The organism is Raineyella antarctica (assembly GCF_900092135.1).
GTDB lineage: Bacteria > Actinomycetota > Actinomycetes > Propionibacteriales > Propionibacteriaceae > Raineyella > Raineyella antarctica.
Window position 1 is genome coordinate 228,969 of record NZ_FMYF01000005.1, and the last position, 55,485, is coordinate 284,453.

The window sequence follows — 55,485 nt, forward strand, 5'->3', positions numbered from 1 at the left end:
GGAGCGCGCGGGAGGCGTCCTTGGTGAAGAAGGTCGCCGACAGGCCGTACTTGGTGTCGTTGGCCAGCTTGATGACCTCGTCCTCGTCCTTGAACGGGATCAGGGCGACACACGGGCCGAAGACCTCTTCGGTCGCGGTGCGGGAGTCGTGGGCCAGGCCGGTCCAGATGGTCGGCTCGACCCAGGAGCCGCCGTCGCGCTCGTCGCCGAAGTGCGGGGCGCCGCCACCGGTGACGACGGTCGCGCCCTCGTCCGCGGCGATCTTGTAGTACGACAGCACCTTGTCGCGGTGCTCGTCGGAGACGACCGGGCCGAAGTTCATCGAGTCGTCGTCCGGGTAGCCGTACTTCAGCTCGTTCTCGGCGTAGTCCTTCAGGCGGTCACGGACCTCGTCGAAGATCGACTCGTGGACGTAGACGCGCTCGGTGCCGAGGCAGACCTGGCCGGAGTTGAGGAAGCAGGAACGGCCCAGCTCCTTGATCGCCAGGTCCAGGTCGGCGTCCTCGAAGACGATGCCGGCGTTCTTGCCGCCCATCTCCATCGAGGTGGCCTTCAGGGTGTCGGCGGTGGCCTTCAGGATGATCGAGCCGGTCAGGGTCTCGCCGGTGAAGGTGATGCCGTCGACGTCGGGGTGCGAGGTGATCATGGCGCCGGTCTTGCCGAAGCCGTGCACGACGTTGTAGACGCCGGCGGGCACGCCGACCTCGTTCATGACCTCACCCAGCAGGGCGGCGGTCGAGGGGGTGACCTCGGAGGGCTTCACGACGACGGTGTTGCCCATGGCCAGGGCGGGGCCGGCCTTCCAGGTCATCAGCAGCAGCGGCAGGTTCCACGGGGAGATGATGCCGATGACGCCGCGGGGACGGCGTACGCCGAAGTTCCAGGCGCCGTTGCCGTCGGGGGTGTCCATCCGGAACGACTCGGTCGCGTGCTCCTTCAGGGTGTGCGCGAAGGCCTTGAAGTTGGCGGCGCCTCGCGGGATGTCGACGTGCGAGGCGACGGAGTACGGCTTGCCGGTGTCGAGGACCTCGAGCTCCAGGAAGTCGTCGAAGCGCTTGGTGATGCCGTTGGCGATCGCGAGCACCATGTCGATGCGCTCGTCGGTCTTGAGCTGGCCCCAGGGGCCGGCGAGGGCGGCGCGGGCGGCCGCCACGGCGGCGTCGACCTCGGCCTGGCCGGCGGCGTGGACGCGAGCGGTCACCTCACCGGTGACGGGGTAGAGGGTCTCGAAGATGTCGCCGGTCTCGACGTACTCGCCGTTGATGAAGTTGGCGACGTTACGGGGCGTGATTTCCTTACGCATTCCCAGGTTTCCTATTCTTTGCCATTCGTCTGCACGAAGGGTACGAGGGTGGTTCAAGCTTGTTCGGTGGTGCGGGCGGCCTTCTCGGCACGCTCGGCGAGGGTCTCGTCCGCGGCGGCGAAGTGCGTCTTCGGCACCTCGCGGAGGATCACGCGAACGCTCTCCTTCTTGGCCACACCGGTCCGGACGACCGACTCGGTGAGCTCATGGATGAGGGCGCGCAGCTTCTCCGGCGTACGTCCCTCGGCCAGCGTGACCTCGATGATCGGCATTACTCATCGCCACCGTAGAAGTAGACGGAACCGAGGTTGGTGAAGTGGAAGCCGATCGAGGTGCCGGGGGTGGCGAAGTAGGCGTCGGTGATGCCGCCGGTGAGGACGATCCAGCCGGCCTCGATCGCCAGGCCCCGCTTGGCCAGGTCGTTGGCGGCCAGGGCGAGGGCCTCGCCCGGGTGGCCCTGGACCGCGGCACCGGTCGAGGAGTCGACGATCTCGCCGTTGACCTCGACCAGGATGCCCTCGGTGCCCAGTTCGATGTCCTCGGGCTTGACCGAGACGCCACCGATGGAGAAGGCGCCCGACGAGGCGTTGTCGGCGATCACGTCGCCGGCGGTGAAGCGGAAGTTGCGGTAGCGGGAGTCGATGACCTCACCGCCTCCCAGCACCTGGCCGACGGCCGCCATGGCCTGCGCGGCGGTGACGCCCGGGCCCTCGAGGCGGTCCTTCATGACGAAGACGATCTCGGGCTCGATCCGCGGGTGGATCAGGCGGGCCTGCGGCACCGGGTCGCCGACGGGCAGGATCATCTGGTCGGTCAGCCACGCGACGAAGGGGGTGTCGACGCCCATCCGCTGCTGCTTGGCCCGGGAGGTGAGGCCCAGCTTCACGCCGATGAGCTTCTCGCCACGCTCGATCCGCTTCTGCAGGTTGGCGTCCTGGATGCCGTACGCGCCGGCGATGTCGTTGGCCAGTTCCGGCCACTCGTCGCTGATCGGCTCCCGCTCGCGGACCTCGGCCTCGCAGGCGAGCAGTTCGGCGGCAACGCTGTCGTAGTCCCAAGCCATGGGTCAGTTCTCCTTCGGAGTGTTGGCGATGAGAGCGGTCACCGAGCCGAGGCCACCGAAGGTGGCGGTGACACGGTCGCCGGGGGCGACCGGGATCATCTTGGTGACCGAGCCGGGCAGGACGACCTTGCCGGCCTCGAGGGTGGTGCCCAGCGGGCCGACGGTGTTCGCCAGCCAGACCAGCGCGTTGATCGGCGAGCCCAGGACGGCGCCACCGGCGCCGGTACCGGCGACCTGGCCGTTCTTGTGCATGGTGCAGCCGACCAGGCGCAGGTCGACGTCGCCGAGGTAGGTCGGGGTCGAGCCGAGGACGACGCCGCCGCCGGAGGCGTTGTCGGCGATGGTGTCACCGATCTTGATGTCCCAGTCCCGGACCCGGGAGTCGACGACCTCGAGGGCCGGCAGGACGTAGTCGATGGCGCGGATCGCGTCGACGACGGTGACGCCGGGGCCGCGCAGGTCCTCCTTGAGGACGAACGCGATCTCGGGCTCGACCCGCGGCAGGAGGTGGTTGGAAAGGTCCATCGGCATGTTCTCGAGGTAGAACTGGTCGACGAACACGTGGCCGAAGTCCGGCTGGTTGACGCCCAGCTGCTTCTGCATCGCCGGAGAGGTCAGGCCGACCTTGTACCCCCCGATCTCGCGGCCCTCGGCCAGCCAGCTGCGCACGGTGAGCATCTGGATCTCGTAGGCATCCTCGATGGTGAGGTCAGGGTAGGTCTCGCGCAGTGGCGCGATCGCCACCCCACTGCGGTTGGCCTCGAGCAACGCCTCGGCGGCACTCGTCCGGCTGATCGAATCCACGTTCGTCTCCCTCCGATGGGTGTGTCTGTTGTGGTGCGGTTGTTCTGGCGCGTGGGTGCTTCTGGTGCTGGGATCAGCGGCCGAGTGACCGGCTGATGCGTTGGGCTGCAGAGCGCAGCAGGCGGGCGAGGGCCGGTACCTGGGGACCCAGGCGCTCGGTCGGTCCCAGCAGCGACAGGGCCGCGTACGCGGACTGGCCCAGGTCGAGCAGCGGGATCGCCACGGTCGAGATGCCCTCGTACGACTCGTTGTCCGCGTGGGCGTAGCCGACCCGACGGACGTCGTCGAGGACGCTCTGCCACTCGGGCAGCGAACGGATGGTGCTGCTTGCGCGGGGAGGGAAGCCCGCTTCCCGCCGGGCCCGGTCGGCATCCGCGTTGTACGCGGCGATGACCTTGCCCGAGCTGGTGACATGGCTGGGCAGGCGCCGCCCGGACTGGGCCAGCAGCTTGCTGCCGGGGCCCACCTCGAGCCGCTCGATGTAGACCACGTCCGCACCGTCCGGTACCGACAGGTTGACGACGTAGCCGGTCTGGCGGCTCAGTTCCGACATGGTCGGCAGGGCGACCTGTCGCAGGTCGGAGCGCGCCTGGGCCAGGTGGCCCAGCTCGTAGAGGTGGATGCCGAGACGGTAGCGCCCCGTGTGCGGGTTCTGCTCCACGATCCTGCGCGAGCAGAGCGTGGTGAGCAGCCGGTGGGCGGTGCTCTTGGCGATGTCGAGCCGGCGGGCGATGTCGGACACGCCGAGTTCCCCGTCGACGGAGAAGCACTCCAGCACGTCGAGGGCACTGCCGACCGAGCGGAGCTCCCCCTGGCGGGTGGGCTGCTGCCGCCCGCGGCCGCGGGCGAAGGTCGTCACCTCCCAGGTGCCGGATGTGGGCGCAGTCGTCATCGGACGCTCAGGCCGCAACCGCGGCGGCGCCGGCCTCGGCGATGGCGCGGTCCTCCTCGGAGGTCCCACCGGAACAACCGACGGCGCCGATCAGCTCGCCGTCGACGACGATCGGGATGCCGCCACCGAAGATCACCAGGCCCGGTCGCAGCGGGATGCCCTTGCCGACCGACTCGTCGTCGCCGGCGAACAGCTCCATCCACTTGTGTGTGGGGAGCCCGTTGAACGAGACCACGGAGACCGCCTTGTCCTGCGCGATCGAGGCCGACATCAGGGCCGCCCCGTCCATCCGGTCGAAGCTGACCAGGTTGCCCGCGGCATCGGCGACGGCGATGTTCACCGGAACCCCTAACTCCTCCGCCTTGGCGAACGAGCCCGCAATGGCCCGGCGGGCGCCTTCGAGCGAGATGACGGCCTGCGTGCGGCTGATGGACATGGGAGCTCCTTTCGAGCGGGACGTACGGGTTCAGACGTGACCCGGTTCCGGGGATGTCGCGGCCGACATCCCCGGAACCGGGTCGGGGTCGACTAGGTGAGCACGGTCGTGAAGCGCTCGTTCAGCTCACGGGCGTGGTAGAAAATGCCCTTCGCGATCATGTCGGGGGTCCAGGTGACCATCGGGCGGTCGGCGAAGGAGAGGTAACCGCCGGCGAAGACCTCGTTGCGGTTGCCGGCCGGATCGAAGAAGTAGACCGTCTTGCCGCGGGTGATGCCGTGGCGGGTCGGGCCGACGTCGATCGGGACGTCGTCCATCGCCATGATGTCGGCGGCGCGGGTGATCTCCCAGCCCTCCTCGAGGCGGAAGGCGAAGTGGTGCAGCTTGGCCTGGGGGCCCTCGAGGACCGCGAGCTGGTGGATCTGGTTGGTGCCGGTGGTCCAGATCGCAATGTTGTGCTGGTCGGCCGGATCCAGGGTGGTGGCCACCTTCTCCGCCGTCCAGAAGCCGAACACGTCGTGCAGGAAGCGCTCCATCTGGCCGACGTCCTCGGCGGTGATCAGCGCGTGGTCGATGGCCGGGGCGCCGATGCCGCGCAGGTCGCGCGGGAAAGCCTCGGGGTTGACGTTGCCGACATCGGACTGGCCGGAGGTGATCTCGCTGTAGATGTCGAAGAAGTGGCCGGAAGGCGAGTGGATCCGCAGGATCTCGCCGACCTCGAACTCCTCGCCCTTGGACACCCGCTCGGTTGTGACGCCGAACTTCTGCGCCCTGTTCTCGATCTGGGCGATGTCGTCCTCGTACTGGACCTTGAAGCCGAACTTCACGACCCCGACGCCGCCCTCCTCGAGCACGACGGAGTGGTGGTCCCACTCGTCCCAGCCCTTGAGGTACAGCTTGTTGTCGACCGCAGCAACCTCGTCGAGCCCGAGGGTCTGGGTGTAGTGCTGGCGGGCCTCTGCCAGGTCCGTGACCCGGACGTGTGCGTAGCCCATTCGAAGGATCGCCATGTGATAACTCCCTTGTTGTCGTGGCGGTGATGAAGTGGATGCTATGTGGAGCGGGGGTGTGATGTGGGCGACGAGACCGACGTCACACGCGCGTTGCCGTCTGCGGCTTCTTCGCCGGAACTTCCTTGTTCGACAGCATGTAGCGCATCAGGGGATTGACCAGTCGCAGTGAGTTCTCGCGGAACTCCACGACCATGTCCGTGGTGGGGACCGCCCGGCACGGCAGGCAGACACCGTGGGAGGCCTCGTCAGGGGTGACGACCTCGTCCGAGACCGGGCGCTCGTACTCGAAGCCGCCCTCGTGGACGTCGATCTTGCAGAAGCCGCAGCCACCGCGCTTGCAGCCGATGCGCATCGCATACCCGGTGCGGTAGAAAGCGGCCATGATCGTCTCGCCGTCGCGGACCTCGACCACTTCGCCGGTCGGATGGACGGTCACGTTGCTCATGGCGCTCCTTCGCGTCGATGCGATGCAGCCTGTCGCTACGGACAGCTTTGCTTGTTCTTCTTCGAGAACTGTCCCGCACGGATGTGAGGGGGGCCACAGCCGTTCCTCGATGCGGAACGCGGTTCTCTCAACAGGAACATTACCCGCACGGCAGGACGCCCCGACCTAGGAAAGCTCCCGGATCGCTTTAGGCAATCTGCCGGGGTCCCACTGCAGTTCGCGGACGGCGGTGTCGAAGGCGTAGCGGTCCGTCATCCCGCCGATCCAGGTCACGGCCGCCCGGACCACCTCGGGCGAATCTGCGGGCGCATCGGGGGCGGACGGCAGTTTCCCCGGGTGGTGGGCGTAGTGCTCGACCAGCGCACGCAGCACGTCCACCACGGCGCGGGCCTGGGCGACCGACTCCGGGCGGGTGTAGATCCGCTCGTAGTTGAACGATCGCAGGCCTGCCAGGGCGGCCGCCTCGTCGGGCCCCATCGCGATCTCGCCCTGCTCGACGGCGGTCCGCACCACTGCACGGACGAAGGTCCGGATCTGGTTGCGCCGGTCGTCCCCGCACACGTCGGTGACCACCGTGGGTAGCTGGCCGGCGGCCACGATGCCGGCGTGGACGGCGTCCTCCAGGTCATGGGCGCAGTAGGCGATCCGGTCGGCCCAGGAGACGATCTCCCCCTCGATCGTGGCCGGCGCCGGTCGGGACCAGGAGTGGTTGCGGATGCCGTCCAGGGTCTGGGAGCAGAGGTTGAGGTCGGCCAGGGCCACATCGGCGCCCCAGGGTCCGTGGTCGTACCCCTCGGGCAGGTAGGGATCGAACGCGTCCTCCGAGGCATGGCCGCCGGGCCCGTGGCCGCAGTCGTGGCCGAGGGCCATCGCCTCGGTGAGCACGACGTTGGCGCCCACCCCGCGGGCGATCGAGGTGGCGACCTGCGACACCTCCAGGGCGTGGGTGAGCCGGGTGCGCTGGTGGTCGGTCGGGTACACCACCACCTGTGTCTTGCCGGCCAGTCGCCGGAACGACGCCGAGTGCACGATCCGGTCGCGGTCCCGTTCGAAGCAGGTGCGCTCCGGATCCGGCTCCTCCTCACGGGCACGGTCGCCGGCCCCTTGCGACAGGGTCGCCCCGGGGCGCAGGGTGGCCCGCTCGAGGGCCTCCCTCGCCTCGCGGCCGATCACGTCGCCGGTGTCGAAGGAGCGGCAGGAATCAGCATGGGCACGGACCACGGCACCGCCGTCGGCGTGGCCGGCCATGGTGCGGGCCCACTGCCGGGCCCGGGGCAGCGGGCTGAGCGCGTCGTGGTCCATGTCCCCATCCTGCCAGCCTCCACTGACAGCCGGGCTGGGAGTCCTCAGCCGCCCGAGACGCCGATCTCGGCGGCCGAGAGGTCCTGGTCGAGCCCGCAGGTGTCGGCCAGCCAGCCCTCGGGCATCGCGACCTTCCCGCGCGGGGAGCCCTGCCGACCGCGGGGGGCGCCGACGGCGGAGTCGGGGAACCGTACGTCCGCGTCCAGCCGCGCCAGCAACCCGTCCAGCTCCTCGAAGCTGGACACCATCGCCAGTCCGCGGCGGATGTCGCCGCCGACCGGGAATCCCTTGAAGTACCAAGCGACGTGCTTGCGCAGGTCGGTCAGGCCGCGGCGCTCCCCCATCAGGCCGGCGAGCAGCTCGCCGTGCCGGCGGAACATCGCCGACACCTCCCCCAGGGACGGCAGGGTGCGGGTCGTACGACCGGCGAAGGCATCGGCCAGGTCGCGGAACAGCCACGGGCGGCCCAGGCAGCCGCGGCCCACCTCGACGCCGGCGACCCCGGTCTGCTCGACCATCTCCAGTGCGTCGGAGGCCTCCCAGATGTCCCCGTTGCCGAGCACGGGGATGGAGACGTGCTGGACCAGTGTCGCCATCGCGTCCCGGTCGGCGTCGGAGGAGTAGGCCTGGGCGACCGTGCGCCCGTGCAGGCAGATCGCTGCGACGCCCGCGTCCTCGGCGATCCGGCCGGCCTCCAAGTAGTACTGGTGGTCGTCGTCGATGCCGATCCGGGTCTTGATGGTGACCGGCACCCCGTAGCGGTCGGCGGCCCGTACGGTCGAGCGCAGGATCTCGGCCAGCAGGTCACGCTTCCAGGGCAGCACCCCGCCGCCGCCCTTGCGGGTCACCTTGGGGACCGGGCAGCCGAAGTTCAGGTCGACGTGGTCGACCCCGAACTCGTTGCAGAGGATCTCGGTCGCCTGTCCCATGGTGGCCGGGTCCACCCCGTACAGCTGCACCGAGCGGGTCTCCTCGGCCGGGGAGAAGGCCAGCATCTCCAGCGACTTCGCGTCGCGCTCGACCAGCCCGCGGGAGGTGATCATCTCGCAGACGTACAGTCCCGCCCCCTGCTCGGCGCACAACTCGCGGAACGCGGCGTTCGTCACCCCGGCCATCGGCGCGAGCACGACCGGAACGTCCACGACCAGGGCATCGGACCGGGACGGGGCGGACAGGCTGAGCGGTGGGGTGAGGGGCACCGATCGAGTGTACGCAGCGGGCCCGGTGGAGCGAAAAGACCGACATCTAGGATGGCACCATGACCCCACAGGCGATCGTTTTCGACATGGACGGCGTGCTCACCGACACCGAGGTGATCTGGGACGAGGTGCGCCGGGGACTGGCCGCAGACGAGGGCCGGGCGTGGCCCGAGGAGGCCACCACGGCGATGATGGGGATGAGCACCCCGGAGTGGTCGCGCTACCTGGTGGAGACCGTGGGGCTCAGTGGCTCCCCCGAACTGGTCGCGAATCGTACGATCGACGCGATGGCGGAGCGGTACCTGGTGCACCTGCCCACCCTGCCCGGGGCGGTGGAGGCCGTGCGCCGGCTGGCCGGCCGCTGGACGCTGGGACTGGCCTCGTCCTCCCCGCGCCGGCTGATCGACTCCAGCCTTGCCGCCCTGGGCCTGACCGACTCGTTCGCCGTGACCGTCTCCACCGAGGAGGTCGAGCGCGGCAAGCCCGCCCCCGACGGCTACCTGCGCGCCTGCGAGCTGCTCGGCGTCGATCCGGCGGCCAGCGTGGCGATCGAGGACTCCAGCAACGGGCTGCGGGCCGCAGCGGCGGCGAGGATGAAGGTGATCGCAGTGCCGCGGCCGGAGTTCCCGCCGGCGGAGGATGCGCTGGCCCTGGCCGACGTCGTGGTGGAGCACCTGGACGAGGTCACCGTCGAACTCGTGGCGGGGCTGGTCTGATGGCGACCCCGGACTTCATCGTCCGCCAGCGCGCCAAGCTCGGACACGAACTGCTGTGGCTGTCCGGCACCACAGCGGTGGTGCTGCGCCAGGGCGAGGACGGGCTGGAGACGCTGCTGATCCGCCGCTCCGACAACGGGCTGTGGTGCCCGGTCGCGGGGATCATCGACCCGGGTGAGCATCCGTTCCAGGCGGCGCTGCGCGAGGTGCGCGAGGAGGCGGGTGTGGTCGCCGAGGTCGAGCGGCTGGCGTGGGTCACGATCACCGACGTGATCGAGTACGAGAACGGTGACCGGACCCAGTACATCGACCACATCTTCCGCTGCCAGTGGCTCGGCGGCGAGCCGCGGCCAGACCACGAGGAGACCACCGAGGCACGGTTCTTCCCGGTGGACGCGCTGCCCCCGATGGCCGAGAAGTACGCCGACCGGGTCCGGGTGGTCCTGGAGGACCGACCCGAGACCCGGCTCGGACCGTACGCGGGCTGAGCCGTAGCGGACCGGTCAGCCGTCCTGGGGCCACCCGGCGGCGAGCTCCCGGATCCGCGCGACGCGGGCCAGGATGGCGTCCACGTCGCCCGGGTCGGACACCAGCCCGACCAGCATCGCGGTCAGCGGGGCACCCGGGCGGCTCGGACCGTGGGCGACCTCGGCGATCATGTCGAGCATCGGCGTACGCACCTGCTCGAGCACCTCGGGCGCGAGCCCGAGCTCGGCGACGACGGCGTCCAGCCACTCGCCCATCCGGCGCATCTTCTCGGCCTCCACGGCCGGGTTGGAGGACTTGGCCACGTCAGCAGCCGATCAGCTTGCCGGCGAGGTAGGACTCGACCTGGTCCAGGGAGATCCGCTCCTGCGACATGGTGTCGCGCTCGCGGATGGTCACGGCCTGGTCCTCCAGCGTGTCGAAGTCGACCGTCACGCAGTACGGCGTGCCGATCTCGTCCTGCCGCCGGTAGCGCTTGCCGATCGCCTGGGCGTCGTCGAAGTCCACGTTCCAGTACTTGCGCAGCGCCGCGGCGAGGTCCTTGGCCTTGGGGGTCAGGCTCTCGTTGCGGGACAGCGGCAGCACGGCCACCTTCACCGGCGCCAGGCGCGGGTCCAGCTTGAGGACCGTACGCTTGTCGACGCCGCCCTTGGCGTTGGGGGCCTCGTCCTCGACGTACGAGTCGACCAGGAAGGCCATCAGCGAGCGGGTCAGGCCGGCCGCGGGCTCGATCACGTACGGCGTGTAGTGCTCTCCCTTGGCCTGGTCGAAGTACTCCAGGACGGTGCCCGAGTGCTCCGAGTGGGTGCCGAGGTCGAAGTCGGTGCGGTTCGCGACGCCCTCCAGCTCACCCCAGTCCGAGCCCTGGAAGCCGAAGCGGTACTCGATGTCGACGGTGCGCTTGGAGTAGTGCGACAGCTTCTCCTTCGGGTGCTCGTAGAAGCGCAGGTTCTCCGGGTCGATGCCGAGCTGGACGTACCACTGGTGGCGGTTCTCCAGCCAGTAGTCGTGCCAGGTCTCGTCCGTGCCCGGCTCGACGAAGAACTCCATCTCCATCTGCTCGAACTCGCGGGTGCGGAAGATGAAGTTGCCCGGCGTGATCTCGTTGCGGAAGGACTTGCCGACCTGGCCGATGCCGAACGGCGGCTTCTTGCGCGCGGCGGTCATCACGTTCTTGAAGTTCACGAAGATGCCCTGGGCGGTCTCGGGACGCAGGTAGTGCAGCCCGGACTCGTCCTCGACCGGGCCGAGGAAGGTCTTCAGCATCATGTTGAAGTCACGGGGCTCGGTCCACTGGCCCTTGACGCCGCAGTTGGGGCAGTTGATGTCGGCCAGCGGCACGGTGTCGGGGTCGGCGAGGCCGTGCTTCTCGGCGTACGCCTCCTGCAGGTGGTCGGCGCGCAGGCGCTTGTGGCAGGACATGCACTCGGTCAGCGGGTCGGTGAACACGCCGACGTGGCCCGAGGCCACCCAGACCTCGCGGGGCAGGATGATCGAGGAGTCCAGGCCAACGATGTCCTCGCGGCCGGTGACCATCCACTTCCACCACTGCCGCTTGATGTTCTCCTTCAGCTCGACGCCGTAGGGCCCGTAGTCCCAGGCGGAGCGCGTACCACCGTAGATCTCACCGCTGGGGAAAACGAAGCCGCGCCGCTTGGCGAGGGAAATGACATTGTCGAGCTTGCTCGGGGCCACTGATCTCACTCCGTCTGTCGGTCGGGGGCATCCGGCTGATGCCACCAGCGGACACCCTATCCGACAGCACTTCCGGCGGTCATTGCCGGGCGGGGAGCGGTACGAGCCCTTCGGGCCCCCTTCCGACCACCGCGACCACGTGTCGAGCTCAGAACCCACCGCGGGGGACGTTCTCCCCCAGCTCGTCCTCCGGCAGGTAGGCGCTCGGCTCGTCGATCGCGTACGGCATCACCGGCATCAGGGCGTACGTCGCGGCGGCGCCGCCGATCGCCCGGCGATAGCTGCCCACGTCGCGCCAGCGGGTGACCAGGGCCCACAGCTGCGGATCGTCGAGGTTGCGGACCAGGTCGACCGACTCCACGCCGGGACGGCTCCGGAAGTGCTCGAGCGCCACGTCGACGGCGGGGCGGAACTCCTGGCGGCGGTCGACGGGGACCCGGAAACGATGGATCGCGAGCACGGGGGCGAGCATACACTCTTAATGATTTTGACTTTCATTAGCGCCTGGATGAAAATGATTTCCATGAACCACGAACGACTGTTGGCAGGGGCTGCCGCACTGACCTGCCTCACGCTGCTCTCAGCCTGCGGCACGTCCTCGAACCCTGCGCAGCACCAGGCCGGCACCCCGGTCCGGGTGGTCGCCGCCGTGTATCCCTACCAGTGGCTCACCGAGCAGATCGGCGGGGACAAGGTCCAGGTGGAGGGGCTGCTGAAGCCCGGAGCCGACGCCCACGACCTCGAACTGACCCCCAAGCAGGTCGCCGACGTCACGCAGCTGGCCGACCTGGTCGTCTACGAGTCCCACCTGCAGGCGCCGGTGGACAACGCGGTCGCGGGTGGCACCAAGGGCCGGGCCCTCGACACCACGACCCTGGTCCAGGACCTGGTGACCACGACGGATGCCAGTGGCCACGACGGCGAGACCCCGGCCACCACCCAGGCCGAGCACCAGAACGAGGATCCCCACCTCTGGCTGGACCCGACGAACATGGCGACCGTGGCGGTGGCGATCCGCGACCAGCTCAGCGCCATCGACCCCTCCGCCGCCGCCACCTTCACGGCCAACACCGACAAGGTGGTCGCTGACCTGAAGGGCCTGGACACCGAGTACTCCTCAGGCCTGGCGCACTGTGACCGCAAGGTCTTCATCACCTCCCACGAGGCCTTCGGCTACCTGGCCCACCGGTACGGACTCGAGCAGATCGCGGTCCGTGGCCTCGACGCGTCGGTCGAGCCGACGGCCGCCAGGATCGTCGAGGTCCAGAACATCGCCAAGCAGGAGGGGGTCACGACGATCTTCTACGAGACCGCCCTCTCCCCCGCCGTCTCGCAGTCGATCGCCAAGGACGGGAACCTGCGCACCGACGTCCTCGACCCGCTCGAAGCGGCCCCCCAGGACACCGCGCGCGGCGCCGACTACCCCGGCGTCATGCGCGCGAACCTGCAGGCCCTCCGCACCGCGAACGGCTGCCGATGAACGCGCCGGTCGTCTCCCTGCGCGACGTGTCGGTGGGGCTGGGTGGCCTGCCGATCGTCCGCGGCATCACCGCGGACATCCGCCCCGGTGAGTTCGTCGCCCTGCTGGGGGCGAACGGATCCGGCAAGACGACGCTGCTGCGCGCCGTGCTCGGGCTCGTCCCCCACCACCGCGGCAGCATCGAACTGTTCGGCGAACCGCTCGACTCCTTCCGTGACTGGCGTCGGGTCGGCTACGTCCCCCAGCACATCGACCCGGCGATGCTGAACTCCACCGTCCGCGAGGTGGTCGGGACCGGACGGTTGCCGCTGCGGCGGCCGTTCGTGCCACCGGGCCGCCGGGACCGGGAGGCGATCGCCCGGGCACTGGCGGAGGTGGACCTGGCCGACCGGGCCAGGACCCGGATCTCCCACCTGTCGGGCGGCCAGCGCCGCCGCACGATGATCGCCCGGGCTCTGGCGACCGACCCGGAACTGCTGGTGATGGACGAGCCGCTCGCCGGCGTGGACCTGGCGACCCAGGAGACCCTGGCCGGCCTGATGCGTACCCTCACGCAGGCCCGCGGGCTGACCGTCCTGGTCGTCCTGCACGAGCCGGGCCCGTTCGCCGACCTCGTCAGCCGCACCCTGCTGCTGCAGGACGGGCGCCTGGTCTACGACGGAGCGGGCTTCGAGCTGGCCCTGCCGCACGAGCACCACCTGCCACCCGAACACGTCTCGTCGCAGACGGACTGGGTGCCGTCGTACCCGACGAGCCAGGACCAGCCCGAGGAGGACTGATGGAGATCCTGACCTACCCCTTCATGCAGCGTGCCCTGGTCGCGGCGCTGCTCACCGGGCTGATCGCCCCGACGATCGGCATCTACATCGTCCAGAAGCGGCTCAGCCTGCTCGGCGACGGACTCGGCCACGTGGCCATCGCGGGCGTCGGCCTGGCCCTGCTCACCGGGACCGCTCCGCTACCGGTGGCGATCGTGGTGGCCATCGGCGGTGCGATCCTGATCGAGTACCTGCGCCAGCACCAGCGCGCCTCCGGCGACGTCGGGCTGGCCATCCTCTTCTACGGCGGCCTGGCTGGCGGTGTCTTCATGTCCGGTCTGGCCGGAGCCGGAGGCCTCAACCAGTACCTCTTCGGTTCGATCACCACGATCAGCAACGGGGACCTGGTGATGATCGTGGTGCTGTCCGTCGTGGCCCTGGTCGTCTCGCTGGGACTGGCCGACCGCCTGTTCGCCGTCTCGACCGACGAGGAGTACGCCCGCACCCTCGGGCTTCCGGTCGGCTTCTACAACTACCTGATCGTGGTCCTGGCCGCCGTCGCGATCTCCCTGTCGATGCGTACGGTCGGGCTCCTGCTGGTCAGCGCGCTCATGGTGGTGCCGGTGGCGGCCAGCCGCAACCTGGCCAACGGCTTCTGGCACAGCCTGTTGCTGGCGATGGCGATCGGGATCCTGGCCGCCGGTGGCGGCATCGTCGGCTCCTACTACTGGAACGCGCCGCCCGGGGCACTGATCGTGCTGCTGGCGATCGGGGTCTTCGTGGCCTCGCTGCCGATCGGCACGGTGCTCACCCGGCGGCGCCGGCGCAGCCGGCTGCTGCCCGTGGCCGAGGAGATCGTCCCGCCGCCGCACCAGCAGGTCGAGCAGCACCCGCACGTGCACGGCGGCCCCGACTGCCACCACCCCACCGCGCAGCACGCCGACCACGTCGACTACCTGCACGACGGCCACCGGCACGCCATGCACGGCGACCACTATGACGAGCACTGAGCGAGGAGGTTCCCACGATGGCCGTCGGACAACGTACGACACGACAGCGTGAGGCGGTCGACCGCGTGATGGCGCAGTCCGAGGAGTTCCGGACCGCCCAGCAGGTCCACGAACTGCTCCGCGCGCGCGGCGACCAGGTCGGGCTCACCACTGTCTACCGGACCCTGCAGGCGATGGCGGACGCCGGGGAGGTCGACGTGCTGCGCACCGGTGACGGCGAGGCCGCCTACCGGCGCTGCACCTCCGAGCAGCACCACCACCACCTGGTCTGCACCGGCTGCGGGCGCACGGTCGAGATCGAGGACCCCGACGTCCACGCCTGGACCCAGCGCATCGGGGCCCAGCACGGCTTCCACGACGTCCGCCACGACCTGGAGATCTACGGCGTGTGCGAGGAGTGCTGGGCCCGCGGCTGATCGGTCGACCAGCACCACCCGCAGCCGATCAGTCGTCGACCACGACCACCCACAGGGTGCGCGGACCGTGCACACCCTCGACCCGGCTCAACTCGATGTCGGAGGTCGCCGAGGGACCGCTGATCCAGGTCAGCGGGCTCCCGGCACGCACCGCCGGGGCGAGCGCGGCGACGGCCTCGGGCACGTCCGAGACGACGTCGCCGGCCCGCACCAGGCAGACGTGCCGGTCCGGGACCAGCGAGAGCGCCCGTCGTCCCTGGCCGGGCCCGTGGTCGAGCACGATCGTGCCGGTCTCGGCGATGCCGACCACACTGGTCGTCACCACCGCGTCGATGGCGTCCAGGTCCGCGGCGGTCAGGGAGCCGTCGTCCACGACGACCGACAGCTCCCCGGCCTCCCGGATCGCCCGGTGCAGCCGCTCGTCGGTGCCCGTGGGCAGGACGACGCGACGGGCGCCGGTCGACCCCAGGGCCCGCACCACCTCGGATGGGAGGTCCCCCGAGGCGCAGCGCACCACCGTCGCCCGGTAGTCCTCGACCCGTTCCACGAACCGCCCGACCACGTCGGGCATCCCGGTCGCCCGGCCGTAGGTCCAGTCGACCGGCCCGTCCGGCTCGGGCACGTCGGCGATCGCCGCCCGGACCCTGCCCAGCACCACGTCACGCGCGCTCATCACGGTTCTCCTTCCACCACTGGCGGAACGTCTGTTCGGGGACCATCGGGACGTCGCGGTTCTGCGTCCAGCGCGACAGTGGTGGCGGCAGCGGCCCGATCGTACGGATCGGCAGCAGCTTGCCGGCCAGCGAACTCGCCCTGCCAGCGGCCTCCAGGCGGTGGTGGTCGGCCATCACCCAACTGGCCGCCCTCATCATCGCCGGCTCGAACTGGTTCGCCTGGTGGCGCTTCTTCTCCTCCACGACCCGGTGGCGCTCGTGCACCAGCAGGTCGGCGATCGGGATCTTCACCGGGCACACGTCGGTGCAGGCCCCACACAGGGTGGAGGCGAACGGCAGGCTCTTGTCGATCGCGGACCCGACACCGCGCAGCTGCGGGTTGAGGATCGCGCCGATCGGGCCCGGGTAGACCGAGCCGTACGCGTGCCCGCCGACCCGCTCGTACACCGGGCAGATGTTGAGGCAGGCCGAGCAGCGGATGCAGCGCAGCGCCTCCCGGCCCTTCGGATCGGCCAGCGCGTTGGTGCGCCCGTTGTCCAGCAGCACGACATGGACGTCCTGTGGGCCGTCGCCTTCGTGCGGGCCGGTCCACAGCGAGGTGTACGGGTTCATCCGCTCCCCGGTCGAGGAGCGCGGCAGCAACTGGAGGAAGACCTCCAGGTCCTCGACCGTGGGCAGCACCTTCTCGATGCCCACCACCGAGATCAGCGTCTCCGGGAGCGTGAGGTTCATCCGGCCGTTGCCCTCGGACTCGACCACGACCAGGGTGCCGGTCTCGGCGACGGCGAAGTTCGCCCCGGAGATCGCCACCTTCGTCCGCAGGAACTTGTTGCGCAGGTGCGTACGAGCGGCGCCGGCCAGGTCGACCGGTTCCTCCGAGAGCCCCTCGGGCGCCGGGGTGCCGTACGTACCCATCTCCTCGCGGAAGATCTCGCGGATCTCGCCGCGGTTGCGGTGGATCGCCGGGACCAGGATGTGGCTGGGGAAGTCGTGGCCCAGCTGGACGATCAACTCGGCCAGGTCGGTCTCCCAGGCGGCGATGCCAGCCTCCTCCAGGGCCTCGTTCATGCCGATCTCCTGGGTGACCATGGACTTCACCTTGGTCACCTCGTGCTCCCCGGTCGCGCGGACCAGGTCGACGATGATCCGGTTGGCCTCGGCTGCGTCCGCCGCCCAGTGCACGGTCGCGCCGGCCCGGGTCAGCGAGGCCTCGAGGGTCTCCAGGTGCTGGTCGAGGTGGCGCAGCGTACGGTTCTTGATCGCCTCGCCGGCCGAACGCAGCTGCTCCCAGTGCGGGACCTCGGCCACGACGTTGGCCCGCTTGGTCCGGATGGTGCCGGTGGCGTGGCGCAGGTTGGCGCGCTGGACCTCGTTCTCCAGACCCTTGCGAGCGGCCTCCGGGAACGGCAGGGCCGGGCGGGTCGACCACTCCGGCGGGGAAGGCGTCAGTCGGCCGTCGCGGTCGCGCGGTGGCTGGGTGCTCATGCGGAGACCCCCTGCTCGGTGTGCGCCAGGATCTCGGCCAGGTGGATCGGCCTGATCCCGCCGCGGTTGCGGTGGATCACCCCGGAGATGTTGAGCGCGCAGAGGTTGTCGCCGGTGACCAGGTACTCGGCCCCGGTGTCCATCACGTGCCGGGCCTTGTCGTTGACCATGGCCCGGGAGACGTCCGGGTTCTTCAGCGAGAAGGTCCCGCCGAAGCCGCAGCACTGGTCGGCGAACTCCAGCTCGAGCAGCTGGATCCCCCGCACCGCGCGCAGCAGCTGGTAGGGCGCGTCGCCCACGCGGGCCACCCGGACGGAGTGGCAGGTCGGGTGGTAGGTGACCCGGTGGGGGAAGTAGGCACCGACATCGGTCACGCCCAGCACGTTGACCAGGAACTCCGAGATGTCGTACGTACGGGCCGCGACGGCCCGGGACTCCGCGGCCAGGCCGAGGTCGCCCGCCTCCTCGGCGAGCATCGCGTGCTGGTGGCGTACGGCCCCGATGCAGGAGCCGGAGGGTCCCACGACGTAGTCGTAGTCACCGAACGCCTTGGCGTAGGTCCGGACGCTGGGCAGCGCCTCGGGGTAGTAGCCGGTGTTGGTGAACACCTGGCCGCAGCAGGTCTGTTCGGGCGGGAACTCCACCCGGCAGCCCAGTCGCTCCAGGATGCTCACCACGGCCCGTGGTGTGCCTGGGAACATCACGTCGTTGGCGCAGGTGGCGAAGAGCGCCACCGTCTTCCCGGCACCGGGAAGGCCAGCGGATGGTTCGGACGTCATTGTCTTTCTCCTCCGTATAGGAAATCTTGTGCGGGCGCCCTCAGGCCGGCAACAGCCACCCGAGGACGGGGGTGGCCATCAGGCCGACCATCAGGCCGAGGAAGACGAGCAGGCCGAGGCTCCACCCGATGATCCTGCGCAGGATGATGGACTCGTGGCCGGCCAGTCCGACCGAAGTGGCCGCGATGGCGAGGTTCTGCGGGCTGATCATCTTGCCCAGGACGCCACCGGAGGCGTTCGCCGAAACGGTCAGGTACGGGTCCAGCCCGATCTGCTTGCCGACCGTCGCCTGCAGGCCGCTGAACAGCGCGTTCGCGGTGGTGTCGGAGCCGGTGACGTACGTGCCGATCCAGCCGAGCAGCGGGGACAGGAACACGAACACCGCACCGGCACCGGCGATCCAGGTGCCGATGGTGACGGTCTGTCCCGAGAAGTCCATCACGTACGCCAGCGCGACGACGGAGGCGATGGTCAGGGCGGTGAAGCGCAGCTTGCGCAGATTGCGGCCCAGGGAGCCGAAGGCGGCCCGCAGCGGGACCCGGTAGAGGACGGCGGTGACGACGGCGATCAGGGCGAGCAGGGTGCCCGGCGAGGACAGCAGCGCGAGCTTGTAGGTGGTCCGCCCGATCGGGTGGCCGGCCGCGTTCAGGATGTGGCCGGACAGGCCGGGCCAGCCGAACACGATGTCGGTCGAGGCCAGGGCATGCTGGACCGGTCCGATCAGGTTGACCAGGGAGAACAGGGCGACGACCAGCACGTAGGGCAGCAACGCCATCCAGATCCGGCCGGCGGTGAGCCCGTGCGGGTCGGCAGGTGCATGCGCGTCGCTGTCAAGGGTCGAGGCGGGCTCCCCCTTCATCGGCAGTCCGATCCGGGCCCGGGCCTCCGCCGATCCCTGCGGCTTCCAGAAGCGCAGCAGGATGACGCCGGCGGCGATGCCGAGCAGCGAGGCAATGACGTCGGTGAGCTCGACCGACACCCAGGTGGAGGTGATCCACTTGGCGGCCGAGAAGACGGCGCCGATGGTCAGGGCGGCGGGCCAGGCCTGCTTCAGTCCGCGGCGGCCGTCGATCAGCAACAGGATCAGGAACGGGATGATGAACGCGAGGACTGCGGTCTGGCGTCCGACGAACGCGCCGATCCGCTCGTAGTCCAGGCCGGACACGTTGCCGGCCATGATGATCGGGGTGGCGATGGCGCCGAACGCGACCGGTGCCGTGTTGGCCAGGAGCACGGTCAGGGCCGAGCGGAGCGGGGCGTAGCCGACCGAGACGAGCATCACCGACGTGATCGCGACCGGCGCGCCGAAGCCGGCGAGGGCCTCCAGCAGACCACCGAAACAGAAGGCGATCAGGATGCCGAGCACGCGGGGATCGTCGGTGATCAGGGAGAACGTCGATCGCAGGTCCTCGAACCGGCCGCTGACCACGGTGACGTCGTACATCCAGATCGCCGAGAGCAGGATCCAGGTGATCGGGAAGATGCCGAAGGCGGCCCCCTGCAGCGCCGACAACCCGGCCAGGGGGGCCGGCATGTCGAAGGCCAGCACCGCAACCAGCAGGGCCGCGGCCAAGGAGGCCAGGCCGGCCCAGTGGGCCCGCCACTTCAGCACGCCGAGCGTGACCAGCATGGTCAGCAGCGGGATCAGTGCCACGAGGGCGGAAGCCGTCACGCTGCCGAGGGGGGCCAGCGTGGGCTGGAAGATCGCCATGGGTTCTCCGTCGTCCAGATGATTGGTCAGACCATTGATGTTCAGGGTAGGCATTGGTCTGACCATTGGTCAAGGCGGTCGGCTACAGTGGTCTGACCAACAAGGGGGACCAGCATGGCGGATGGCACGAAGGCATACCAGGTAGTGCTCGAGCACATCGAGGAAGCCATCCTCGGTGGCACCCTCCTCGTCGGACAGCTCCTGCCGCCGGAGCGGGACCTCGCCGCCCAACTGGGGGTGAGTCGTGCCGCCGTGCGCGAGGCCATCCACGCGCTCGTGGCCCAGGGGGTGCTGACGTCGTCGGTGGGTCCGCGGGGCGGTACCCGGGTGGCGGCCATGCAGGCCGAGGCGCTGAAGCGGGTGCTGCGGCTCCAGGTCGCGCTCGCCGATTTCCCGGTCTCGGACGTCAGTGAGGTCAGGATCGCGCTCGAACGGACCACCATCGCCGCGGCCTGCCGTGACATCGCACCGGAGGTGCTCGCGCAGATCCGCGAGGTCCTCGACCTGATGTCGGCGGCCGAGGACCCCGACGAGTTCAACGCGCTGGACACCCGCTTCCACGTGCTGATCGCCACCGCCGGCCACAACGAACTGGCGACCGACATGACGATCGCCATCCGGGAGTCGCTGCGGCGCCCGATCCTCGGCGCCGAGAAGGTGATGGACGGCTGGCCCGCCTTCCGGGGTAGCGCGATGGACCAGCACGAGCGGATCTATGCGGCGCTGGCGGCCGGTGATGCGCAGGAGGCAGCCGCGGCGATGGAGGCGCACATCCGCGCCAGCTACTCGATCCTGCCGCTGGAGACCTCGTAGCCGAGGGTCGGGCCTGGATAGCGGAGGTCAGGCCTGGCGCTCGACCAGGGCGATGGATCGCAGCCCGCGCTCCATGTGCCAGTTCACGAATGCCGTGGTCAGGCCGCTGGCCTCGCGCTGGACGCGGGACTCCACCGCACTCGTCGCGGGCCAGTCCCCCACGAGCAGCGCAGTGAGCAGCTCCAGGGTCTCCGGCTGGGGGTGCGCGCTGGCCGGTGGCCGGCAGAACCGGCACACGACCCCACCGGCCGCCGGGGAGAAGGCCGTGTGTGGCCCAGCCGCACCACAGGACGCGCACTCGGTGAAGGTCGGGGCGTATCCCGCCACCGACATCGACCGCAGCAGATAGGAGTCCAGGACCATCGAGACCGGACGCGGCCCGTCGGAGGTCCCCCGCTCGAGGGTCGCCAGCGCACCGACCAGCAGCCGGTATTGCTGCAGGGCCGGCTGCTTCTCCTCGAAGACGAGCTTGTCCGCGGTCTCCAGCATCGCCTCCCCCACGGTCCAGGCCGGGTAGTCGGCAGCGAGCGAGGCACCGTAGTGGTGGATGCTCTCGACCTGGTTGACGTAGTCGAGGCTGCGCCCGGTGGCGAGCTGCAGGTCGACATGGCTGAACGGCTCCAGTCGAGCCCCGAATTTCGAGCTGGTCCGCCGGACGCCGCGCGCCACCGCGCGGACCTTGCCGTGGGCGCGGGTCAGCATGGTGATGATCCGGTCCGCCTCACCGAGCTTGTGGGTGCGGAGCACCACTGCTTGGTCTCGGTAGGTCGGCACCTGTCCATTGTGCCGCGTCCAGCAATGGTCTCGACACAGTCCCTGTACTGATTCCCAACCGTCGCTCTCGATCGACGCATGCTCGTCACGCAGTTGCGTGGATCGACGGAAGTCGTTGGGAATCAGTACAGAGCCTCCACGCCACCCCTGCTCACAAGGGCATCCCTGACCTGCTGGACGACGACTTCGGGCCGGTTCATCACGGCATCCCAGGTCACCCGCAGCACGATCCACCCGTCGGCGGACAACAGGTTCCACCGCACGCGGTCGCTCTCGAAGGCCGAACCGTCGCTGTGGTGCGCACGACCATCGGCCTCAACAGCCACCTTGGCTCCCGGGAACGCGATGTCGACGAACAGCTGACGGCCATGCAGGAGGACCGGATGGTTCGCCGACCACCCCGTGATGCCATGGGCCAGCAGCAGGCGATGCGGCTCCAACTCGAGCACCGACCAGGGGCATCGTTGCAGGTCACCGAGCAGGCGGGTACGTTCCCCGTGGTCAGGGAAGTGGCGCATCCCAGCGCCTACCTCCCGCAACTCGGCCAGCACCGCGGGCCTCGCGCCGGCAGCGCGCAGCAGGTCGCAGGCCGCAGCTCCTCGATCCACCGGGAGCAGGTCGGCGGCCGTATAAACGGGGTCGGTCCACCGAAGCGGGCCACCGAAGAGAACCCGACCACCGGGAATCCGTCGCCTCAGGAAGACGTACGGGGCACCTCCGCGGAGGTGTTCCGGCGAAGCGACCGGCACAGGGCCGGCCAGGGGTGTTCCCCGGAATGCCTCGGTCACATCGCGAGCGGCCTCGCGGACGAGCACAGCCGCCGGATGAACTTGGCAGACGACCTCCAGCCATGTCAGCATCCGATCGGCCACCGACCGATGCAGGTACCCACCTGGCAGGGCCCGGACGAGACCGAACTTCTGCACCTCCCAGGCCAGTGCCGACCTCGCGACGCCGGGGTGCTCACGGAAGACCAGGACTCCGTCCCGGCCCAGGTACTTGGGGGATTCCCCCACGACTGCAGGGTGGTCCCGGGCCGGCCGGAGATGAGCTGCCGAGGCTCCGGCTGTGGGAACGGCCAGCCAGGGCATCGACGGTTGTGGACAGCCTCGCCGCATGCCCGCACTAGGCTGGCCACCATGTCGACCCGCACCCCGGTCCCGCCGCCCCAGCACCCGTCGGGTGCGCGCCCCCCGCAGCTCCCCGCCGGCCAGGTCCCCCGCCACGTCGCGATCGTGATGGACGGCAACGGTCGCTGGGCCAAGCAGCGCGGGCTGAAGCGCGTCGAGGGGCACGCGCGTGGCGAGGCGGTGCTGATGGACGTCATCGAGGGCGCGATCGAGGTCGGCGTGAAGTACCTGTCCGCCTACGCGTTCTCGACCGAGAACTGGCGGCGCTCCCCCGACGAGGTCCGCTGGCTGATGGGCTTCAACCGCAACGTCATCCACCGCCGACGCGACGAGCTGGACGCGATGGGCGTACGGGTGCGCTGGGCCGGTCGCCGCCCGAAGCTGTGGCGATCGGTGATCCGCGAACTGGAGAGCGCCGAGGAACAGTCGAAGGACAACACCGTCCTGACCCTCCAGTTCTGCGTCAACTACGGCGGCCGCGCCGAGATCGTCGACGCCGCCCGGCAGATCGCCCGGCTCGCCCGGGAGGGGAAGCTGCGACCGGAGGACATCACCGAGTCCTCGTTCCACCGCTACCTGGACGAACCGGACATCCCCGACGTCGACCTGTTCGTACGGTCCTCCGGCGAGCAGCGCACGTCGAACTTCCTGGTCTGGCAGTCGGCGTACGCGGAGATGGTCTTCCTCGACACGCTGTGGCCCGACTTCGACCGCCGCGACCTGTGGGCCGCGATCGAGTCGTACGCCGGCCGCGACCGCCGGATGGGCGGGGCCGTGCCGAACGAGGTCGGCCGCCCCAGCGGCGAGCCCGCACCGAAGGCCGCCCTGCACCCGAACACCCTCCACGTCGAGAAGGTGGCGTACGAGCTGCCCGATCCCGTCGCCCCCGAGGTGCTCACCGATGTCGTCCCGGACGAGGAGGACGCCGTCCCCGACGACGGCGCCCTGTCCTAGCGGACCCCGCCTCAGAACCCGAGCAGCCCCCGGACGTACGCGGCCTGCCCGGCATGCTGGGCGGCATCGTCGATGATGCTGACCAGGCGGACACCGAGGGTGACCGGCGGGTCCCAGCGGGTGTCGACCACCTCGTCGAGCCGGTCGTCGGCGACCGAAGCGATGTAGGCCTTGGTGGCCGCCACGGCCGCGTCCAGGTAGCCGGTCAGCAGCGACGTGTCGTCGACGACCACCTTGGCGACGTCGTCCGGCGTGTGCCCGTACCCCATCGACTTGGGGGGCAGGCCGAGCCCGAACTTCTCCACCCACCCCTGCGCGGTCCACACCTGCGGCGTGCCGCCCAGTGGTGCGATCTGGGTGTCCTGCTGGCGAGCGATGTGCCACACCAACCAGGTGATGGAGTTCGTCCCCGGCCGGGGGCGCTCATTGGCCTGGTCGGCCGTGAGGCCGCCCAGCACCTTGTGGCAGGCCTCCTGGCTGCGGTTCACGGCATCGATGAGTAGCTCGTTCCACGTCATGGTCCGACCTTACGCGGCGTAGTGTGTGGCACAGATCACAGATGTTTTATCTGGTTATCCCGAACCAATGGTTTAGTGTTCCCGCATTGCCAACGAAGGAGTTCACATGCTGTCGGAGAAGGCCCGCCCGATCATCGAGGCCACCGCACCTGTTGTTGCGGAGCGCATCCCCTACATCACACCGGAGTTCTACAAGGGTATGTTCGGTGCCCGTCCCGATCTGATGGACGGCATGTTCAGCCGGTCCAACCAGATCACCGGCGAGCAGCCCAAGGCGCTGGCCGGCTCGATCGTCGCCTTCGCCACCTGGCTGCTCCAGCACCCGGACTCCTACCCGGAGTCGGTGCTCTCGCGCATCGCGCACAAGCACGCCTCACTCGGCCTGCAGGAGGACGAGTACCCGACGGTGTACCAGCACCTGTTCGCCGCGATCGGCGCCGACCTCGGTGACGCCGCGACCCCCGAGGTCGTCGAGGCCTGGACCGAGGTCTACTGGCTGATGGCCCACGCCCTGATCGCGATGGAGAAGACCCTCTACGCGGGCGCTGCCAGCGACCTTCCGTTCGCACCGTGGCGGGTCACGGCCAAGGAGATGACCGGTGGCGACGTCGCCGTCATCACCTTCGAGCCCGCGGACGGCACGCCGATCACCGATGCCAAGCCCGGCCAGTACATCTCGATCGAGGTCAAGGTCAAGGACGGCATCCGCCAGCCCCGCCAGTTCACCCTGATCCCCTCCAAGGCCGGCACCCGCCGGATCGCCGTCAAGCTCGATCCGGCCGGCGAGGTCACCCCGCTGATCCACGAGCAGCTCAAGGTCGGCGACGTCTACGACCTGTCCAACCCCTACGGCGACATGGTGCTGCGCGAGACCCGCGTACCGCTGGTCCTGGCCTCGGCGGGTATCGGTGTGACGCCGATGCTGGCGCTGCTGGAGGCGCTGGTGGAGCGGGAGTCGGAGCGCGAGGTCATCGTGCTGCATGCCGACCGCAACTCGTCCAGCTGGCCGCTGGCCGACGAGATGAAGGCTCTCGTCGCCAAGCTGCCGAACGCCCGGATCGAGACCTGGTTCGAGGAGGGCGACGACGGCGACCACAAGGGTTACATGGACCTGTCCCAGGTCAACATCCCGGCCGACGCCAACGTGGTGATGTGTGGCCCGCTGCCCTTCCTGAAGGCGGTCCGCTCCCAGGTCGTGTCCTCCGGCCACCCGGCCGAGAAGGTCTTCTACGAGATCTTCGGCCCCGACCTGTGGCTGCTGCAGGGCACCGACGAGAACTGAGCACTGCTCGCCGGCAACAGCACTGCTCGCCGGCAACAGCACCACCCGCACCACCCCGTACGCAACGAGCCCCCGCCTCTCCTTCTGGGAGTGAGCGGGGGCTCGTTCGTGCCAGGGTGTCGGGGGTGGTGACCCCTGGCGCCGCGGGATCGGTGGGATCAGCGGATCGCGCGGTTGACTGCGTGGGTCACGGCCTGCAGGGAGGCGGTGATGATGTTCTCGTGGATGCCGACGCCCCACATGATCTGGGCGTCGTCGCCGTCGCCGATCTCGCACTCCACGTACGCCGCCGCCTTGGCGTCACCGCCGGAGGCCAGCGCGTGCTCGGAGTAGTCGAGGATCCGGACGCTGCGGGTGCCGAAGCTGGACAGGGCATCCACGTACGCCGAGACCGGGCCGTTGCCCTCGCCGTGGATCTCCAGCTCCTGCCCGTTCATCGAGACGGTCGCGTCGACGGTGTCGACCCCGTTGTTCTGCGTCCGTACGCCCATCACCTGCAGCGGTCCGGCGGTCTCCACGTACTCGTTGGTGAAGATCTCCCACAGCTGCTGGGAGCTGATCTCGGCACCGGTGGAGTCGGTGGCCTGCTGGACGACCCGGGAGAACTCGATCTGCAGGCGGCGCGGCAGGTCCAGCTTGTGGTCGGCCTTCATCAGGTACGCCATCCCGCCCTTGCCGGACTGGGAGTTCACCCGGATCACGGCCTCGTACGTACGTCCGACGTCGTGCGGGTCGATCGGCAGGTAGGGGGCTTCCCAGCCGTTGTCCGAGACGTTGGTGCCGGCTGCCTTGGCCTTCTTCTCCAGGTCCTCCAGACCCTTCTTGATGGCGTCCTGGTGGGAGCCGGAGAAGGCGGTGTAGACCAGGTCGCCCGCGTACGGGTGGCGCGGGTGGACCGGCAGGCCGGTGCAGTACTCGACGGTGCGACGGATCTCGTCCATGTCGGAGAAGTCGATCATCGGGTCGATGCCCTGGCTGAACAGGTTCATCGCCATCGTGACCAGGTCGACGTTGCCGGTGCGCTCGCCGTGGCCGAACAGGCAGCCCTCGACGCGGTCGGCTCCGGCCATCAGGGCCAGTTCGGTCGCGGCGACCGCGGTGCCGCGGTCGTTGTGGGCGTGCAGCGAGACGGTCACGAAGTCGCGGTTGTTGACGTTGCGACAGAAGTACTCGATCTGGTCGGCGTACACGTTCGGCGTCGACATCTCGACCGTGGCCGGCAGGTTCAGGATGATCTCCCGGTCGGAGTCGGGCTGCCAGCGGTCCATCACCGCGTTGCACACCTCGATCGCGTAGTCGGTCGGGGTCTGGGTGAAGATCTCCGGGCTGTACTCGTACCCGAAGCGGACGTCGCCCAGGTACTGCTCGGCGTACTTCATCACCAGGTCGGTGCCGCGGCAGGCCAGGTCCTTCGCCTCGTCCTCATCCATCTTGAACACGACACGGCGGAACATCGGGGCCAGCGCGTTGTACATGTGGATGTTGGCGCGCGCACTGCCCTGCAGGGCCTGGGCAGTCCGCTCGATCAGGTCCTCGCGGGCCTGGGTCAGCACCGTGATGGTGACGTCCTCGGGGATCGAGTCGTTCTCGATCAGCTGGCGGACGAAGTCGAAGTCGGTCTGGGAGGCCGACGGGAAACCGATCTCGATCTCCTTGTAGCCCATCCGCACCAGCATGTCGAACAGCTTCTGCTTGCGGGAGGGGGTCATCGGGTCGATCAGGGCCTGGTTGCCGTCACGCAGGTCGGTGGACAGCCACCGGGGCGCGTGGGTCAGCTTCTTGTCGGGCCAGGTGCGGTCCGGCAGGGAGACGGGCTCGAACGCGCGGTAGCGCTGGATCGGCATCCCGCTGGGCTGCTGGACCGGGCGCTGCTGCGGCAGGGTCCCCGAGGGGGTGGTGCCGGCGGCGCGCGTGGTGGTGGCTGCGGAAGTGGTGGTCTGGGTCATGATTTCCTCGCTGGGGTGAGATGCGGACGGCACGCTTCGACTCCGCAGCGAGGAGGCCGACCTCAGAAGGCCTCGCTGCGGCACGGAAGGAGAATCATCACCTGAGCCACGTTGACGACTCTAGCCGATGACGCCAAGGTGTCAACCCTCGATCCCACCGGCCGGGCTGGCGCGCTCCACCAGGAGGGCCACCTGGACCCGCGTCGGAGCATCGATCTTGGCCATCACGTGGCTGAGGTGCGTCTTCACGGTCGCCTCGCTGCAGGCCAGCCGGCGGGCGATCTGGGAGTTCGAGAGCCCCTCGTGGACCAGCGCGGCGACCTGGCGCTCCTTCTCGCTGAGGGAGGCCATCAGCCGGTGCGCCTCGTCGACGAGGTCACGCCGCGTCGAGTGCGCGAAGTGGCGCAGCACATGGTTGGTGCTGCGCGGGGACAGCACCGCGTCACCTTGGTGGACGGTGCGCACCGCTGCCCGCAGCTGCTCGGGACGGACGTCCTTGAGAAGGAACCCGCTCGCGCCGGCGGCCAGCGCCTCGTACACGTAGCGGTCGAGGTCGATGGAGGTCAGGGCCACCACCTTCGGCGGGTTGACCTCGCGCAGCAGCCGTTCGGTAGCCCGGATCCCATCCAGCCGGGGCATGTGCAGGTCCATCAGCACGACGTCGGGGTGGTGGGCGTGCAGGGCGCTGACCACCTCGTCGCCGTCCGAGGCCTCCGCCACGACGACCAGACCCGGATCGCTCTCCAGCAGGGCGCGCACGCCGGTGCGCACCATCGCGTCGTCGTCGACGAGCATCACTCTGATCGGGCGAACTGGATCGGCACTGGTCTGGAACACACCGGAAGTCTAGGACCGACCTGTGACAGTTCAGGACGTGCTGCGGGCCTGCCAGGGCAGGGTGGCCTGCACCACGAAGCTGCCCTGTCCGTCCCGGCCGGCGCTGAACGTCCCGCCGAGGACGTCGGCCCGCTCCTGCATGCCGACCAGCCCGCTGCCCGAGCCAGGCAGTCCGGAGTCCACGTCCGTGTCCCGGTTCATCACGACGATGGACACCCCCGAGTCCGGGTCGGCCCGGACGTCCACCAGGATCGGCTGGCCGGGGGCGTGCTTGAAGGCGTTGGTGAGCGCCTCCTGGGTGATCCGGTAGGCGGCGCGGTTGAGCAGGTCACTGGCCGAATCCGCGTCCCGGACCATGACGGTGGCCTGGACCTGTGCGCCCGAGGACCGGGCCGACGTGACCAGTTCGGGCAGCGCCGCCAGACCGACGGGAGGCACGTGGCTGGGTTCGGGTGCCGCCGCATGGCGTCCCGGGCCGGCCGGCTCGCGCAGGGCACCGACCAGATCGCGCAGGTCCTCCAGGGAACGGTGGGCGTTGTCGCGCAGCACCTCGGCGGCGTGCGACACCTGCGGCGAACTGTCCTTGGCCGCCTCCTCCAGGGCCCCGGAGTGCAGCGAGATCAGCGACAGCCGGTGCGACAGCGCGTCGTGCACCTCGCGGGCGAGCCGTTCCCGCTCCTCCAGCCGGTACGCCGTGGTCTCCAGGTCCTCACTGCGGGTCTCGGCCTCCGCCCGGGCCATCCCGGTCTCGCGCAGGTCTCGGCGCAGGCGTACGAGCCAGGCCGTCCCGAGGAAGACGACGGCGGCGATGGTAGCGATGCCCAGGCTGACGCCGAGCCGGAAGGCACCGTCCGGCGCGCCGGCCAGGGCCGGGTCGCTACCACTGAACATGATCTGCCAGGCCGTGTGACCGGACGGTCGGGACCCGTCCCGCACGGCGGCGAGCAGGGTCAGCAGCACGGCCGTGCCGGTGGCGACCAGCCCCTGCCGCCGGTCCCGGCGCAGGACCACCGAGCCGGCGCCGAGCAGGAGCAGCGTGCTGTCCAGCCGCAGCAGAACCGTCAGGACGGCACCTGCGACGACTACCACCCAGGGCATCCGGCCCCGCAGGAACAGCGTGGCCACCCCGAGCAGCCAGGCCAGGATCACCAGCACGCCGAGGTCCGTCAGGTTGCCGTCCAGACTCGTACGGGACTGGTACCCGGGGACCGCCGAGAGGGAGCCGACCAGCGTCACCATGCACGCGAACACCCCGAGGAGTCCGCCCAGCACGATCCACACCACCCGGCGGATCGCGGGCAGGTGCTGGGCGAGGTCGGCGGGGCTGGGCACGGTGTCGATCGTACGGGCGACCACCGACAACCACATCAGCCGTTCGGCTGGCCCACGACACCGATCGTCGGACCGAACGGATGAGAGCCACCCGGCTGGTCGGGCGATGCCGGCCAGGGGTCCCCAGCGGTTCGCTGGAGCCATCAACCGCACGACCCAGGAGACGGACATGTCCCAGCCCCCCTACCCGCAGCAGCCGGGTACGCAGTACCAGCAGCCGGATCCCCGGTTCCAGCAGTTCGCCGGGCAGCCCTACCCGCCCCAGCAGCCGGTGAAGCCGAAGAAGAAGTGGTTCAAGCGCCCCCTCGTCTGGATCCTGGCGATCATCGCCGTCATCGCCATCGCAGTGAATGCCGGTGGGGGTGACGACCAGGCGGCCAGCACGGCCGGAACCTCCGCCAGTAGCACCGCTCCCTCCGCCGGGTCGCCCTCGTCCCAGGCCGCAGCCCCGGCGGAGAAGGCGGCCGCACCGGCCGCCGGCCTCAACACGGCCGTCGCGGCCGGTGACCTGCAGTACACGGTCACGAAGGTGAGCAAGGGCGTGGCCAAGGTAGGCGACCAGTACGTCAGCCAGGAGGCACAGGGCCAGTTCGTCCTGGTCAACGTGACCGTGAAGAACACCGGGAAGTCGGCAGTCACCTTCATGTCGACCTACACCAAGCTGTACGACAAGGACGGCGTGGAGTACAGCAGCGACAGCACCGCCGAGATCTACGCCAACACCCAGAGCCAGACCTTCCTCGAGCAGGTCAACCCCGGCAACTCGGTGAAGGGCGTCCTCGTCTTCGACATCCCCAAGGACGTCACCCCGGTCAGGCTCGGCGTCACCGGCGGCATGCTCGGGGCCGAGAAGGACATCGCCCTCTCCTGATGCAGGCCCCGCATTCCTCCGCCGCTGGGGGGCGGCGGAAGGGCGAACGGCCCGCGGTTCACACCGCGGGCCGTCTCGCTGTCCGCGCCGGGCGCGGGAGGTGCGGTCAGTCGGTCCCGGAGTCGATCGCGGCGCGGTCGAGAGCCTCGCCGTCCTCGTCCGGTCCCTCACCGGCGGCGATCGCCGAGGAGGCACCGCTCTCGAGGGCACCGACCAGCTCGGCGGTGGCACCGCCGACGATGCCCTGCTGGGCGTACATCTCGAGGCGGGCGCGGGAGTCGGCGATGTCCAGGTTGCGCATCGTCAGCTGGCCGATCCGGTCGGCCGGGCCGAAGGCTGCGTCCTGCACGCGCTCCATCGACAGCCGCTCGGGGTGGTAGCTCAGCGCCGGGCCCTGGGTGTCGAGGATGGTGTAGTCGTCGCCGCGGCGCAGCCGCAGCGTGACCGAACCGCTGACGGCAGAGCCGACCCAGCGCTGCAGGGACTCGCGCAGCATCAGCGACTGCGGGTCCAGCCAGCGGCCCTCGTACATCAGGCGGCCGAGGCGGCGTCCCTCGTTGTGGTAGTTCGCGATCGTGTCCTCGTTGTGGATCGCGTTGAGGAGACGCTCGTAGACGATGTGCAGCAACGCCATTCCCGGGGCCTCGTAGATGCCGCGCGACTTGGCCTCGATGATCCGGTTCTCGATCTGGTCGGAGGCGCCCAGGCCGTGGCGGCCGCCGATCGTGTTGGCCTCCAGCACCAGCTCGACGGCGTTGGCGAAGGTCTTGCCGTTGATCTCGACCGGGCGGCCCTGCTCGAACCGGACCGTGACCTCCTCGGTCCGCACCTCGACGGACTCGTCCCAGGCCTTGACGCCCATGATCGGCTCGACGATGTCGAGGCCGGCGTCGAGCATCTCGAGCTGCTTGGCCTCGTGGGTGGCGCCCCAGATGTTGGCGTCGGTGGAGTACGCCTTCTCCTTGGAGTCGCGGTAGGGCAGCTTGCGCTCCCCCAGCCACTGCGACATCTCGTCGCGGCCGCCGAGCTCGTTGACGAAGTCCACGTCCAGCCACGGCTTGTAGATCTGCAGCTGCGGGTTGGCCATCAGGCCGTAGCGGTAGAACCGCTCGATGTCGTTGCCCTTGTAGGTCGACCCGTCGCCCCAGATGTTGACGCCATCGTCCTTCATCGCCCGGACCAGCAGGGTGCCGGTGACCGCCCGGCCCAGCGGGGTGGTGTTGAAGTAGGCCTTGCCGCCGCTGCGGATGTGGAAGGCGCCGCACTGCAGCGCGGACAGGCCCTCCTCCACCAGTGCCTCGCGGCAGTCGACCAGCCGGGAGAGCTCGGCGCCGTACTCGTGCGCGCGACCGGGGACCGAATCGATGTCCGGCTCGTCGTACTGGCCGATGTCGGCCGTGTACGTGCAGGGGATCGCGCCCTTCTCACGCATCCAGGCGACGGCGACGGAGGTGTCGAGACCTCCGGAGAAGGCGAGGCCGACGCGCTCGCCGACGGGGAGGGAAGTCAGAACCTTGGACATGCGGGCCAGCCTATCGCCAACCACGCCCTCAGCAGCCGTAGGTCTCGCCAGTGGCCGCGGGGTCCGGCAGCGGCCGCATCCCGACGGTCCCCGGCCCGGTCGCGTCCAGTGGGCTCCAGATGCCGACCAGGACCACCCGGCCCTCGGCGTCGCGGACGACGCCGGTGGGCCCCTCGAACCAGGCGCCGTCACCCAGCAGCGAGTCGACCGGCGCCCCGGAGCGTACGACGACGGCTGGTTCCGCGGTCGGGACCGGGCTGGTGGTGGTGACCAGTGCCGGCGTCGGGGCCAGCCCGTTCAGCGGCACCAGCATCCCCTGCTTGGCTCCGTCCAGCGGGAGGGTCCAGTGCGCGGCCGAGGTCGGTCGGGTGGCCGCCGCGGTCAGCAGCGGCAGGATCGCACCACCCCCGTCGACCGGCGTACGGGTGTCGCCCACCCGGATGGCGGAGCTGTCGGTGGTCGTGACGATCGCCGGGTCGATGCTGCAGTACAGGTCGTTGGCCATGCTGTTGGGGGCCAGCGCCCGCTCGGCGGAGTCCAGCACCACCGGACCCTGCCGCTGCAGGGAGCGTTCCCCGCCACCCAGGGCCAGCGCGTCGTACGTGCCCAGCCCGTACGCCCACGACTGGGCCGGCCACTGCGCGACGGCAGCCGGGACCGAGCCGAGGTCGGAGCCGGCGAACAGGCGCACCGGGGTCGACCCGACGAGGGCGACCCGGTAGGCCACCTTGGCCCGTCCCGGGGACTGTGGATCGCGACCGGCCGGGTAGGTCAGCTGGACCACCAGTCGGTCCTCGGCGACCCCGATCGTGGCCTCCGAGCCGGCGGCGACCAGGCCTAGGTCGACGACCTGCCGGCCCTCCTCACCGACCAGGTGCCAGCCCCTCGTGGCGTCCAGTCCGGAGGTGCAGCGCAACTCGACCAGGGCCAGTTGCCGGCCGGCCAGCTCCACCGGCCGAGAAGAGACGACCTCCGCCCGCCGGCTGGTGCCGCCCATGGAGACCGGGGTGACCTGGCGGCCGCCGGTCATCGGCGTCAACCGGTAGGGGGCCTCGATCCCGCAGGCGCCCAGGTAGGTCAGCTCGTCCAGTACCAGCGGATCAGCCACGCCGCCGCCCGGCGTCGCGGTGGGCGTCGGGGTCGGTGCGGGGCTCTGGGTGGGGGCGGGCGCGGGGGTGCCGGACGCCGTTGGGGTGCCGGTCCCGTCGGTGGGTCCGGGTGCCGGTCCGCCGCTCGGTGTCGTACAGGCGGACAGCAGGGCGACCAGGCCGATCACCAGTCCGGTCCGCACGCCGGCGCCCCACCGATGCGCCCCCGCCGCCGGCATCAGAAGCCCAGGCGGTTGAGGTACTTCGGGTCGCGCTGCCAGTCCTTCATCACCTTGACCTTGAGGTCCAGGTGGACCGGGACCCCGAGCAGGTGGGAGATCTGGTGGCGGGCGGCGGTGCCGACGTCGCGCAGCCGCTCGCCCTTGTGCCCGATCACGATGCCCTTCTGCGAGTCGCGCTCGACGACCATCGAGGCGTAGATGTCCAGCAGCGGACGGTCCTCGGGGCGATCGGCGCGCATCGACATCTCCTCGACGATGACCGCGATGGAGTGCGGCAGCTCGTCGCGGACGCCCTCGAGCACGGCCTCGCGGATCAGCTCGGCGACGAGTTGTTCCTCCGGCTCGTCGGTGAACTCGTCGTCGGGGTAGTACATCGGCCCCTGGGGCAGCATCCCGAGCAGTACGTCGCCCAGCGCCTCGACCGCATCACCGGTGAGGGCCGAGACCGGGAAGATGTGGGCCCAGGTGATGCCCAGTTCGGCCTCGAGCGACTGGATCTTCAGCAGGTGTTCACGCAGCCGCTCGCCACTGACCAGGTCGGTCTTGGTGGCGATCGCGACCAGGGTCGGGCGGCGGCGCAGGTGGGCGAGCTGCTCGACCAGGTAGCTGTCGCCGGGGCCGATCCGCTGGTTCGCGGGCAGGCAGACGGCGATCACGTCGACCTCGGACCAGGTGTCGCGGACCAGGTCGTTCAGCCGCTCCCCGAGCAGGGTCCGCGGCTTGTGCAGGCCGGGGGTGTCGATCAGGATCAGCTGGCCGTCCGGGCGGCTGATGATGCCACGGACGACGTGGCGGGTGGTCTGCGGCTTGTCCGAGGCGATGGCGATCTTCTGGCCGACCAGCGCATTGGTCAGCGTCGACTTGCCGGCGTTGGGCCGGCCGACGAAGCAGACGAAGCCCGACCGGTAGTCCTTGCCCTCTGCCGTGCCGCCGGCGCCCGTGGTTCCGGGATCGTTCATCACTTGCCTCCTCCGTTCTCGGTGGCCCGCAGGACCGCCGAGGTGGCCCGGTCGTCGCCGGCTTCTTCGTCGTCGCCGACCTGGGTGACCAGGATGGTCTCGATCTGGCTGCGCCGGCCCTGGCCGCGCTCGGCGACCAGTTCCAGGCCCTCCCAGCGCACCACGGACCCGGCGATCGGCACCACGTTGAGCAGCTTGGCCATCAGGCCCCCGACGGTGTCGACGTCGTCATCGTCCAGCCGGCGCCCGAACAGCTCGCCCAGCTCGTCCACCGCCAGCCGCGCCGAGACCCGGTAGCGGCCCTCGGACAGCTCGGTGATCGGGGCCACCTCGCCGGCGTCGTACTCGTCGATGATCTCACCGACGATCTCCTCGAGGATGTCCTCGATCGTGGCCAGGCCGGCGGTCCCGCCGAACTCGTCGACCACCATCACCATGTGGGAGTGCGTGGTCTGCATCTCGCGCAACAGGTCGTCGACCGGCTTGGAGTCCGGGCACCAGGTGGGCGGCCGCATCAGCGAGGACACCCTCTCGGTGGTCTGGGACTGCGGGTTGTCGTACATCCGCTTCATCAGGTCCTTGAGGAACACGACGCCCAGCACGTTGTCCAGGCCGCCCTCGCCGACCACCGGGATCCGGCTGAAGCCCGAGCGCAGGGCCAGCGAGGTGGCCTGGCGCAGCGTCTTGGTGTCCTCGATGGAGACGATGTCGGTCCGCGGGACCATCACCTCCTTGACCATGGTGTCGCCGAGCTCGAAGACGGAGTGGATCATCGCCCGCTCCCCCGCCTCGATCAGGTCGGACTGCTCGGCCTTGTCGACCAGTTCGCGCAGTTCTGCCTCGGAGGAGAACGGGCCGTCGTCGAAGCCGCGGCCCGGCGTGAGCGCGTTGCCGATCCAGATCAGGATCTGCGGGATCGGGCCGAGGAACGTGGTGAGCACGCTGACCAGCCCCGACGTACGCGTCGCGACGCCGTCGGCACGCTGGCGGCCCAGGGTCCGCGGGGCGACGCCCCAGGCGATGAAGGAGACCACGACCATGGCGCCGATCGAGACCAGCAGCTGGACCCAATTGCGCAGGTCGACGTCGAGGACGACGCGGGTCACCAGCACGATCGAGGTGACCTGCAGGATGGTGCTGACGAACAGCACCGCATTCAGCGTGGGGGCCGGGTCCTGGGTGATCAGTTCGAGGCGCTTGGCGCCGGGCACGCCCTCCTCGACGAGGTTCTCCGCCCGGGCGTGCGAGAAGGACTGGAAGGCGGCATCGATCGCGGAGAAGATGCCGGCGGCGATGGCCAGGACGGCCGCCACCACCAGCTGGATGATGTCGGGTTGGCTCATGCCTTCGCGTCACCGGCCCGATGGTCCTCGTACGCGGCCAGCAGCTTGTGGTGCAGCCCGAACATCTCCTCGTGCTCCTCGGGCGTGGCGTGGTCGTAGCCGAGCAGGTGCAGGATGCCGTGCACGAGCAGGTACTCGGCCTCCTGGTCGGGCGTCCGGTCGTTCTCGGCCGCCTGCCGGGCCGTAACCGTCGGGCAGAGCATGATGTCGCCCAGGATGCCCTCGGGGGCGGGCTCGTCCGGCTCGGGGATGCGCAGCTCGTCCATCGGGAAGGACATCACGTCGGTCGGGCCGGGCAGGTCCATGTACCGCTGGTGGTAGGCGGCCATCGTCTCCTCGTCGACCATGACGACGGACAGCTCCGCCTGGGGGTGGATCCGCAGCTCCTCCAGCACCCAGGTCGCCAGGGCCGCGAGGCCCTTCTCGTCGACCGGTTCGCCGGACTCGTTGTTCAGTTCCACGCTCATCGGCGCTTGCCTCTCGTCTCCGGGGGATGGTTCGACTCGAACTCGTCGTACGCCGCGACGATCCGCCCGACCAGCCGGTGGCGGACCACGTCGGAGCTGGTCAGCTCGCAGAAGGCGATGTCGTCCACCTCGTGCAGGATGTCGGTGACCATCCGCAGCCCCGACCGCTGGCCGCCGGGCAGGTCGATCTGCGTGACGTCGCCGGTGACGACCATCTTCGAGCCGAAGCCGAGCCGGGTGAGGAACATCTTCATCTGCTCGGCGGTGGTGTTCTGCGCCTCGTCGAGGATGATGAACGCGTCGTTGAGCGTACGGCCACGCATGTACGCCAGCGGGGCCACCTCGATCGTCCCGGCGGTCAGCAGCCGCGGGATCGAGTCGGGGTCGACCATGTCGTGCAGCGCGTCGTAGAGCGGGCGAACGTACGGGTCGATCTTGTCGCTGAGGGTGCCCGGGAGGTAGCCGAGGTGCTCGCCGGCCTCTACCGCGGGGCGGGTGAGGATGATCCGGTTGACCTCCTTGCGCTGCAGCGCCTGGACCGCCTTGGCGACGGCCAGGTAGGTCTTGCCCGTGCCCGCGGGGCCGATCCCGAACACCACGGTGTGCCGGTCGATCGCGTCCACGTAGTGCTTCTGGTTGAGCGTCTTGGGGCGGATCGTACGACCGCGGTTGGACAGGATGGTGTGCGTCAACACCTCCGCCGGACGCACCTCCGCCTCCCCCGCCAGCATCCCGACCAGGCGCTCGACGGCGTCGGAGGTGAGGCCCTGGCCGGTCCGGACGATGGTCACCATCTCGGTCAGCGCCTCGGTCCCGGCGCGGAGCGCGGCGGTGTCACCGGACAGGTGGATCTCGTTGCCCCGTACGTGGATGTCGGCGTCGAGCACGCGCTCGAGGATCCGCAGGAACTCGTCCCGGGGACCCAGGACCGACACCATGTCGATCGAGGCGGGGACGATCAGCGTACGGTCCCCGCCGCCCTTGCCGTCATCGATCACGTCGAGGGTGCGCACGTTGGACAGGATGCCTCCGAAAGTCGCCGGTGCTCGGTCCCGCGGCGGGACGACCGGATACCTCCATGCTACTGGCCCGCGGCGCTCAGTCGTCGAGTTGCTCGGCCTCGAGCAGCTCGTCCTCGTCCACGACCCGTACGGCGGCCTCCTCCGCACTGGCCGCACCGCCGGAGATCCCGACGTCGTAGCCGACCAGTCCGGCCTCGTGGTCCTCGCTGTCGTAGCCGTCGTTCGCGTCGACCAGGCGACCGGCCCGGCGGTAGGGCTCCTCGTCGGCACCCCGACCGTCCCAGTCCGGCTCCTCGAACTGCTCGCGCTCCGGATCCTCCTGCTTGAGCCGGTCACGGAAACTCTCGGGACCCTCCAACGCCTCGTTCATGACACCCGACCAATGGTCGGGCGCAATGATCCCCTCGTCCAGCGGATCGTCCACGCCGCGCTCCACGAGACTCTGCTCGGGGTCGAGCTGGTCGGCGATCTCCGATGGGTCCAGGGTGCTGTCGTCGTCGATGTTGGCCATACCCCAGTGTGCTCCCTCCGGCGGCAGGCCGGGTGGCGGATGACCACGACAATCGACCCAGACGACGTTGCACCGGCAACGTCCACGTCAACCCGCAATGGTCTGACCAACACTTTCAATGGTCAGACCATTGGGGTACGCTCACGTCATCTCAGTCAACGATGACCAGGAGTCCCCATGACGACGGTGACGGCGCACACCCACCCCACTCTGCCCGGCGTGCCCGGGATGTACTCCGAGAGTGAGTTCGACCGGCGCGCCCTGGCACACGATGCCTCCCACTACCTTGTCGTGCCGCAGATCGTGGCCACGCCCGGGTCCGCCGCAGACATCGGCACCCTGTTCCGCGCGGCCCGGAGCAGCGGCCTCCCCCTCACCTTCCGCTCCGGTGGCACCAGCCTCTCCGGCCAGGCCCAGGGTGGCGGCATCCTTGCCGACACCCGGGCCAATTTCCGCGGCATCGAGGTCCTGGACGACGGTGCGCGAGTCCGCGTCCAGCCAGGCGCGACCGTCCGGGCCGTGAACACCGCGCTGCGCCCGTACGGTCGCAAGATCGGGCCGGACCCGGCATCCGAGGTGGCGTGCACCATCGGCGGCGTCGTGGCGAACAATTCCTCCGGGATGGCCTGCGGCACCGAGTTCAACACCTACCGGACGCTCGAGTCGATGGTCCTCGTGCTGCCCTCGGGCACCGTCATCGACACCGGCGCCCGGGACGCCGACGAGAAGCTCCGCCAGCTCGAGCCGGCGCTCCATGCCGGCCTCCACCGGCTGCGCGACCGCGTCCGGTCCCGTCAGGACTCGGTGGACACCATCCGCCAGCAGTTCTCGATGAAGAACACCATGGGCTACGGCCTCAACTCGTTCCTCGACCACGACCGGCCGGTCGACATCCTTGCTCACCTGATGATCGGTTCGGAGGGCACCCTCGGATTCGTTGCGTCCGCCACGCTGCGCGGCATCGAGGTGCTTCCCGCGGTCACCACCGGCCTGATGGTGTTCAGCACGATCGACGAGGCCATGACCGCCCTGCCTGACCTCGTGGCGGCGGGATTTGCCACCGTCGAGCTGATGGACGCGGTCAGCCTGCGCGTCGCCCAGCGACTCTCCGGCAGCCCCCGCGCGATCACCTCGCTGGCCGTGAAGGACCACTCCGCGCTCCTCGTGGAGTTCCACGGCCACACGCCGGAGGAGGTGTCCGACATGGTCGCGGCGGCCCGGCCGCTGACCGACCGGCTGCCGCTGGCCGTGCCGTTCGGGATGGCCCAGGACGCCAGGCGCGCCGCCGAGCTATGGACCGTCCGCAAGGGCCTCTACGCGGCCATTGCCGGCCACCGACCCAGCGGCACGACCGCACTGCTCGAGGACGTCGTCGTACCGGTCGGCGCGCTGGGCCAGACCTGCTCCGAGCTCGCCGAGCTGTTCGTCAAGCACGGCTACGAGGAATCGGTGATCTTCGGCCACGCCAAGGACGGCAACATCCACTTCATGCTCAACGAGCAGTTCGAGGGTGGCCGCAGTACCGCCCGCTACGAGGAGTTCACCGACGACATGGTCGACGTCGTCCTCGGCCACCAGGGTTCCCTGAAGGCCGAGCACGGCACCGGCCGGATCATGGCGCCCTTCGTCGCCCGCCAGTACGGTCAGGAGCTGTACGAGGTGATGGTCGGGGTCAAGCAGCTGTGTGACCCCGACGGCGTGCTGAACCCGGGCGTCGTACTGTCCCAGTTCCCCCGCTCGTACGTCCAGGACCTCAAGGCTTCCCCCACCGTCGAGGAAGAGGTCGACCGGTGCGTCGAGTGCGGCTACTGCGAGCCGATCTGCCCGAGCCGCGACCTCACCCTGACGCCGCGCAAGCGCATTGCCCTGCGCCGAGAGATCGTCGCCGCCCAGCAGGCCGGCAACACCAGCCTGGCCGACGAGCTGACGCAGGCCTACCGCTACCAGGGCATCGAGACCTGCGCCGTCGACGGCCTGTGCTCGGTGACCTGCCCACTGGACATCAACACCGGCGACCTCGTCCGGCGGCTGCGGGCCGAGGGGCACGGCAACGCGGCGCAGGCGGCCTGGGATGCCCTCGCCCGCAACTGGGGAGGGCTCACGGCCGTCGGCGGGATCGCGATGAACATCGCGGCGGCCGTCCCGCCGCTGGCCACCGCGGCAACAGACGTGGGTCGTGCCGTCGTCGGCACCGACAACCTCCAGCGGTGGACCAAGGACCTTCCTCGCGGCGGGCAGCGGCGCAAGCCTCGGCATTCCGACGAGGCGGCGGCTGTCTGGTTCCCGGCCTGTATCCACACCCTCTTCGGCGCCGCAGAGGGCGGTCCGGGCGTCGGCCCGGCGATCGACGCGCTGTTGGCGCGGACGGGCACCACGGTCGACATCCCCGAGGGCATCAACGGGCTGTGCTGCGGCACCCCGTGGTCGTCGAAGGGCTTCACCCGTGGCCACGCGACCATGCGGGACAAGGCACTGCCGATCCTCTGGGAGGCGACGGATCGCGGCCGGCTCCCGGTCGTCGTCGATGGGGCGTCGTGCACCGAGGGGGTGCTGAAGTTCCAGCACAAGGATCCCGACCAGCGCTATGACGACCTGAGGATCATCGACGCCGTCGAGTTCGTCGCGGACCAGTTGCTGGACGACCTCGTGGTCACCCGGCCGTACGACACGGTGGTGCTGCACAACACCTGTTCGATGACCCAGCTGGGCCTGAACGCGGCGGCACGCGCCATCGCCGAGAAGATCGCCACCTCCGTCATCGTCCCGGTCGCCACCGGCTGCTGCGCGTTCGCCGGTGACCGCGGCATGCTGCACCCGGAGCTGACCGCCTCGGCGACCAGGGCCGAAGCGACGGAGGTGGGCGCCCGCACCGGAAACAGTTCCGGCCGGACGGCGTACGCCTCGGCCAACCGCACCTGCGAGGTGGGCATGTCCCGGGCGACCGGGCAGACCTACCACCACATCCTGGAGCTGCTGGACCTGGCGACCCGCCCGGCCTGAGCGCCCCGGCCGACAGCGATCGGGACCGGACGACGCTCAGCGGCGCCGTTCGGTCCGGATCAGTGTCGCAAGGGTCCCGAGCACCATGAGGATGGCGAACGTTGCGTACGCGACGCTGTAGCCCGCCGAGATCCCGGTCCGACCGGTCCCCAGCGCCGCGGCGTCGCCGGACAGGAACGTACGCGCCACCTCCCCCGGCACGAACGCGACGACCAGCGCCATCGCCAGGGCCAGGCCGATCCCGGCCCCGAACGACTGCACCATCACCCGGACCGAGTTCACCACGCCGGTGCGCTCGCGCGGGGTGCTGGTGATGATCAGGCTGGAGTTGAGCGTCTGGAAGACGCCGTTGCCCAGGCCCACCACGCCCAGGGCGAGGACGGTGAGCCAGTCCGCGCTGAGCGCGACGTTCCACAGCATCAGGCCCATGCCGGTGGTGGCGACGCCGGCACTGACCGCCATCGATAGGTGGGTGCCCCACCGGCGGCCGATCCGGTCGCCGACGAGGGACCCGATGGTGAGGCCGAGCGGGAAGCCGACGATCTTGACCGCACTCAGTGCCGCGGTGTCCCCGGCCACGCCCTGGAACCACAGGCCGGCCACCGTGACCGCCCCCAGCCTCGGCAGCATGACCAGGAAGCCCTGCACCAGCGCCAGCGGGAAGGCGCGGTTGCGGAAGAGGTCGGCGGCCAGCACCGGATGCCGGAGGCGACGCTCGACCAGCACCAGCACGGGGACCAGCGCCACGCAGATGGCCAGTACGAGCAGGACCGTGGGGTTCCCGAAGCCGGCCTGCGCGGCCAGGCTCAGGGCGAGCTGGGACCCGCCCAGGATGATCGCCAGCAGCACCGCACCCGGGACGTCGAGCCTGAGCGTACGGGGACGTCCGGCCGGCATGATCCGTAGCGCCCACAGGCCCCAGACCAGCGCGGTCAGAGCGATCGGGACCAGGATCCAGAACAGCCACCGCCAGCCGATCGTCGAGACGATGAAGCCGCCGACCATCGGCCCGAGCACCTGCCCCAGCGAGAATCCCGACAGGTAGACGCCCATCGCCGCGGCCAGCCGGTGCGAGGGGAAGACCGAGGCCAGGATCGCGACCGCGTTGCTGAGCAGCAACGCCGCAGCAGCGCCCTGCAGGGCCCGCCCGGCGGCGACCCCGAGCATGCTCGGACTGAAGCCCATCAGCAGGCTGACCAGGGCGAAGAAGCCGAGGCCGCCGAGGAAGGTGATCCGCCGGTCCAGGGCGTCCGCGACCTGGCCCGCCGGGATCAGCAGGGCGGTGTTCACCAACTGGTAGGCGACCACGACCAGGGAGCTCTCCCCCGCCGACGAACCGAAGTGAGAGGTGAGTGCCGGCACGGCGATGTTGAGCATGTTGGAGCTGAGCGACATCAGGATCGTGGCCAGGAAGACGACCCCCAGTACGCTCCGCGCCCCCGGCAGGGAGTCACCCTTCGCTGCGTTCATGCCCGCCTTCCGCCATCATCCGGTTCCCTCCCCTGCTTTACCAGTGATCCTGCCTCCACCAGTAGCACGGGCTCCCCCACTAGTACTACGCGGTCTGCCTACCCCTGCATTCAGCCATCCTGGCTGAGACGCGCTTGGCTGCGGCCTGGAGCGCCTCGATCCACAGTCGGACGGTCTGGCCGCTGGCATCGCGCGGGAGCTGCGACATCCGCAGGATGTGGCACAGGTTCCCGTGTGCGTCCTTGACCGGTACGACGATGGCCCCGACGTCGTAGCGCTGGCCGGCCTCGATCCCCCGGACGCGGTAGCACACGACCGCCCGCGAGATGCGGTCACGGACGGCCCGCTCCTGCGCGGGGGTGAGGTCGCCGGAGGAGTAGATCCGGGTGGCCTCGGCCATGTCGAGGTAGGGGTTGATGTCCTCCTCCGGCAGGAAGGAGAGGCTGTAGCCATTGCGTCGTACGAACGCCAGCCGGTCGCGGAAGCCCTGCAAGGCGCCCTCGTCGGCCCCGATCGCCCGCTCCAGCCAGTGCTCCTCCGCCTCGGGCCCGGACGAGGCGACGAACAGGTCGCCCAGCGGCGGGATGAGCGGGATACGTACGCCGATGGCCTCGTTGATGTCGATTCCTGGACCGACAGCGGAGGCCACCGTGGCCAGCTCGTCCTGGTTGACCTCGGCCAGCACCGCGGCCTCGCAGCCGAACCGCTGGGCCAGGCCCTCGATCTCGTCCCGGGCCAGCTCGGCCTGGCGGATCGGGCCCGACAGGTCGGCGTCGATCCGGGCGAGCAGCGACGGCACAGCGAACCGGCCGTATCCACCCTGGAAGAACAGCAGCGGGCTGCTGGGGTTGAGGATGCCCAGGTCGTCGACCGCGCACAGGGCGATGTAGTGGTCGCCGGCCTCGATGACGTCGGTGAGGCGGACGTCCAGCCAGGCGAGGGAGCCCTCCAGGATCGGGGCGCCGGAGGGGGACGGCGTCCAGGCGAGGCCCTCCAGCTTGTTCTCCCAGCGCTTGGCGACCTGGCGACCGACCCGCTCCTGGTCCCCGGTGAGCACGTTGATGCACAGGGTGGGGCACTCGCGCAGCCGGACGAAGGTCCGGGAGGTGAGCATCGGCAGGAAGGCGACCAGTGGCGGATCCAGCGACACCGAGGTGAAGGTGCCCACAACCATCGCGAGCTCCTCGCCGTCCGGGTGGATGCCGGTGACGATCGTGACACCCGTCGGATAGTGCCCCAGGACCTCCCGGAAGACTGCCGGGTCGATCACGGGCGTGGTGACTGTCATGGGGGCTCCTCGGTGTCGCATCCGTCGTGGATGCCCTGAGCATGGCCCCGGCCCCCCGTACCTCCTCAACAGAAGTGTGCCGGGTACCTGAACGCCGCCTGACCGGGTGTGCGATGTGACTTGCGCCACCCCTGTAGCAGGCACTACAGTTTCTGTAACATCCACTACAGGATGCGCAACCGCGCCAACGACGGACGGAGCCCCATCCCATGACCGCCAGCACCCTCGACCGCCCCCGGATCGCCCCCACCACCAGCGCCGCGCCCCTCCGGGGCAGCAGCGCCGGCCAGGACAACAACCTGGCGTCGGTGAGCAAGGCCCTGATGCTGTTGGAGTCGCTGAACGCCACCGACGAGCCGGCCGGCGTCAGCGCCCTGGCCCGCAGCACCGGGATGCCCAAGTCCACCGCGTTCCGGCTGCTCGCCTACCTCGAGGAGAGCGGTTTCGTCGAGCGCGCGGGGAAGGCCTACCGGCTGGGTCGCCGGCTGTTCGAGCTGGGCAACAACGTCGACTACTGCCGCCCCGACGGGGTGCGCAACATGGCGCTGCCCTACATGACCGACCTGCACTCCCGGACCGGCATGACCGTCCACCTTGGCGTCCTGGAGGGCCGGGACGTGGTCTACCTGGAGAAGATCCACGGCCTGCGCACGACCCCTGTCGACACCGCGGTGGGGGGACGGGCCGCGGCGAGCTGCAGCGCGCTCGGCAAGGCCCTGCTGGCCTACTGCGACGGCCCCACCCTGCGCCAGGTCGTGGAGGCCGGCCTGGCCTCCCGGACCCAGTACTCGGTGCGCCATCCGGGCCTGCTGCTGCAGCAGCTGCAGGAGACCCGCCGCACCGCGATCGCCCACGACCGGGAGGAGAGCCAGCTCGGCATCAGCTGCGTGGCCTCCCCGATCCTGGTCGGCGGCCGGGCCGTGGCCGCCCTCTCGGTGAGCGGCCCCACCCGGCCCGTCCCGGCCGAGACCCATGCCGCCCTGGTCCGCCAGAGCGCCGCCGAGATCTCCCGCCGGCTCAGCGAAGCCGCCTGAGCCTCGCTACCGGTCCGGCACCGCCGATCCTGGAGTACCGTCCCGTCACCCACCAGGTGGCGGGACGGTTCACATGTGCGGTCCTGACCGCGGACGGCGAGCGGCACAACGAGGCGACGACGCGGCCGGAGCGAGTACCGGAACGAATACCAAAGCGGGTACCGGAACGAACGAGGAGGGGACGCGACACCTGTCGCGTCCCCTCCTCGTCGCGGGCTGCTCAACCGTAGTTCTTGGGATCGTCCTTGGCCAGGGTGAGGTGGGGGCTGTGGCCCCAGTACTCGGTCTTGGTGTACCAGGTGGGCGTCCAGGTCTCGTCGTCGACCAGCAGGCCGCCGGTACCGAACTCCACGCCGAACCCGGATGGGGAGTCCATGTAGAACGAGATCATCTTGTCGTTGGTGTGGCGCCCCAGGCCGTTGATCATCCGGGCCGCGCCGTTGAGGACCTTGTCGTGCGCGCGACCGACGTGGTCGATGTCCTCGACCTCGAACATCAGGTGGCCGATGGCGGTGGGCAGGCCGGGCACGCCGCCGCCGAAGGCGAAGGAGTGGTGGCGCGGGTTGCAGTGGGTGAAGGTCAGCTTCAGTCCCTTGAAGCTGATCCAGTCGCTCAGCCGGAAGCCGAGCACGTCGAAGTAGAGCTTCTCGTACGCCGCGACGTCCTTGACCAGCTGGAACACGTGGCCCGCCCCGCCGGTCCCGGTCACGAAACGGTGGCCCAGCGGTGAGGCGAAGTTCTCCAGGGAGTCGTACAGCGCGTAGTGCAGTTCACACTGGACGGTGCCGTCGGGATCGGTGAAGCGGTACATGTCCACCACGCACCGGTCCTCGACCTCCTCCGACGCGGGGCGCTGCACGTCATAGCCCGCCTCGCGCACGGCGTTCGCCAGCTCCTCCAGCTCCTGCGGGCCCTTCACCTCCCAGCCGATGTGGGTGATGCGGTCCTCCTCGGCCTTGTTGATCTCGAGGCGGTAGAGCTTGTGGTCCATCCGGAACCGGATCCGCTCGTCCGTACGCTCCCCCACCTGCAGGCCGATGACGTTGGTGCCGTAGTCGTACCACGCGTCGAGGTCGGTGGCGTTCACGATGGCGTAGGCCAGGCTCTTCACTTCGGCCATGGGTGCTTCCTTTCGTCGTCCGCCACTTGGGCGGTTCGCCGGTGCCCGTGGTGGTGCAGCCGGTGGCGACGCCCTCGCGTCGCCGGGTTCGTGACCCAACCTTCCGGTACCGCCGGGCTCGGGGGACACCAACTCGTTCCGGGGGCCGGAACCGCCGTCACATCGGTCGAATCCAGCGGCGACAAGGCCGGACGGAGTGGTCGCCGGGCGTTCCGGTATCCGGACCCGAACGATGGCCGGGCGGGCGGCGAGCCCCCAGTCTGGGACCAGTGAGGACCCCGGACGAACGGGGCGCAGCGACGCGACACCCAGGAGGACACATGGACGTCACCTACGAAGAGACCTTCAAGAAGGTCGTACTGCCCGACGGGACCACCGTCGCCTACAACGAGGCGGGCGAGGGCGACCAGGCCCTGATCCTGATCCACGGCAGCGGCCCGGGCGCCACCGGCTGGAGCAACTTCAACCCGAACATCGGCACCCTGGCCGACGACTTCCACGTGTACGCCGTGGACATGCCCGGTTGGGGCGAGTCCAGCCCGCGTCCGGCGGCGGAGTACCGGCACCCCGAGGTGCTCGTCCAGTTCATGGACGCCGTCGGCATCGACCGTGCGGCCCTGGTCGGCAACTCGATGGGCGGCATGATCGCCCTCGCGGTGGCCGCCCGCCACCCGGAGCGCGTCTCCCACCTGATCACCATGGGTCCGGGCTCCGGCGGCGTCACCATCAACGACGCCGGCGGCGGCCTGTCCGAGGGCCTGAAGATCCTCTACAAGGGCTACGCCGACCCGTCGCCGGAGAACTTCGAGGCGACCGTCGAGATCATGACGTACGACACCCCCAAGGAGGTCGCCGCCCCGCTCGCGGTGCAGCGCTCCCAGAACGCCCGGAAGCACCAGGAGCACCTGGACAACTGGCTGCAGGGCTCCGTGGACGGACCGCCGCTGCGCTACGCCGCCTCGGAGCGGGAGATCATGTCGATCACCGCCCCGGCGCTGCTGATCCACGGCCGCGACGACCGCGTGGTGCCGTTCGAGCACACGCTGCGCCTGGTCCGGATGATCGGCAACTCGCGGGCCTACCTGATCAACCGTTGCGGCCACTGGGCCCAACTGGAGCACGCCACCGAGTTCAACCGCCTGGTGCGCGACTTCGTCCTGAGCACCACCGCGGCCGAGGAGGAGCCCGAGCTCGCCGGGGTCGGTGGCTGAGCCGAAAGCCGCCTGAACGCGTGGAAAGGCCGAGGGGCCGTCCGTTTCCGGACGGCCCCTCGGCCTTTCCACGACCTGGTCAGGAAGCGGAGCGATCGGCGACGGTGAGGTCGGCATCCGTACGTGCGGCATCCGTTCGTACGGCATCCGTACGTGCGGCATCCGCACGGCCGGATAGCTCCGCCATGACGGACTCGAGCGCCTCCGCTATCACGTCGGAGGCGTCGGTCATGTCCCACAGGGGCGACACGGTCTCGACCATGAAGAGTCCGTCACTCAGCGTCATCATCGCCCAGGAGAGCATCCCCGGGAGCGAACCGGTCGCCACGTCCACCGCACTGCCCTGGGGGGTCTCCACCCCCAGCCACTCGGCGAGCGCGGCGGCGTTCCTCAGGGAGACGTCGTAGCGGATCCGGCGGAAGCGCCGGCGGGCCTCGGACTCGCCTCGCTGGAGCAGGAGCATGAAGCCGATCCGGAAGACTGCGGGCTCCTCCAGCATGCTCCGGAAGCCGGCCCTGAGCGTGCCCGCGACCGCCGCGCGATAGTCGGTGCTGACCTGGTCCGGCAACGGCTGCGACAGGAGCGCCCATCGCTCGAAGGCGGTGTCCACCGCCTCGGCGAGCAGGGCCTCGAGGTCCTTGAAGTGCCAGTAGAGCGAACTGGCCGGCAGGCCTGCTCGCTCACAGATCCGTGCCACGGTGGTCCCCGGGTAGCCGTGGTCGCACAGCACGTCGATCGCCGCGGCCAGCAGGGCCTCCCGACCGGGTTCCACCGTCCGGGTGAAGGTCCGCTCCCCGGGTGGCGTCACCACCTCGTCGTGGGGCACTGCCCCGCCGGCGGCGTAGTAATCGGCCACTCCGGCCAGCAGCAGGGCCAGCACCCGGGTGTTCTCCGGTACCAGGTGGACGTCCCGTCCGGTCAGGTAGCGGCCGTCCAGCACCGCCAAGGTCAGCCGTGCCATCGCCTCGGCGGCCCGAGGATCGCATGGCCCACCCGCCTGCCGCTCCAGGACCAGGGCCCACCAGGCGCCGAGCCGGCGCTTCGCCTCCTGCCGGATCTCGAGGAAGACCGACCGGGCCGCGGGTGCCGAGGAATCCCGTTGGAGCGAGAGCGCCAGGCCGATCCTGATGTAGTCGGCCTCGGATCCGTCGCCCTCCAGGTACCCCAGCGCATCGACGAGCTGGTCGACCAGGGGCCGGTCGTCCGGTTCCTCGGGCCACGGCAGGCGATCACCGAATCGTTCGTCGTAGGAGTACCTGATCGCGGCGGCCACGATCTCGTCCTTGCTGGAGAAGTGCCAGTAGACCGAGCTGGCCGGCAGGAGCGAGCGCCGGGCGAGCTCGGCGATGGTGGCTCCCTCGAACCCGCGCTCGTCGACCAGGGTGAGCATGGTCTGCAGGATGCGCGTCCGGCCCTCACGCCCCCGTGCCTGCGTCCTGCGGGGACGGGCGTCCCGGTTCTCCGGCGCTCGAGCCACGACTCCCCCATCCGCTCCCGTATCCGACCCTGCCAGTATGCCCGAGCCGCCGCGAGGACGGTGCTCCGCAAGAGGGCGGTGGCCTCCCCTGTGGGAAGCCACCGCCCGGTCCTCCGCCCTACGCCGGGTCCGGAGCCGACCTCGACGGAGGCAGCACCGACCTCAGGCGAAGACCTTGCCCAGGTCGTAGTCCAGACCCAGGTTGACCTGGGCCCAGAACTGGTAGATCGGGTGCTGGGTGTTGCAGATGTGCGCCAGGGTGGTCTTGGCGTCCCGCAGGCCCCGGCTGACCGGGCTGGACATCTGCAGCGAGCGGCCGCCGGCGTAGTTGAACACCCGTTCCACGGCGTCCACCGAGCGGCGGATGGCACGCACGCCGTTGGCTCGGATCTCCGCCCGGGTCTGCAGGCTCAGGCTGCCGTCGCGGACCGCCTCGTCGTACATCCGGTGGCCGTCGGCGATGAGCACGGCCCGCCCTGCGCGCACCTCGGCCGCGCACTCCGCGATCATCGCCATCTGGAACGGGTCCTCCAGCGTCCTGGTCCCGCGTGCGTCGACACGCTTCAGGGCGTTGTCCATCACCGCCGCCATGGCTCCCTCGGCGATGCCCTGGCTCGCACAGTTGATCGCGTACGAGAAGATCGTCGGGAACGGGATCCGGTACAACGGGGCGTCGTTGCCGACCTTCTCGAAGTTCTGGCCGTGGTCGAAGTCGTACGGGTCGTAGACCCGGTGGGCCGGCACGAAGGCATCGTCGACGACGAGGTCCTTGGAGCCGGTGCCGCGCAGGCCGATCACGTTCCAGGAGTCCTGGTCGAACCAGTAGTCGTCGCGCGGAAGCACGATGTGGCGCATCTGCATCGACCCGTCTGGCCCCTGCAGGAGGGCGCCGGTGATGGCCCATTCGCAGGCCTCGCCGCCCGAGGAGAAGGTGATCCGGCCCTTGATCCGGTAGCCGCCGTCCACCGGCTCGAGCACGCCGAGGGGGGCGTAGGGGGAGGAGATCCAGGTGTCCGGGTCCAGTCCCCAGATCTCGTCCTGCAGCTCCCGGGTGAAGCCGGACGCCTCCCACGGGTGCACGCCCACCACGCCGGCGACCCAGCCGGCCGCGGAGTTGTAGCCGGCGATCTTCATCACGGCCTCGGCGAACTCGACCGGGTGGGACTCGTAGCCGCCGTACTGCTTGGACTGCAGCATCTTGACCACGCCGGTCTCCCGCAGGGCGGCGACCGTACGGTCGGGCAGACGGCCCAGCTGGTCCGCCTCGGGCGCGGAACTGATCAGGGTGTCCTTGAGGGCCTCGATCCGATCCAGCACCTGGCTGCCGGTCACGTCTTCGCTGCGCTCGAGTACTTCGCTCATGTCTGGTCCTTCTCCATCGGAGGAAACGTGGCGGTGATCCCGATCGCCGGGACTCCCCCGACCACCGCGGTCGGTAGGTCGATCCTGCGGCCACGCCTCCCCCGGACGAAACGAAAAGGTTCCGGCAACTGGAACGAGCCGGGACAGCTCCCCCGGCCGCGGCCGTATCCCGGCATGTGGAACGAAGTGGTCGGCAGCCGTGCCAGAGGTCCCCCAGACTCTGGTTCTGCGGCACAACAAAGAGCTGTGACGGTGGTGCCGCCCCCATCTCAAAGGAGAGAAAGCATGTCGCAGATGAGCCCCACGAGACGCGGATGGCTCGTCGTCGGTGCCTCGACGATCGCCCTCATCGTGTCCGTGAACGCCCTGATCCTCACCCCGTACGGCGTGATGATGGACCCGATCGCCAAGGACTTCGGCTGGACCCGGGCAGCGGTCAGCAACGGCCTCAGTATCTACGCGCTGGCCGCAGCGATCGTGATGCCCTTCGCGGGGCGCCTGCTCGATGGTCTCGGGATCCGCAAGGTCGGCATCCCGAGCGTCCTGCTCACCGCCCTGTCGATGATCGGCCTGGCCTACTGCCCGCCCAACCAGGGACTGTGGTACGGCCTGATGGCCTTCCTCGGCGTGGTGTCGGTCGGCCAGGGCGGCCTGACCTACCTCAAGGTCGCCTCCGAGTGGATCGACCGGAACCGCGGCCTGGCCGTGGGACTGGTGGGCACCGGGATCGCCGTGGGCCAGGCCGTCGCGCCGGCCTTCACCGAACTGCTGATGACCACCTTCGGTGGCTGGCGACCGGTCTTCATCGGCCTGGCGGTCCTGCTGGTCGTGCTCGCCCTGCCGCCGCTGCTGTTCGTCGTACGCGAACCTGATGCCGCTGAGCGCTTCGAACTCGGTCTCGTCGCCACCCCGTCCTCGAGGGAGCTTCCGGGCCTGGAGACCGGCGAGGCCATCCGCACCCGCCAGTTCTGGATCCTGCTGCTCACCACCCTCGTCCTTGGCTGCGCCGCCCCCGGCGCCCTCGTCCACATGGTGCCGCTGATGACCGACCAGGGGATCAGCCCGGCGCAGGCGGTGGCCGCCCTCTCCGCAGCCGGCCTGTCCGCCATGGTCGGGCGCCTGATCGGAGGCTTCCTGGTCGACCGCTTCTACGCCCCCCTGGTGGCGGCGGTCGTGTTCGTCCTGCCTGCCCTCGGCTTCTGGTTCCTCAGCGGCCACACCCACGTCCCGGGCCTCCCGCTGGTCGGCGCGATCCTGGTCGGCATGGCGATGGGCGGGGAATCGGACCTGGTCAGCTACATGACCTCCCGCTACCTCGGGATGAAGCGCTTCGGCCTGATCTTCGGGATCTACTACGCCCTGCTCGCACTGGGCTACGCGATCGGACCGTTCGTCTTCGCCCAGTCGTACAGCGCGACCGGGAACTACGACATGGCCTTCTGGATCTTCGGGATCGGCCTGGTCGTCTGCGCCCTGGGCGGTCTCACCATGGGCCGCTACCGGTACCCGGCGGGCATCGCCATCCCGGTCGCCGACGACCCTCGCGACGCCTTCGAGCAGATCCCGGAGGCGGTCCTGGTCGACAACCCGGTGCTGGGGGCACACCACCACGGCCGGCACGGCGTGGAGGAGCCGGCCAACCCGGACAGCCCCGCGCTGGAGGACACCCGCGATCCGGTCTGATCGCCGGACCGCAGCACGGACGAGCCTGCCCGCGCGTACGCCCCGGTCCACTTCGGTGGGTGCCGGGGCGTACGTCCGTGTCGCGGTGGTCCGCGGGCGCCTCAGCGCTGGGCGTAGAAGCGGCCCAGCGTCTCCTCGCGCAGTTCGGCGAACCGGTCGTCGTCGATCGACGTACGGATCTCGTCGACCAGCCGCACGGTGAAGCGCTCGTTGTGGATCGTGGCCAGGGTCGAGGCGAGCATCTCCTTGGCCTTGAACAGGTGGTGCAGGTAGGCGCGGGAGAAGTTCTGGCAGGTGTAGCAGTCGCAGTCGGCCTCGATCGGCCCGAAGTCGCGCTTGTTCTCGGCCCGGGTGATGTTGAACCGGCCGTCGCGGGTGTAGAGCGCGGCATTGCGGGCCACCCGGGAGGGCTGGACGCAGTCGAAGGTGTCGGCGCCGTTCTCGATCGCGGTGAAGAAGTCGTCCGGCTCGGAGATACCGAGCAGGTGCCGGGGCTTGTCGTCGGGCAGTTCCTCGCTGACCCAGCCGACGATCGTGCCAAGGTTCGCCTTCTCCAGCGCCCCGCCGATCCCGAACCCGTCGAAGCCGCGGCCCTCGACCTGCATCTCGGCCAGGCCGCGGGCCGCGGTTCGGCGCAGGTCCTCGTACTGGGCGCCCTGGACCACCCCGAAGAGCGCCTGGTAGGGCTTGCCGACCCGTTCGGTGGTGAGCCGGCCGTGCTCCGCCAGGCAGCGCTCGGCCCAGCGGCGGGTCCGCTCGACCGACTCGACCTGGTAGTCGCGGGTGTTCATCAGGGTGGTCAGCTCGTCGAAGGCGAACATGATGTCGGCCCCGAGCTGGTGCTGGATCCGCATCGACACCTCGGGGGTGAAGCGCAGTTCGTCGCCGTTCAGGTGCGAGTAGAAGGTGACGCCGTCCTCGTCGACGAAGGCCCGGCGGGTCTTGCCCTCGGCGATCACGTCGTCGCTCTGCAGGCCGGCGGTGTCCATCGCCAGCACCTTCTTGAACCCTGCCCCCAGGCTCATCACCTGGAAGCCGCCCGAGTCGGTGAAGGTCGGGCCGGGCCAGTTCATGAACCGGCCCAGTCCGCCCGCCTCGTCGACGATGTCGGAGCCGGGCTGGAGGTAGAGGTGGTAGGCGTTGGCGAGCACCGCCTGGGCGCCGAGGTCCTCCACGTGCGAGGGCGTGACGGCCTTGACGGTGGCCTTGGTGCCGACCGCGACGAAGGCGGGCGTACGGATCTGGCCGTGCGGGGTACGGATCGTCCCGGTGCGACCCAGGCCGTTCTCCAGCACCGTCCGGGCGGCGAATCCGAACGACGGGTCCGCAGCAGCGGGCCCGTCGGCGCCGTCGGTGGAGACGGTCGCGTCCTCGACGAGGGACATCTCAGCGGCCGGCCAGGGCCTGGGCCTGCGCCAGTCCGACGATGCCGGCCGAGGAGGCCCGGAGCACGCCGTCGCTGACCAGCACCGCCGTCGCACCGGCGGCGACCAGGGTGTCCAGTTCGTCGGGGGCGATCCCGCCCTCGGGTCCGACGACCAGCAGCACACTGCCATGGTCGGGCACCCCGGCGTCGGCCAACCACACTTCGGCGCTCTCGTGCAGCACGTACGCCGCGTCCGCCTCGGCGACCAGCAGGGCCAGCTCGGCGGTCCCGACCACGTCGTGCACGTCCGGTACCCGCAGCCGGCGGGACTGCTTGGCCGCCTCGCGGACCGTACGCCGCCACTTCTCGGCACCCTTGGCGGCCTTGTCGCCGCTCCAGCGCACGATCGCGCGGGCCGACTGCCAGGGCACGACCTCGGCGACGCCGGCCTGGGTGACCATGTCGATCGCCTGCTCGTCGTGGCCGCCCTTGGCCAGCGCCTGGGCCAGGATCCAGCGCACGGGGGGCTCAGGCGCGTCCAGTACCTCGTCGACCCGGACCGCCAGGCCCTTCTTGCTCACCTCGACGACCTCGCCGCGGACGCCGCGGCCCGCGCCGTCGGACAGCACGACGACCTCACCGGCCCGGATCCGGCGCACGACGGCGGCGTGGTGCCCCTCCTCCCCCGCCAGCGGCACGACGTCGCCGACGGCGGGAGTAGTGGGAAGCTCGGTCAGGAAGACAGGATCGGTCACCGGAGCCCCTACTCAGCCTTCGAAGGCGTCGCGGAGCTTGCCGAAGAAGCCCTTCTCGCGGCCGTGGCCGAGGTTGGCACCGGCCTCACCGCGCAACTCGGCCAGTTGCTGGAGCAGTTCGCGCTGCTCGTGGTCCAGCTTGGTCGGGGTCTGCACCAGGAAGGTGACGCCCATGTCACCGCGCCCGTTGCCGCGCAGCTTGGGCACGCCCTTGCCGCGGACGCTGACCCGGGTGCCGGACTGGGTACCGGCCGGGATCTCGACGTCCACGACCGACTCCTCGGGCGTGGCGCCCTCCTTCTCCGCGTCCAGGGTGGGGACGCGCACGGAGGTCCCCAGCGCGGCGGCGACCATCGGGACGCGTACGACGGTCTCCAGGTCGGCACCCTGGCGGGTGAAGTCCTCGTGCGGCAGGACGCGCAGCTCCACGTACAGGTCACCGGCCGCACCGCCACCCGCGCCGACCTCGCCCTGCGAGGCCAGGTGGATCCGGTTGCCGGTGTCGACGCCGGCCGGCACCTTGACGTTGAGCGTACGGGTGCTGCGGACCCGGCCCTCCCCGGAGCACTCCGGGCAGGGGTCGGGAATGACCGAGCCGTAGCCGCGGCAGGTCGGGCACGGGGAGGACGTACGGATGTCGCCGAGGAAGGACCGCTGCACCTGGGTGACCTCGCCGGCACCATGGCAGGTGCGGCAGGTGACGGGCTCGTTGCCGTCGGCCGAGCCGGATCCCGAGCACCGCGAGCAGAGCACCGCGGTGTCGACCTGCAGTGGCTTGGTCACGCCGAACGCGGCCTCCGACAGGGTGAGGCTCATCCCGACCAGGGCGTCCTGGCCCTTGCGGACCCGCGAGCGCGGCCCGCGCGAGGTGGCCTGGCCGAACATCGACCCGATCAGGTCGGTGAAGTCGAAGCCGCCGGCGGTGCCGAAGCCACCCATGCCGCCGAAGCCGCCACCCATCCCGCCGCCGTGGCCCATCGGGTCGCCGCCGCGGTCGTAGACGGCCCGCTTCTGCGGGTCCTTCAGCACCTCGTACGCCTCGTTGAGCTCCTTGAACTGCTCGGCGGCGTCGTCGGTCTGCGCGACGTCGGGGTGCACCTTCATGGCCTTCTTGCGGTAGGCCTTCTTGACGGCGTCAGCGTCGGCGTCCCGGCTCACGCCCAGGATCTCGTAGTAGTCCTTGCTCATGTCCTCGTCATCCTTGGGCCAGGAAGCGGCCCACGTAGCGTGCGACTGCGCGCACCGACGCCATCGTCGACGGGTAGTCCATACGGGTCGGTCCGACAATACCGAGGGTCGCCCACACATCCGAGTGGCTTCCGTAGGCACTCGCGACCATCGAGGTCGACTGCAGCCCCTCGAACTTGTTCTCCTGCCCGATCCGGACGGTCACGTCGTCGGACGCGGCGGCCTCGCCGAGCAGCTTCAGCAGGACGACCTGCTCCTCCAGCGCCTCGAGCACCGGTTCGACGGTGGTCTCGAACTCGCGGGCGAACCGGGCCAGGTTGGGCACGCCGCCGACCACCACGCGGGTGCTGGGCGGGGAGCCGAGCATCTGCAGCAGCACCTCGACCACCGCCGCGGCGGCGGGCCGCTGCTCGGCGTCGAACTGCTCCAGCACCCCGGACAGGGCGTCCGCGGCCTCCTGGGGGGAGCGGGTGACCATCACGGCGGCCAGCCTGGTCCGCATGGCGGCCAGTGCCTCGTCGTCGACCGACAGGTCCAGCGCGTGCTGGTCGACCCGGCCGTTGGAGTTGATCACGATGATCATCACGACGTTGCCGGCCAACCGGATCAGGTCGACGTGGCGCACCGTGGTGGCGGTCACGATCGGGTACTGCACGATCGCGACCTGGTGGGTCAGCCGGGCGAGCAGCCGCACGGTCCGGGCGACGATGTCATCCATGTCGACTGCGCCGGACATGAAGGCCTCGATCGCGCGCCGCTCGGCGGCCGACAGTGGCTTCAGCTCACCGAGCCGGTCGACGAAGAGCCGGTAGCCCTTGTCGGTGGGGATCCGGCCGGCGCTGGTGTGCGGCTGGGTGATGTAGCCCTCGTCCTCCAGCACCGCCATGTCGTTGCGGACGGTCGCGGGCGAGACGCCCAACTGGTAGCGGTCGACGAGGGCCTTGGACCCGACCGGCTCCTGGCTGGCGACGTAGTCACTGACGATGGCGCGCAGCACTGTCAGCTTGCGGTCGTCGAGCATGTCCCCTCCTCCCGGACCCGGTGCCGGCGCGCGCATGGTCGGCGCATCCGCCTGTTGGCACTCATGGATTGCGAGTGCCAGTCTAGCCCCATGAGCAATCGAGCCCCCGCAGCCGTTCCGGTCCCCTCCCTCGGCCCCTGGGAGCAGGTCGGGGACCGTACGTGGCGGGCGGTGGCCCAGCCCGAGGCCGTGACGATCGGCCTGGTGGCGGGGTCGGAGGGCGCCCTGGTGA

At 69.9% G+C, this 55,485-nt stretch carries 53 protein-coding genes and 1 pseudogene (2 of these 54 running past the window's edge); 15 read left to right on the top strand and 39 right to left on the bottom strand.

Annotated features, from left to right (window positions below; all coding sequences use genetic code 11):
* From GA0111570_RS09520 to dusB, 10 genes are all read right to left on the bottom strand, one after another.
* On the bottom strand, positions 1-1,303 hold the 5' portion of the coding sequence (locus tag GA0111570_RS09520; protein ID WP_092609837.1) for a 2-hydroxymuconic semialdehyde dehydrogenase. 167 nt of this gene lie to the left of the window's left edge; only the first 1,303 of its 1,470 coding nucleotides appear in the window; its start codon is at positions 1,301-1,303; its stop codon lies beyond the left edge, outside the window.
* A 53-nt stretch (positions 1,304-1,356) separates the two neighbouring features.
* Positions 1,357-1,575, bottom strand: a complete 219-nt coding sequence (locus GA0111570_RS09525; RefSeq protein ID WP_092609840.1) for a tautomerase family protein — start codon at positions 1,573-1,575, stop codon at positions 1,357-1,359.
* A complete protein-coding gene (locus GA0111570_RS09530; RefSeq protein WP_092609843.1) occupies positions 1,575-2,366 on the bottom strand; it encodes a 2-keto-4-pentenoate hydratase in 792 nt (263 codons plus the stop codon). The genes GA0111570_RS09525 and GA0111570_RS09530 overlap by 1 nt, the downstream gene beginning before the upstream one ends.
* Before the next feature lie 3 nt (positions 2,367-2,369).
* Positions 2,370-3,170: a 2-keto-4-pentenoate hydratase gene (locus tag GA0111570_RS09535; protein WP_092609845.1), complete on the bottom strand. Its 801-nt coding sequence runs from the start codon at positions 3,168-3,170 to the stop codon at positions 2,370-2,372.
* A gap of 73 nt (positions 3,171-3,243) precedes the next feature.
* Positions 3,244-4,062 carry an IclR family transcriptional regulator gene (locus tag GA0111570_RS09540; RefSeq protein ID WP_092609849.1) on the bottom strand — a complete coding sequence of 273 codons (819 nt, stop codon included), beginning with the start codon at positions 4,060-4,062 and terminating at the stop codon, positions 3,244-3,246.
* Positions 4,063-4,069: 7 nt separating this feature from the next.
* A complete protein-coding gene (locus tag GA0111570_RS09545) occupies positions 4,070-4,498 on the bottom strand; it encodes a GlcG/HbpS family heme-binding protein (RefSeq protein WP_092609852.1) in 429 nt (142 codons plus the stop codon).
* Positions 4,499-4,590: 92 nt separating this feature from the next.
* A complete protein-coding gene (locus GA0111570_RS09550) occupies positions 4,591-5,508 on the bottom strand; it encodes a catechol 2,3-dioxygenase (protein ID WP_092609855.1) in 918 nt (305 codons plus the stop codon).
* An 82-nt stretch (positions 5,509-5,590) separates the two neighbouring features.
* A complete protein-coding gene (locus GA0111570_RS09555) occupies positions 5,591-5,956 on the bottom strand; it encodes a 2Fe-2S iron-sulfur cluster-binding protein (RefSeq protein WP_092609858.1) in 366 nt (121 codons plus the stop codon).
* 165 nt (positions 5,957-6,121) lie between these two features.
* Positions 6,122-7,204: an HD domain-containing protein gene (locus GA0111570_RS09560; RefSeq protein WP_092610235.1), complete on the bottom strand. Its 1,083-nt coding sequence runs from the start codon at positions 7,202-7,204 to the stop codon at positions 6,122-6,124.
* A gap of 98 nt (positions 7,205-7,302) precedes the next feature.
* Positions 7,303-8,457 (bottom strand): tRNA dihydrouridine synthase DusB, encoded by a 1,155-nt coding sequence (gene dusB, locus GA0111570_RS09565; RefSeq protein WP_245703110.1) that lies wholly within the window; start codon positions 8,455-8,457, stop codon positions 7,303-7,305.
* Between the two features lie 59 nt (positions 8,458-8,516).
* On the opposite strand from dusB, the gene GA0111570_RS09570 reads away from it, so the two are divergent.
* Together GA0111570_RS09570 and GA0111570_RS09575 are read left to right on the top strand one after the other, a co-directional pair.
* Positions 8,517-9,173: an HAD family hydrolase gene (locus GA0111570_RS09570; RefSeq protein ID WP_092609861.1), complete on the top strand. Its 657-nt coding sequence runs from the start codon at positions 8,517-8,519 to the stop codon at positions 9,171-9,173.
* Positions 9,173-9,661, top strand: coding sequence for an NUDIX hydrolase (locus tag GA0111570_RS09575; RefSeq protein WP_092609864.1), 489 nt, complete (start codon positions 9,173-9,175; stop codon positions 9,659-9,661). Before GA0111570_RS09570 ends, GA0111570_RS09575 begins: the two co-directional genes overlap by 1 nt.
* A gap of 15 nt (positions 9,662-9,676) precedes the next feature.
* On the opposite strand, the gene GA0111570_RS09580 is transcribed toward GA0111570_RS09575, so the two are convergent.
* The 3 genes from GA0111570_RS09580 to GA0111570_RS09590 all read right to left on the bottom strand — a co-directional run bounded on the left by GA0111570_RS09580 (position 9,677) and on the right by GA0111570_RS09590 (position 11,814).
* Positions 9,677-9,964, bottom strand: a complete 288-nt coding sequence (locus tag GA0111570_RS09580; RefSeq protein WP_092609867.1) for a DUF6457 domain-containing protein — start codon at positions 9,962-9,964, stop codon at positions 9,677-9,679.
* 1 nt (position 9,965) lies between these two features.
* A complete protein-coding gene (locus GA0111570_RS09585; protein WP_217634097.1) occupies positions 9,966-11,354 on the bottom strand; it encodes a glycine--tRNA ligase in 1,389 nt (462 codons plus the stop codon).
* Positions 11,355-11,502: 148 nt separating this feature from the next.
* Complete coding sequence (locus GA0111570_RS09590) at positions 11,503-11,814, bottom strand: antibiotic biosynthesis monooxygenase family protein (protein ID WP_092609870.1); 312 nt, start codon at positions 11,812-11,814, stop codon at positions 11,503-11,505.
* Positions 11,815-11,877: 63 nt separating this feature from the next.
* On the opposite strand from GA0111570_RS09590, the gene GA0111570_RS09595 reads away from it, so the two are divergent.
* From GA0111570_RS09595 to GA0111570_RS09610, 4 genes are read left to right on the top strand one after another with little or no spacing between them, the layout of a single operon-like run.
* The gene (locus tag GA0111570_RS09595) at positions 11,878-12,834 is read left to right on the top strand and encodes a metal ABC transporter substrate-binding protein (RefSeq protein WP_175557427.1); all 957 of its coding nucleotides are present in this window, start codon (positions 11,878-11,880) and stop codon (positions 12,832-12,834) included.
* Positions 12,831-13,613: a metal ABC transporter ATP-binding protein gene (locus GA0111570_RS09600; protein ID WP_092609876.1), complete on the top strand. Its 783-nt coding sequence runs from the start codon at positions 12,831-12,833 to the stop codon at positions 13,611-13,613. Before GA0111570_RS09595 ends, GA0111570_RS09600 begins: the two co-directional genes overlap by 4 nt.
* Positions 13,613-14,602: a metal ABC transporter permease gene (locus GA0111570_RS09605; protein WP_092609879.1), complete on the top strand. Its 990-nt coding sequence runs from the start codon at positions 13,613-13,615 to the stop codon at positions 14,600-14,602. Before GA0111570_RS09600 ends, GA0111570_RS09605 begins: the two co-directional genes overlap by 1 nt.
* Positions 14,603-14,619: 17 nt before the next feature.
* A complete protein-coding gene (locus GA0111570_RS09610) occupies positions 14,620-15,018 on the top strand; it encodes a Fur family transcriptional regulator (protein WP_092609882.1) in 399 nt (132 codons plus the stop codon).
* A gap of 28 nt (positions 15,019-15,046) precedes the next feature.
* Here GA0111570_RS09610 and GA0111570_RS09615 read toward each other — a convergent pair whose 3' ends face one another.
* Genes GA0111570_RS09615 through GA0111570_RS09630 form a run of 4 tightly spaced genes read right to left on the bottom strand, consistent with a single transcriptional unit; the run spans position 15,047 to position 19,667 of the window.
* On the bottom strand, positions 15,047-15,691 hold the full coding sequence (locus GA0111570_RS09615; protein ID WP_092609885.1) for a LutC/YkgG family protein: 645 nt from the start codon (positions 15,689-15,691) through the stop codon (positions 15,047-15,049).
* The gene (locus GA0111570_RS09620) at positions 15,678-17,177 is read right to left on the bottom strand and encodes a LutB/LldF family L-lactate oxidation iron-sulfur protein (protein WP_092609887.1); all 1,500 of its coding nucleotides are present in this window, start codon (positions 17,175-17,177) and stop codon (positions 15,678-15,680) included. The genes GA0111570_RS09615 and GA0111570_RS09620 overlap by 14 nt, the downstream gene beginning before the upstream one ends.
* Complete coding sequence (locus GA0111570_RS09625; RefSeq protein ID WP_092609890.1) at positions 17,174-17,956, bottom strand: (Fe-S)-binding protein; 783 nt, start codon at positions 17,954-17,956, stop codon at positions 17,174-17,176. The genes GA0111570_RS09620 and GA0111570_RS09625 overlap by 4 nt, the downstream gene beginning before the upstream one ends.
* A 40-nt stretch (positions 17,957-17,996) precedes the next feature.
* Positions 17,997-19,667 carry an L-lactate permease gene (locus tag GA0111570_RS09630; protein WP_092609895.1) on the bottom strand — a complete coding sequence of 557 codons (1,671 nt, stop codon included), beginning with the start codon at positions 19,665-19,667 and terminating at the stop codon, positions 17,997-17,999.
* A 114-nt stretch (positions 19,668-19,781) separates the two neighbouring features.
* Here GA0111570_RS09630 and GA0111570_RS09635 point away from each other — a divergent pair, with 114 nt between their 5' ends.
* Positions 19,782-20,480 carry a FadR/GntR family transcriptional regulator gene (locus GA0111570_RS09635; RefSeq protein ID WP_092609898.1) on the top strand — a complete coding sequence of 233 codons (699 nt, stop codon included), beginning with the start codon at positions 19,782-19,784 and terminating at the stop codon, positions 20,478-20,480.
* A 27-nt stretch (positions 20,481-20,507) separates the two neighbouring features.
* Here the strand turns inward: GA0111570_RS09635 and recO are convergent, their stop codons facing one another.
* On the bottom strand, positions 20,508-21,254 hold the full coding sequence (recO, locus tag GA0111570_RS09640; protein ID WP_092609901.1) for a DNA repair protein RecO: 747 nt from the start codon (positions 21,252-21,254) through the stop codon (positions 20,508-20,510).
* A 122-nt stretch (positions 21,255-21,376) separates the two neighbouring features.
* On the bottom strand, positions 21,377-22,270 hold the full coding sequence (locus GA0111570_RS09645) for an endonuclease domain-containing protein (protein WP_139283202.1): 894 nt from the start codon (positions 22,268-22,270) through the stop codon (positions 21,377-21,379).
* A gap of 123 nt (positions 22,271-22,393) precedes the next feature.
* Here GA0111570_RS09645 and GA0111570_RS09650 point away from each other — a divergent pair.
* A pseudogene (locus GA0111570_RS09650) lies at positions 22,394-23,173 on the top strand (isoprenyl transferase); the annotation flags it as partial.
* 176 nt (positions 23,174-23,349) lie between these two features.
* On the opposite strand, the gene GA0111570_RS09655 reads toward GA0111570_RS09650, so the two are convergent.
* On the bottom strand, positions 23,350-23,856 hold the full coding sequence (locus GA0111570_RS09655; RefSeq protein ID WP_092609911.1) for a mycothiol transferase: 507 nt from the start codon (positions 23,854-23,856) through the stop codon (positions 23,350-23,352).
* A 106-nt stretch (positions 23,857-23,962) separates the two neighbouring features.
* Between GA0111570_RS09655 and GA0111570_RS09660 the strand changes: the two genes are divergently transcribed.
* Complete coding sequence (locus GA0111570_RS09660; protein ID WP_092609914.1) at positions 23,963-25,138, top strand: globin domain-containing protein; 1,176 nt, start codon at positions 23,963-23,965, stop codon at positions 25,136-25,138.
* Between the two features lie 158 nt (positions 25,139-25,296).
* Here GA0111570_RS09660 and leuA read toward each other — a convergent pair whose 3' ends face one another.
* The 3 genes from leuA to GA0111570_RS09675 form a co-directional block, all read right to left on the bottom strand.
* Entirely contained in the window at positions 25,297-26,982 is a 1,686-nt protein-coding gene (gene leuA, locus GA0111570_RS09665; protein ID WP_092610244.1) for a 2-isopropylmalate synthase, read from the bottom strand.
* Between the two features lie 243 nt (positions 26,983-27,225).
* Positions 27,226-27,921 carry a response regulator gene (locus GA0111570_RS09670; RefSeq protein ID WP_245703111.1) on the bottom strand — a complete coding sequence of 232 codons (696 nt, stop codon included), beginning with the start codon at positions 27,919-27,921 and terminating at the stop codon, positions 27,226-27,228.
* Between the two features lie 30 nt (positions 27,922-27,951).
* Positions 27,952-29,289, bottom strand: a complete 1,338-nt coding sequence (locus GA0111570_RS09675) for a sensor histidine kinase (RefSeq protein ID WP_175557428.1) — start codon at positions 29,287-29,289, stop codon at positions 27,952-27,954.
* 133 nt (positions 29,290-29,422) lie between these two features.
* Here GA0111570_RS09675 and GA0111570_RS09680 point away from each other — a divergent pair, with 133 nt between their 5' ends.
* Positions 29,423-30,124 carry a DUF4352 domain-containing protein gene (locus GA0111570_RS09680; RefSeq protein ID WP_139283203.1) on the top strand — a complete coding sequence of 234 codons (702 nt, stop codon included), beginning with the start codon at positions 29,423-29,425 and terminating at the stop codon, positions 30,122-30,124.
* Positions 30,125-30,230: 106 nt separating this feature from the next.
* Here GA0111570_RS09680 and argG read toward each other — a convergent pair whose 3' ends face one another.
* From argG to GA0111570_RS09715, 7 genes are all read right to left on the bottom strand, one after another.
* Positions 30,231-31,646, bottom strand: a complete 1,416-nt coding sequence (gene argG, locus GA0111570_RS09685) for an argininosuccinate synthase (RefSeq protein ID WP_092609923.1) — start codon at positions 31,644-31,646, stop codon at positions 30,231-30,233.
* Positions 31,647-31,674: 28 nt separating this feature from the next.
* Complete coding sequence (locus GA0111570_RS17670) at positions 31,675-32,937, bottom strand: hypothetical protein (protein WP_175557429.1); 1,263 nt, start codon at positions 32,935-32,937, stop codon at positions 31,675-31,677.
* Between the two features lie 35 nt (positions 32,938-32,972).
* Positions 32,973-33,935: a GTPase Era gene (gene era, locus GA0111570_RS09695; protein WP_092609929.1), complete on the bottom strand. Its 963-nt coding sequence runs from the start codon at positions 33,933-33,935 to the stop codon at positions 32,973-32,975.
* On the bottom strand, positions 33,935-35,278 hold the full coding sequence (locus GA0111570_RS09700; protein WP_092609932.1) for a hemolysin family protein: 1,344 nt from the start codon (positions 35,276-35,278) through the stop codon (positions 33,935-33,937). The genes era and GA0111570_RS09700 overlap by 1 nt, the downstream gene beginning before the upstream one ends.
* Entirely contained in the window at positions 35,275-35,745 is a 471-nt protein-coding gene (ybeY, locus tag GA0111570_RS09705; protein ID WP_092609935.1) for an rRNA maturation RNase YbeY, read from the bottom strand. The genes GA0111570_RS09700 and ybeY overlap by 4 nt, the downstream gene beginning before the upstream one ends.
* Positions 35,742-36,683: a PhoH family protein gene (locus GA0111570_RS09710; RefSeq protein WP_092610250.1), complete on the bottom strand. Its 942-nt coding sequence runs from the start codon at positions 36,681-36,683 to the stop codon at positions 35,742-35,744. The genes ybeY and GA0111570_RS09710 overlap by 4 nt, the downstream gene beginning before the upstream one ends.
* Positions 36,684-36,843: 160 nt before the next feature.
* On the bottom strand, positions 36,844-37,278 hold the full coding sequence (locus tag GA0111570_RS09715) for a DUF5709 domain-containing protein (protein ID WP_092609938.1): 435 nt from the start codon (positions 37,276-37,278) through the stop codon (positions 36,844-36,846).
* 177 nt (positions 37,279-37,455) lie between these two features.
* Here GA0111570_RS09715 and GA0111570_RS09720 point away from each other — a divergent pair, with 177 nt between their 5' ends.
* Positions 37,456-40,278, top strand: coding sequence for an FAD-binding and (Fe-S)-binding domain-containing protein (locus GA0111570_RS09720; protein WP_092609941.1), 2,823 nt, complete (start codon positions 37,456-37,458; stop codon positions 40,276-40,278).
* 36 nt (positions 40,279-40,314) lie between these two features.
* Here the strand turns inward: GA0111570_RS09720 and GA0111570_RS09725 are convergent, their stop codons facing one another.
* Together GA0111570_RS09725 and GA0111570_RS09730 are read right to left on the bottom strand one after the other, a co-directional pair.
* The gene (locus tag GA0111570_RS09725) at positions 40,315-41,748 is read right to left on the bottom strand and encodes an MFS transporter (RefSeq protein WP_092609944.1); all 1,434 of its coding nucleotides are present in this window, start codon (positions 41,746-41,748) and stop codon (positions 40,315-40,317) included.
* 85 nt (positions 41,749-41,833) lie between these two features.
* The gene (locus GA0111570_RS09730; RefSeq protein WP_092609947.1) at positions 41,834-43,036 is read right to left on the bottom strand and encodes a flavin reductase family protein; all 1,203 of its coding nucleotides are present in this window, start codon (positions 43,034-43,036) and stop codon (positions 41,834-41,836) included.
* Positions 43,037-43,245: 209 nt separating this feature from the next.
* On the opposite strand from GA0111570_RS09730, the gene GA0111570_RS09735 reads away from it, so the two are divergent.
* Positions 43,246-44,070, top strand: a complete 825-nt coding sequence (locus tag GA0111570_RS09735) for an IclR family transcriptional regulator (protein WP_092609950.1) — start codon at positions 43,246-43,248, stop codon at positions 44,068-44,070.
* 220 nt (positions 44,071-44,290) lie between these two features.
* Here the strand turns inward: GA0111570_RS09735 and GA0111570_RS09740 are convergent, their stop codons facing one another.
* The gene (locus tag GA0111570_RS09740) at positions 44,291-45,190 is read right to left on the bottom strand and encodes a VOC family protein (RefSeq protein ID WP_092609952.1); all 900 of its coding nucleotides are present in this window, start codon (positions 45,188-45,190) and stop codon (positions 44,291-44,293) included.
* Between the two features lie 320 nt (positions 45,191-45,510).
* Between GA0111570_RS09740 and GA0111570_RS09745 the strand changes: the two genes are divergently transcribed.
* Positions 45,511-46,401 carry an alpha/beta fold hydrolase gene (locus GA0111570_RS09745; protein ID WP_092609955.1) on the top strand — a complete coding sequence of 297 codons (891 nt, stop codon included), beginning with the start codon at positions 45,511-45,513 and terminating at the stop codon, positions 46,399-46,401.
* 79 nt (positions 46,402-46,480) lie between these two features.
* Here GA0111570_RS09745 and GA0111570_RS09750 read toward each other — a convergent pair whose 3' ends face one another.
* Both GA0111570_RS09750 and GA0111570_RS09755 read right to left on the bottom strand, forming a co-directional pair.
* Complete coding sequence (locus GA0111570_RS09750; RefSeq protein ID WP_092609958.1) at positions 46,481-47,791, bottom strand: TetR/AcrR family transcriptional regulator; 1,311 nt, start codon at positions 47,789-47,791, stop codon at positions 46,481-46,483.
* Between the two features lie 249 nt (positions 47,792-48,040).
* Positions 48,041-49,240, bottom strand: a complete 1,200-nt coding sequence (locus tag GA0111570_RS09755) for an acyl-CoA dehydrogenase family protein (RefSeq protein WP_092609961.1) — start codon at positions 49,238-49,240, stop codon at positions 48,041-48,043.
* A 294-nt stretch (positions 49,241-49,534) separates the two neighbouring features.
* On the opposite strand from GA0111570_RS09755, the gene GA0111570_RS09760 reads away from it, so the two are divergent.
* Entirely contained in the window at positions 49,535-50,923 is a 1,389-nt protein-coding gene (locus GA0111570_RS09760) for an MFS transporter (RefSeq protein WP_175557430.1), read from the top strand.
* 101 nt (positions 50,924-51,024) lie between these two features.
* Here GA0111570_RS09760 and tgt read toward each other — a convergent pair whose 3' ends face one another.
* The 4 genes from tgt to hrcA are packed head-to-tail and all read right to left on the bottom strand — an operon-like array spanning position 51,025 to position 55,253.
* The gene (tgt, locus tag GA0111570_RS09765) at positions 51,025-52,308 is read right to left on the bottom strand and encodes a tRNA guanosine(34) transglycosylase Tgt (protein WP_092609967.1); all 1,284 of its coding nucleotides are present in this window, start codon (positions 52,306-52,308) and stop codon (positions 51,025-51,027) included.
* Between the two features lies 1 nt (position 52,309).
* Positions 52,310-53,044 (bottom strand): 16S rRNA (uracil(1498)-N(3))-methyltransferase, encoded by a 735-nt coding sequence (locus GA0111570_RS09770; protein WP_092609969.1) that lies wholly within the window; start codon positions 53,042-53,044, stop codon positions 52,310-52,312.
* 12 nt (positions 53,045-53,056) lie between these two features.
* On the bottom strand, positions 53,057-54,232 hold the full coding sequence (gene dnaJ / locus GA0111570_RS09775; RefSeq protein ID WP_092609972.1) for a molecular chaperone DnaJ: 1,176 nt from the start codon (positions 54,230-54,232) through the stop codon (positions 53,057-53,059).
* Positions 54,233-54,239: 7 nt separating this feature from the next.
* The gene (gene hrcA, locus GA0111570_RS09780) at positions 54,240-55,253 is read right to left on the bottom strand and encodes a heat-inducible transcriptional repressor HrcA (protein ID WP_092609975.1); all 1,014 of its coding nucleotides are present in this window, start codon (positions 55,251-55,253) and stop codon (positions 54,240-54,242) included.
* A gap of 90 nt (positions 55,254-55,343) precedes the next feature.
* Here hrcA and GA0111570_RS09785 point away from each other — a divergent pair, with 90 nt between their 5' ends.
* Positions 55,344-55,485: the 5' portion of an MBL fold metallo-hydrolase gene (locus GA0111570_RS09785; protein WP_175557431.1), read on the top strand. The gene runs 743 nt beyond the window's last position; the window shows 142 of its 885 coding nt (coding positions 1-142); it begins with the start codon at positions 55,344-55,346; its stop codon lies off the right edge, out of view.

Excerpts from the sequence above, each read along its gene's own strand:
- GA0111570_RS09715 (WP_092609938.1), bottom strand. The coding sequence starts at position 37,278 with ATGGCCAACATCGACGACGACAGCACCCTGGACCCATCGGAGATCGCC.
- GA0111570_RS09615 (WP_092609885.1), bottom strand. The coding sequence starts at position 15,691 with ATGAGCGCGCGTGACGTGGTGCTGGGCAGGGTCCGGGCGGCGATCGCC.
- GA0111570_RS09760 (WP_175557430.1), top strand. The coding sequence starts at position 49,535 with ATGAGCCCCACGAGACGCGGATGGCTCGTCGTCGGTGCCTCGACGATC.
- era (WP_092609929.1), bottom strand. The coding sequence starts at position 33,935 with ATGAACGATCCCGGAACCACGGGCGCCGGCGGCACGGCAGAGGGCAAG.
- argG (WP_092609923.1), bottom strand. The coding sequence starts at position 31,646 with ATGTCCAAGGTTCTGACTTCCCTCCCCGTCGGCGAGCGCGTCGGCCTC.
- GA0111570_RS09700 (WP_092609932.1), bottom strand. The coding sequence starts at position 35,278 with ATGAGCCAACCCGACATCATCCAGCTGGTGGTGGCGGCCGTCCTGGCC.
- GA0111570_RS09620 (WP_092609887.1), bottom strand. The coding sequence starts at position 17,177 with ATGAGCACCCAGCCACCGCGCGACCGCGACGGCCGACTGACGCCTTCC.
- GA0111570_RS09710 (WP_092610250.1), bottom strand. The coding sequence starts at position 36,683 with ATGGTGTCGGTCCTGGGTCCCCGGGACGAGTTCCTGCGGATCCTCGAG.
- ybeY (WP_092609935.1), bottom strand. The coding sequence starts at position 35,745 with ATGAGCGTGGAACTGAACAACGAGTCCGGCGAACCGGTCGACGAGAAG.
- GA0111570_RS09560 (WP_092610235.1), bottom strand. The coding sequence starts at position 7,204 with ATGGCCGGCCACGCCGACGGCGGTGCCGTGGTCCGTGCCCATGCTGAT.
- GA0111570_RS09725 (WP_092609944.1), bottom strand. The coding sequence starts at position 41,748 with ATGAACGCAGCGAAGGGTGACTCCCTGCCGGGGGCGCGGAGCGTACTG.
- leuA (WP_092610244.1), bottom strand. The coding sequence starts at position 26,982 with ATGCCGATCCAGCGCTACCGCGCGTTCGAGCCCGTCTCCCTGCCGGAC.
- GA0111570_RS09740 (WP_092609952.1), bottom strand. The coding sequence starts at position 45,190 with ATGGCCGAAGTGAAGAGCCTGGCCTACGCCATCGTGAACGCCACCGAC.
- GA0111570_RS09530 (WP_092609843.1), bottom strand. The coding sequence starts at position 2,366 with ATGGCTTGGGACTACGACAGCGTTGCCGCCGAACTGCTCGCCTGCGAG.
- GA0111570_RS09675 (WP_175557428.1), bottom strand. The coding sequence starts at position 29,289 with ATGTGGTTGTCGGTGGTCGCCCGTACGATCGACACCGTGCCCAGCCCC.
- GA0111570_RS09755 (WP_092609961.1), bottom strand. The coding sequence starts at position 49,240 with ATGAGCGAAGTACTCGAGCGCAGCGAAGACGTGACCGGCAGCCAGGTG.
- GA0111570_RS09575 (WP_092609864.1), top strand. The coding sequence starts at position 9,173 with ATGGCGACCCCGGACTTCATCGTCCGCCAGCGCGCCAAGCTCGGACAC.
- GA0111570_RS09540 (WP_092609849.1), bottom strand. The coding sequence starts at position 4,062 with ATGACGACTGCGCCCACATCCGGCACCTGGGAGGTGACGACCTTCGCC.
- GA0111570_RS09750 (WP_092609958.1), bottom strand. The coding sequence starts at position 47,791 with ATGCTCACCCTGGTCGACGAGCGCGGGTTCGAGGGAGCCACCATCGCC.
- GA0111570_RS09525 (WP_092609840.1), bottom strand. The coding sequence starts at position 1,575 with ATGCCGATCATCGAGGTCACGCTGGCCGAGGGACGTACGCCGGAGAAG.
- GA0111570_RS09555 (WP_092609858.1), bottom strand. The coding sequence starts at position 5,956 with ATGAGCAACGTGACCGTCCATCCGACCGGCGAAGTGGTCGAGGTCCGC.
- GA0111570_RS09605 (WP_092609879.1), top strand. The coding sequence starts at position 13,613 with ATGGAGATCCTGACCTACCCCTTCATGCAGCGTGCCCTGGTCGCGGCG.
- GA0111570_RS09660 (WP_092609914.1), top strand. The coding sequence starts at position 23,963 with ATGCTGTCGGAGAAGGCCCGCCCGATCATCGAGGCCACCGCACCTGTT.
- GA0111570_RS09600 (WP_092609876.1), top strand. The coding sequence starts at position 12,831 with ATGAACGCGCCGGTCGTCTCCCTGCGCGACGTGTCGGTGGGGCTGGGT.
- hrcA (WP_092609975.1), bottom strand. The coding sequence starts at position 55,253 with ATGCTCGACGACCGCAAGCTGACAGTGCTGCGCGCCATCGTCAGTGAC.
- GA0111570_RS09570 (WP_092609861.1), top strand. The coding sequence starts at position 8,517 with ATGACCCCACAGGCGATCGTTTTCGACATGGACGGCGTGCTCACCGAC.
- GA0111570_RS09735 (WP_092609950.1), top strand. The coding sequence starts at position 43,246 with ATGACCGCCAGCACCCTCGACCGCCCCCGGATCGCCCCCACCACCAGC.
- GA0111570_RS09730 (WP_092609947.1), bottom strand. The coding sequence starts at position 43,036 with ATGACAGTCACCACGCCCGTGATCGACCCGGCAGTCTTCCGGGAGGTC.
- GA0111570_RS09655 (WP_092609911.1), bottom strand. The coding sequence starts at position 23,856 with ATGACGTGGAACGAGCTACTCATCGATGCCGTGAACCGCAGCCAGGAG.
- GA0111570_RS09545 (WP_092609852.1), bottom strand. The coding sequence starts at position 4,498 with ATGTCCATCAGCCGCACGCAGGCCGTCATCTCGCTCGAAGGCGCCCGC.
- GA0111570_RS09635 (WP_092609898.1), top strand. The coding sequence starts at position 19,782 with ATGGCGGATGGCACGAAGGCATACCAGGTAGTGCTCGAGCACATCGAG.
- tgt (WP_092609967.1), bottom strand. The coding sequence starts at position 52,308 with ATGTCCCTCGTCGAGGACGCGACCGTCTCCACCGACGGCGCCGACGGG.
- GA0111570_RS09745 (WP_092609955.1), top strand. The coding sequence starts at position 45,511 with ATGGACGTCACCTACGAAGAGACCTTCAAGAAGGTCGTACTGCCCGAC.
- GA0111570_RS09630 (WP_092609895.1), bottom strand. The coding sequence starts at position 19,667 with ATGGCGATCTTCCAGCCCACGCTGGCCCCCCTCGGCAGCGTGACGGCT.
- GA0111570_RS09625 (WP_092609890.1), bottom strand. The coding sequence starts at position 17,956 with ATGACGTCCGAACCATCCGCTGGCCTTCCCGGTGCCGGGAAGACGGTG.
- dnaJ (WP_092609972.1), bottom strand. The coding sequence starts at position 54,232 with ATGAGCAAGGACTACTACGAGATCCTGGGCGTGAGCCGGGACGCCGAC.
- GA0111570_RS09680 (WP_139283203.1), top strand. The coding sequence starts at position 29,423 with ATGTCCCAGCCCCCCTACCCGCAGCAGCCGGGTACGCAGTACCAGCAG.
- GA0111570_RS09595 (WP_175557427.1), top strand. The coding sequence starts at position 11,878 with ATGAACCACGAACGACTGTTGGCAGGGGCTGCCGCACTGACCTGCCTC.
- GA0111570_RS09550 (WP_092609855.1), bottom strand. The coding sequence starts at position 5,508 with ATGGCGATCCTTCGAATGGGCTACGCACACGTCCGGGTCACGGACCTG.
- GA0111570_RS09720 (WP_092609941.1), top strand. The coding sequence starts at position 37,456 with ATGACGACGGTGACGGCGCACACCCACCCCACTCTGCCCGGCGTGCCC.
- GA0111570_RS09610 (WP_092609882.1), top strand. The coding sequence starts at position 14,620 with ATGGCCGTCGGACAACGTACGACACGACAGCGTGAGGCGGTCGACCGC.